Source organism: Stenotrophomonas indicatrix (genome assembly GCF_050573115.1).
Taxonomy (GTDB): Bacteria; Pseudomonadota; Gammaproteobacteria; order Xanthomonadales; family Xanthomonadaceae; genus Stenotrophomonas; species Stenotrophomonas lactitubi_A.
In genome coordinates this window covers 57,672-115,342 of record NZ_JBNYZT010000007.1, presented here as the reverse complement: position 1 = coordinate 115,342, position 57,671 = coordinate 57,672, and the positions used below count along the sequence as shown (strand labels likewise).

At 67.7% G+C, this 57,671-nt stretch carries 46 protein-coding genes (2 of these 46 cut by a window edge); 23 read left to right on the top strand and 23 right to left on the bottom strand.

What is annotated here, in order from left to right; translation table 11 throughout:
* Positions 1-722, top strand: the 3' portion of a protein-coding gene (locus ACQ5SA_RS16410) for an META domain-containing protein (protein WP_499315029.1). It extends 103 nt beyond the left edge of the window; the window shows 722 of its 825 coding nt (coding positions 104-825); the start codon falls outside the window, past its left edge; the stop codon is at positions 720-722.
* A 141-nt stretch (positions 723-863) separates the two neighbouring features.
* On the opposite strand, the gene ACQ5SA_RS16405 is transcribed toward ACQ5SA_RS16410, so the two are convergent.
* From ACQ5SA_RS16405 to ACQ5SA_RS16365, 9 genes are all read right to left on the bottom strand, one after another.
* Positions 864-1,475, bottom strand: coding sequence for a YbhB/YbcL family Raf kinase inhibitor-like protein (locus ACQ5SA_RS16405; RefSeq protein WP_353098203.1), 612 nt, complete (start codon positions 1,473-1,475; stop codon positions 864-866).
* Between the two features lie 10 nt (positions 1,476-1,485).
* Positions 1,486-3,564 (bottom strand): tetratricopeptide repeat protein, encoded by a 2,079-nt coding sequence (locus tag ACQ5SA_RS16400; RefSeq protein WP_499315028.1) that lies wholly within the window; start codon positions 3,562-3,564, stop codon positions 1,486-1,488.
* Between the two features lie 56 nt (positions 3,565-3,620).
* Positions 3,621-4,655, bottom strand: coding sequence for a YheT family hydrolase (locus tag ACQ5SA_RS16395; protein WP_499315204.1), 1,035 nt, complete (start codon positions 4,653-4,655; stop codon positions 3,621-3,623).
* Positions 4,656-4,662: 7 nt separating this feature from the next.
* A complete protein-coding gene (locus ACQ5SA_RS16390; protein ID WP_089241724.1) occupies positions 4,663-5,454 on the bottom strand; it encodes a lysophospholipid acyltransferase family protein in 792 nt (263 codons plus the stop codon).
* Between the two features lie 119 nt (positions 5,455-5,573).
* Complete coding sequence (locus tag ACQ5SA_RS16385) at positions 5,574-6,008, bottom strand: hotdog fold thioesterase (protein WP_089241726.1); 435 nt, start codon at positions 6,006-6,008, stop codon at positions 5,574-5,576.
* Between the two features lie 10 nt (positions 6,009-6,018).
* Positions 6,019-8,070: a phospholipase D family protein gene (locus ACQ5SA_RS16380; RefSeq protein WP_499315027.1), complete on the bottom strand. Its 2,052-nt coding sequence runs from the start codon at positions 8,068-8,070 to the stop codon at positions 6,019-6,021.
* Positions 8,067-8,684, bottom strand: a complete 618-nt coding sequence (locus tag ACQ5SA_RS16375) for a YceI family protein (protein WP_230110684.1) — start codon at positions 8,682-8,684, stop codon at positions 8,067-8,069. The genes ACQ5SA_RS16380 and ACQ5SA_RS16375 overlap by 4 nt, the downstream gene beginning before the upstream one ends.
* A 4-nt stretch (positions 8,685-8,688) precedes the next feature.
* A complete protein-coding gene (locus ACQ5SA_RS16370; protein ID WP_032977995.1) occupies positions 8,689-9,165 on the bottom strand; it encodes a SixA phosphatase family protein in 477 nt (158 codons plus the stop codon).
* A gap of 37 nt (positions 9,166-9,202) precedes the next feature.
* Positions 9,203-9,832 carry a ParA family protein gene (locus tag ACQ5SA_RS16365; protein ID WP_230110686.1) on the bottom strand — a complete coding sequence of 210 codons (630 nt, stop codon included), beginning with the start codon at positions 9,830-9,832 and terminating at the stop codon, positions 9,203-9,205.
* Positions 9,833-9,954: 122 nt separating this feature from the next.
* Between ACQ5SA_RS16365 and ACQ5SA_RS16360 the strand changes: the two genes are divergently transcribed.
* Positions 9,955-11,439, top strand: a complete 1,485-nt coding sequence (locus ACQ5SA_RS16360) for an AAA family ATPase (protein ID WP_100554343.1) — start codon at positions 9,955-9,957, stop codon at positions 11,437-11,439.
* Positions 11,440-12,007: 568 nt separating this feature from the next.
* Here ACQ5SA_RS16360 and ACQ5SA_RS16355 read toward each other — a convergent pair.
* A complete protein-coding gene (locus tag ACQ5SA_RS16355; protein WP_353098207.1) occupies positions 12,008-12,643 on the bottom strand; it encodes a tetratricopeptide repeat protein in 636 nt (211 codons plus the stop codon).
* A gap of 169 nt (positions 12,644-12,812) precedes the next feature.
* On the opposite strand from ACQ5SA_RS16355, the gene ACQ5SA_RS16350 reads away from it, so the two are divergent.
* Positions 12,813-16,499: an indolepyruvate ferredoxin oxidoreductase family protein gene (locus ACQ5SA_RS16350; RefSeq protein WP_499315025.1), complete on the top strand. Its 3,687-nt coding sequence runs from the start codon at positions 12,813-12,815 to the stop codon at positions 16,497-16,499.
* 88 nt (positions 16,500-16,587) lie between these two features.
* Here ACQ5SA_RS16350 and ACQ5SA_RS16345 read toward each other — a convergent pair whose 3' ends face one another.
* On the bottom strand, positions 16,588-17,202 hold the full coding sequence (locus ACQ5SA_RS16345; protein ID WP_499315023.1) for a DUF938 domain-containing protein: 615 nt from the start codon (positions 17,200-17,202) through the stop codon (positions 16,588-16,590).
* 748 nt (positions 17,203-17,950) lie between these two features.
* Here ACQ5SA_RS16345 and ACQ5SA_RS16340 point away from each other — a divergent pair.
* From ACQ5SA_RS16340 to ACQ5SA_RS16300, 9 genes are read left to right on the top strand one after another with little or no spacing between them, the layout of a single operon-like run.
* Positions 17,951-19,582, top strand: coding sequence for a TldD/PmbA family protein (locus ACQ5SA_RS16340; RefSeq protein ID WP_499315021.1), 1,632 nt, complete (start codon positions 17,951-17,953; stop codon positions 19,580-19,582).
* A 30-nt stretch (positions 19,583-19,612) separates the two neighbouring features.
* Entirely contained in the window at positions 19,613-21,247 is a 1,635-nt protein-coding gene (locus ACQ5SA_RS16335) for a TldD/PmbA family protein (protein WP_499315019.1), read from the top strand.
* 20 nt (positions 21,248-21,267) lie between these two features.
* Positions 21,268-22,602 carry a TldD/PmbA family protein gene (locus tag ACQ5SA_RS16330; protein WP_499315017.1) on the top strand — a complete coding sequence of 445 codons (1,335 nt, stop codon included), beginning with the start codon at positions 21,268-21,270 and terminating at the stop codon, positions 22,600-22,602.
* Positions 22,602-23,309, top strand: coding sequence for a DUF4159 domain-containing protein (locus ACQ5SA_RS16325; protein WP_025876014.1), 708 nt, complete (start codon positions 22,602-22,604; stop codon positions 23,307-23,309). The genes ACQ5SA_RS16330 and ACQ5SA_RS16325 overlap by 1 nt, the downstream gene beginning before the upstream one ends.
* A gap of 13 nt (positions 23,310-23,322) precedes the next feature.
* Entirely contained in the window at positions 23,323-24,306 is a 984-nt protein-coding gene (locus ACQ5SA_RS16320; protein ID WP_499315015.1) for an AAA family ATPase, read from the top strand.
* Between the two features lie 7 nt (positions 24,307-24,313).
* Entirely contained in the window at positions 24,314-25,210 is an 897-nt protein-coding gene (locus ACQ5SA_RS16315; RefSeq protein WP_499315013.1) for a DUF58 domain-containing protein, read from the top strand.
* Positions 25,207-26,328 (top strand): BatA domain-containing protein, encoded by a 1,122-nt coding sequence (locus ACQ5SA_RS16310; protein ID WP_499315011.1) that lies wholly within the window; start codon positions 25,207-25,209, stop codon positions 26,326-26,328. Before ACQ5SA_RS16315 ends, ACQ5SA_RS16310 begins: the two co-directional genes overlap by 4 nt.
* Positions 26,325-28,490, top strand: a complete 2,166-nt coding sequence (locus ACQ5SA_RS16305) for a hypothetical protein (RefSeq protein ID WP_499315009.1) — start codon at positions 26,325-26,327, stop codon at positions 28,488-28,490. The genes ACQ5SA_RS16310 and ACQ5SA_RS16305 overlap by 4 nt, the downstream gene beginning before the upstream one ends.
* Complete coding sequence (locus ACQ5SA_RS16300; RefSeq protein WP_499315007.1) at positions 28,487-30,292, top strand: hypothetical protein; 1,806 nt, start codon at positions 28,487-28,489, stop codon at positions 30,290-30,292. Before ACQ5SA_RS16305 ends, ACQ5SA_RS16300 begins: the two co-directional genes overlap by 4 nt.
* Positions 30,293-30,371: 79 nt before the next feature.
* Here ACQ5SA_RS16300 and ACQ5SA_RS16295 read toward each other — a convergent pair whose 3' ends face one another.
* Together ACQ5SA_RS16295 and ACQ5SA_RS16290 are read right to left on the bottom strand one after the other, a co-directional pair.
* A complete protein-coding gene (locus ACQ5SA_RS16295) occupies positions 30,372-31,046 on the bottom strand; it encodes a hypothetical protein (protein WP_499315005.1) in 675 nt (224 codons plus the stop codon).
* Between the two features lie 37 nt (positions 31,047-31,083).
* Positions 31,084-31,614, bottom strand: a complete 531-nt coding sequence (locus ACQ5SA_RS16290; protein WP_353098218.1) for a hypothetical protein — start codon at positions 31,612-31,614, stop codon at positions 31,084-31,086.
* A 240-nt stretch (positions 31,615-31,854) separates the two neighbouring features.
* Here ACQ5SA_RS16290 and ACQ5SA_RS16285 point away from each other — a divergent pair, with 240 nt between their 5' ends.
* From ACQ5SA_RS16285 to ACQ5SA_RS16270, 4 genes are all read left to right on the top strand, one after another.
* Complete coding sequence (locus ACQ5SA_RS16285) at positions 31,855-32,997, top strand: hypothetical protein (RefSeq protein WP_499315003.1); 1,143 nt, start codon at positions 31,855-31,857, stop codon at positions 32,995-32,997.
* 79 nt (positions 32,998-33,076) lie between these two features.
* Entirely contained in the window at positions 33,077-35,566 is a 2,490-nt protein-coding gene (locus ACQ5SA_RS16280; protein WP_499315001.1) for a DEAD/DEAH box helicase, read from the top strand.
* Positions 35,563-36,582, top strand: coding sequence for a ribonuclease H-like domain-containing protein (locus tag ACQ5SA_RS16275; protein ID WP_499314999.1), 1,020 nt, complete (start codon positions 35,563-35,565; stop codon positions 36,580-36,582). Before ACQ5SA_RS16280 ends, ACQ5SA_RS16275 begins: the two co-directional genes overlap by 4 nt.
* 88 nt (positions 36,583-36,670) lie before the next feature.
* Positions 36,671-36,994, top strand: coding sequence for an I78 family peptidase inhibitor (locus ACQ5SA_RS16270; RefSeq protein WP_499314997.1), 324 nt, complete (start codon positions 36,671-36,673; stop codon positions 36,992-36,994).
* 69 nt (positions 36,995-37,063) lie between these two features.
* On the opposite strand, the gene ACQ5SA_RS16265 is transcribed toward ACQ5SA_RS16270, so the two are convergent.
* Together ACQ5SA_RS16265 and ACQ5SA_RS16260 are read right to left on the bottom strand one after the other, a co-directional pair.
* On the bottom strand, positions 37,064-39,004 hold the full coding sequence (locus ACQ5SA_RS16265; protein WP_499314995.1) for a M56 family metallopeptidase: 1,941 nt from the start codon (positions 39,002-39,004) through the stop codon (positions 37,064-37,066).
* A gap of 3 nt (positions 39,005-39,007) precedes the next feature.
* Positions 39,008-39,394, bottom strand: coding sequence for a BlaI/MecI/CopY family transcriptional regulator (locus ACQ5SA_RS16260; RefSeq protein ID WP_499314993.1), 387 nt, complete (start codon positions 39,392-39,394; stop codon positions 39,008-39,010).
* 229 nt (positions 39,395-39,623) lie between these two features.
* Between ACQ5SA_RS16260 and ACQ5SA_RS16255 the strand changes: the two genes are divergently transcribed.
* A complete protein-coding gene (locus ACQ5SA_RS16255; protein WP_499314991.1) occupies positions 39,624-40,682 on the top strand; it encodes a serine hydrolase domain-containing protein in 1,059 nt (352 codons plus the stop codon).
* On the opposite strand, the gene ACQ5SA_RS16250 is transcribed toward ACQ5SA_RS16255, so the two are convergent.
* Entirely contained in the window at positions 40,679-41,806 is a 1,128-nt protein-coding gene (locus tag ACQ5SA_RS16250) for an SDR family oxidoreductase (RefSeq protein ID WP_499314989.1), read from the bottom strand. The genes ACQ5SA_RS16255 and ACQ5SA_RS16250 overlap by 4 nt on opposite strands.
* 217 nt (positions 41,807-42,023) lie before the next feature.
* On the opposite strand from ACQ5SA_RS16250, the gene ACQ5SA_RS16245 reads away from it, so the two are divergent.
* Entirely contained in the window at positions 42,024-42,332 is a 309-nt protein-coding gene (locus ACQ5SA_RS16245; protein WP_100461762.1) for a putative periplasmic lipoprotein, read from the top strand.
* Between the two features lie 3 nt (positions 42,333-42,335).
* On the opposite strand, the gene ACQ5SA_RS16240 is transcribed toward ACQ5SA_RS16245, so the two are convergent.
* Positions 42,336-43,394, bottom strand: coding sequence for a DNA topoisomerase IB (locus ACQ5SA_RS16240; protein WP_499314987.1), 1,059 nt, complete (start codon positions 43,392-43,394; stop codon positions 42,336-42,338).
* Between the two features lie 116 nt (positions 43,395-43,510).
* Between ACQ5SA_RS16240 and ACQ5SA_RS16235 the strand changes: the two genes are divergently transcribed.
* The 3 genes from ACQ5SA_RS16235 to ACQ5SA_RS16225 all read left to right on the top strand — a co-directional run bounded on the left by ACQ5SA_RS16235 (position 43,511) and on the right by ACQ5SA_RS16225 (position 50,078).
* Positions 43,511-43,900: an I78 family peptidase inhibitor gene (locus ACQ5SA_RS16235; protein ID WP_230111476.1), complete on the top strand. Its 390-nt coding sequence runs from the start codon at positions 43,511-43,513 to the stop codon at positions 43,898-43,900.
* 172 nt (positions 43,901-44,072) lie between these two features.
* Complete coding sequence (gltB, locus tag ACQ5SA_RS16230; protein ID WP_499314985.1) at positions 44,073-48,527, top strand: glutamate synthase large subunit; 4,455 nt, start codon at positions 44,073-44,075, stop codon at positions 48,525-48,527.
* Positions 48,528-48,632: 105 nt separating this feature from the next.
* Complete coding sequence (locus ACQ5SA_RS16225; protein WP_499314984.1) at positions 48,633-50,078, top strand: FAD-dependent oxidoreductase; 1,446 nt, start codon at positions 48,633-48,635, stop codon at positions 50,076-50,078.
* Here the strand turns inward: ACQ5SA_RS16225 and ACQ5SA_RS16220 are convergent.
* Entirely contained in the window at positions 50,064-52,496 is a 2,433-nt protein-coding gene (locus ACQ5SA_RS16220) for an ATP-binding protein (RefSeq protein ID WP_499314982.1), read from the bottom strand. The genes ACQ5SA_RS16225 and ACQ5SA_RS16220 overlap by 15 nt on opposite strands.
* Before the next feature lie 154 nt (positions 52,497-52,650).
* Here ACQ5SA_RS16220 and ACQ5SA_RS16215 point away from each other — a divergent pair, with 154 nt between their 5' ends.
* Positions 52,651-53,520 carry a methylglyoxal synthase gene (locus ACQ5SA_RS16215; protein WP_230111468.1) on the top strand — a complete coding sequence of 290 codons (870 nt, stop codon included), beginning with the start codon at positions 52,651-52,653 and terminating at the stop codon, positions 53,518-53,520.
* A gap of 441 nt (positions 53,521-53,961) precedes the next feature.
* Here the strand turns inward: ACQ5SA_RS16215 and ACQ5SA_RS16210 are convergent, their stop codons facing one another.
* From ACQ5SA_RS16210 to ttcA, 3 genes are read right to left on the bottom strand one after another with little or no spacing between them, the layout of a single operon-like run.
* The gene (locus ACQ5SA_RS16210; RefSeq protein ID WP_499314981.1) at positions 53,962-54,741 is read right to left on the bottom strand and encodes a M48 family metallopeptidase; all 780 of its coding nucleotides are present in this window, start codon (positions 54,739-54,741) and stop codon (positions 53,962-53,964) included.
* 59 nt (positions 54,742-54,800) lie between these two features.
* Positions 54,801-55,706, bottom strand: coding sequence for a recombination-associated protein RdgC (locus ACQ5SA_RS16205; RefSeq protein WP_089241793.1), 906 nt, complete (start codon positions 55,704-55,706; stop codon positions 54,801-54,803).
* A gap of 36 nt (positions 55,707-55,742) precedes the next feature.
* Positions 55,743-56,639, bottom strand: coding sequence for a tRNA 2-thiocytidine(32) synthetase TtcA (ttcA, locus tag ACQ5SA_RS16200; protein ID WP_230111464.1), 897 nt, complete (start codon positions 56,637-56,639; stop codon positions 55,743-55,745).
* Between the two features lie 90 nt (positions 56,640-56,729).
* On the opposite strand from ttcA, the gene ACQ5SA_RS16195 reads away from it, so the two are divergent.
* Positions 56,730-56,933 carry a YdcH family protein gene (locus tag ACQ5SA_RS16195; protein WP_353098232.1) on the top strand — a complete coding sequence of 68 codons (204 nt, stop codon included), beginning with the start codon at positions 56,730-56,732 and terminating at the stop codon, positions 56,931-56,933.
* 91 nt (positions 56,934-57,024) lie between these two features.
* Here the strand turns inward: ACQ5SA_RS16195 and ACQ5SA_RS16190 are convergent, their stop codons facing one another.
* Complete coding sequence (locus tag ACQ5SA_RS16190) at positions 57,025-57,381, bottom strand: hypothetical protein (RefSeq protein WP_353098233.1); 357 nt, start codon at positions 57,379-57,381, stop codon at positions 57,025-57,027.
* On the bottom strand, positions 57,378-57,671 hold the final stretch of the coding sequence (plsB, locus tag ACQ5SA_RS16185) for a glycerol-3-phosphate 1-O-acyltransferase PlsB (protein ID WP_499314979.1). Its footprint extends 2,343 nt past the window's final position; the window shows 294 of its 2,637 coding nt (coding positions 2,344-2,637); the start codon falls outside the window, past its right edge; the stop codon is at positions 57,378-57,380. Before plsB ends, ACQ5SA_RS16190 begins: the two co-directional genes overlap by 4 nt.

Sequence of the window (57,671 nt, the reverse complement as noted above, 5' to 3'; positions counted from 1 at the left end):
CGGCCAAGGCCGGCGACCAGAAGGCGCTGGCACATCTGGATGCGCAGCGCCTGCAGAGCCAGCACTGGCTGCTGCAGCAGGCCACCGCGGCCGATGGCAAGCGCATCGATGCGCTGTTCGCCCGCGAAGACAAGCCGGTCACCCTGGACTTCGCTGATGGCCGCCTGTCGGTCAGCAACACCTGCAACCGCATGGGCGGCGGCTACACCCTGGCCGACGGCAAGCTGAGCGTCAGCGCGATGGCCTCGACCATGATGGCCTGCACCGACAAGGCGCTGATGGCGCTGGACGAAGCCGTCTCCAGCCGTCTGCAGGGCGAACTGAAGACCGAACAGGACGCCAACGGCGTGCTGACCCTGACCACCGCCAAGGGCGACGTGCTGGTGTTCAACCCGGAACCGACCGCTGAAACCCGCTATGGCGGCGCCGGCGAGACCGTGTTCCTGGAAGTGGCTGCGAAGACCCAGAAGTGCTCGCACCCGATGATCCCGGACTACCAGTGCCTGCAGGTGCGCGAAGTGAAGTTCGACGACAAGGGCCTGAAGCAGGGTGAGCCGGGCGCGTTCGAGAACTTCTACGGCAGCATCGAGGGCTACACCCACGAAGACGGCGTGCGCAACGTGGTACGCGTGAAGCGCTACGAAGTGAAGAACCCCCCAGCCGATGCGCCGTCGCAGGCGTACGTGCTGGACATGGTGGTCGAGTCGGCCATCGAGAAGTGATGTAGAGCCGACCGCCGGTCGGCTGACTCTTGAAGGGCGGCCGCGAGGTCGCCCTTCTTCGTTGTGGGTAGAGCCGGCCGCTGGCCGGCTGCCACGTACAGCGGATGCCGGCCAGCGGCCGGCACTACCTGAAGCCTGGTATCAGGCCAACGCCGGGTTCAACGTGTAGGTACCGTGCAGCGCCGCTTCGGCCAGCACGTGGCCGTGCATGGCCCGATATGCATCGGCGGCGGTGAAGCGCTCCGGCAACGACAGCGTGGCCACATCCAGTGCGAACACGCGGAAGAAGTAGCGATGCACGCGCTCGTCGTTGAACGGCGGGTACGGGCCGTCGTAGCCGAGGTAGTCACCGGCCATGTCCGGATTGCCGGCGAACCAGCCGGTGAAATCGTTCAGGCCCTGGCGGCTGCCGGCCGGGCCAGCCGGCGCGGTCTTGCCCTTCACCACGAAGCCATCGCTGCAGCTGCCCGCGGCAATCTCCTGCACCGAGGCCGGGATGTCGGCCATCACCCAGTGCACGAAATCACCGCGCGGCTGATCGCGCGGCACGCTCATGTCGTCGCGGCCGACCGTCTCCGGCACCGTCGGTACGTCCGGGTCCACGCATACCAGCAGGAACGAGCGGGAGCCGTCGGGCACGCCGCTCCAGGCCAGGTGCGGATTGCGGTCGGGGGCGAAGCCGTCGGCATCGCCGGCGGCGAACTCACGGTCGATCGGCGCAGCGTTGACCAGGCTGTGACTGCTCAGTTGCATCTGATGCTCCTCACTCTTCCGGGTAACCCAACCGCACCGCGACCGGGGTGAGCTGGGCGAAGGCGGCGCCCATCACGTCGCGATACCTGCGCCAGTGGCCGGCAGGCAGGCGCGGTGCACCCAGCTGTGCAGCCGGCGGCATTGGACGGCCGAACACGCGGCCCAGCAGGTCGGCCATCGCATGTGCATCGTTGCCGATGTCGTCGATGCGCAGCAGCACGTGCGGATACAGGTCCTCTTCGTGCAGCGCGGCGATCTGGGTCAGCGAACGCACCAGCCACTGGCTGGCTTCGGCCATCGAGGTCATGGCCAGCGGTGCGGCGGCACCATAGGCGATCCAGTCCAGCAGCATGTCGCGCGGGTCGCGCAGCACCAGCAGCAGGCGGCCCTGCGGCAGCTGCGGGCGCAATGCCCACAACAGCGCGTTGTCCCACCACAGCAGCCAGTCGATCACGGTGTCGGTTTCGAGGCCGCGGGCCGGCAGGTGTTCGCGCCAGCGCTCGACCAGGCGTTCCGGGCTCAGCACGCCCGACGCCAGGTCCTGCAGCGTGTTGTAGTTCTGGAAGGCATCGTCGGGTGGATTGGCGGTGTAACGGTCGCTGCGCAGTACCGGGCTGGCAGCCGCCAGGCCGGTCGCTACGCGTTCCACGCCCGAACCCGGGGCGCCCCACAGGAAGATCGGTGCTGAGCCACTGTCGCGCGTCGCTTCGTCGATGCTGGCCATCTCCGGCCAGCTCGGCGGTGCCTTGGCCTGCGGCGGCAGCGGCAGCCGCTGCGAGGCCTGGTCGGTCTGCAGCGCCATCCACGTACGCAGCGCTTCTTCCGGCTGCCCGGCGCGATCCTGGATTTCGCCCAGCCAGGTCCGCAGGTCGGCGCGGTGTCCTTCCGGTGCCTGTGCGATCAAGGCCTGCACGCGCTCCACAGCGGCGGCCGGATCACGCTGCAGCAGACCCTCGACGCGACGGCTTTCACCGCTGACGCGGCCCGGTTCCAGGGTGGTGATGCGCTCGGCGATGGCTTCGCCCTGCTCGTGTTCGCCGGCCATGTCATGCAGGCGCATGCGCGCTTCCAGCGCCGGCAGGTGGCCGGGCATCGCTGTCATCCAGCGCTCCACGGCGGCCACGGCGCCGGCACTGCCGACGTCTTCCACGGCCAGCCGCGCCAGCCACAGGTCATGCAGCTGGTCGTTGCTTTCCAGTGCGTCATCCAGACGTGCACGGGCTTCATCTTCGCGGCCCAGGCGCTGCCAGGACATCAGCAGCAGCTGCAGCACCTGGCGATCACCCTGCAGCGATTCCAGCAGCGGCAGCAGATGCTCCAGCGCCTGCAGCGGCTGGCCACTGCGCAGTGCCAGCTCGCCTGCCAAGCGGCGCATCGGCGGTACATCCAGCTCCGGCTGCTGCAGTGCCAACTGCATTGCCTCGGCCGCCGCCTCGACGTTGCCCTGGCGCAATGCCAGCTGCACCACCATGCCGTGCAGCGAGGACATCTTCGGGTTCAATGCCAGCACGCGACGGAACGCCTGCTCGGCGAACGCCAGCATGTCCTTGCCCAGATAGGCAAAGCCCAGTGCGTACAGCACGCGGGTATCGTCCGGCAGCGCCTGGCTGGCCGCCGACAGCAGCGCCAAGGCGCGGTCGGCGTCGCCACGGCGCAGCGCGACCATGCCATCGATGGTCAGCAGTTCGGGATGGTCCGGCTCCAGCCGCGATGCCAGGGTCGACAGCCGCTGGGCCTCGTCGAAATCGTTGCGGCCCACAGCCAGGTGCGCCTGCATCAGATAGGCGGGGAAGGCATTGGGGTCCAGCCCGGTGGTGCGCGACAGGGCTTCATCGGCCCCGTCGAACTGGCGCAGCGCCAGCAACAGGCCGGCGTGCTGCAGGTGCAGCTGCGCGTCATCGGGAGCCAGCTGCAGCGCCTGCTGCAGCGCCTCCATCGCGGCCTCGGCCTGGCCCTGCTGCTGCAGCGCAAGCGCCAGCCAGCGGTGGGCCTCGGCCTTGCCGGGTTCGTCACGGGTCCACGCCTGGGCCAGCTGCACGGCCTGGCCGGCATCGTTCTGGCGCAACGCTTGGAGGATCTGGTCTTGCATGGCCGTCCGGTTCAAGGTCAAACCCGCATTGTAGCGGGCCGCGCGCCGGTGCCGGTTCAGCCCGGCAGGACCCGCCGCAGACGCTGTGCGACCCAGCGTTCGGAGAAACCATCGCCGCGCCAGTTTTCCAGGAACCCACAATGGCCGCCCCAGCAGGCGGTTTCCAGGCGCGCCTGCTGCGGCAGCTGCCAATCGCGGAAGGTCGCGTAGGGGATCACCGGATCGTCCTTCGCCATCAGGATGTCGGCAGGTACCTGCAGCGTGGACAGGCGGTTGCCGGCGATCGAGTAGCCATCGAAATAGGCCTGCAACGAACCAAACGTGGTGTGCCGTTCGACCAGCCAGGCGGTCAGCGAACGGATGTCGAGGTTCAACACGCGGTCGTCGCAATCGCTCAGTTCGGGGAACAGATCGCGCTTGCGGCGCAGAGAGCCGGCCCACTTGCGGCGGAAGTACCAGTCGTACATCGCCGGGCCGTTCTCGATGTTCTCCATGGTCAGCCCCGGGTCCAGCACCGGGCAGACCGCGGCCACGTGCTGCAGCGGCACACCCGCGGCTGGCGCGCGCTGGGCCAGCCGCAGCACGAAGTTGCCACCCAGCGAGTAGCCGGCCGCAACCAGCGGCAGATCGGGCCAGCGCTGGGCGACATCGCCCGCAGCATGCACCACTTCGTCGATGAGGTTGGAGTGGAAGATGCCGGGATTGAGGTGATGGGTATTGCCGTGGTCGCGGAAGTTCAGCCGCACCACGTCGAACCCCTGCTCCAGCATGCGGGCAGCGGCCATGCGCATGTAGCTGGATTCGGCGCTGCCTTCCCAGCCATGCAGCAACAGGGCGATGCCGCGCGGTTCGCGCCCTTCGACATGGCTGTGCCAGCCCTGCAGGCGCACACCCTCGCCACCATCGAGGATCAGCTCGTCGCTGACCGCGCCGGTGGCAGCCAGCAGCAGCAGCCCGCGTTGCAGGCGCATGCGGCTGGAGCTGAGCATCGACTGCAGGTGCGGATTGCGCAGCCAGCGCGGCGGCTGATAGTCGGACGCGGTGAGCATCGGCGCATCAGCGTCGAGGGTCGGTGGCGGAAAAACGGCCACCATGGCCTCAATCCCCGCTCATGGCCGCCACGATGCGCGCGCGCGAGGTTTCCGCGATGCGCCGACGGCCTTCCAGGTCCTGGGTGCCGATCGGCTCCAGGAAATGCACTTCGGTATGCCGCGCCGGCTCACCGAGCAGGCGCAGGAAATTGGCGAAGAAACTCTCGCCCGGGCCGAAGGCCACGATGGTCTGTGCATCGCCGCGCACGCCATAGACCAGCGCCACCGGCTGCACCGGCACGCTGGTTTCGACTGCCGCCTGGAAGATGCGCGCATGGAACGGGCCAACGTCGTGGCCGCCGCGGGTGCGCCCTTCCGGGAACACGCCGACGGCCTTGCCGGCGCGCAGGCGATCGGCCATCACCTGCATCACCCCACCCAGCGATTCAGTGTTGCCACGCTGGTGGAAAATGGTCTGGCCGCGCGCGGCGAGCCAACCGACCACCGGCCAGCTGGCGATCTCGCGCTTGGCGACAAAGCCCATCATGCGCTGGCTGTGCAGGATGGAGATATCGACCCAGCTGACATGGTTGGCGACGAACAGCACCGCGCCCGGCAGCGGCTGGCCGACACGCGACAGGCGGAAGCCGAAGATCCACATCAGCCCGCCCTGCCACCAGTTCACCACTTTGGCGCCGAAGGTATCGTCGCCCACGCGCAGCTCGCCCCATGGCGGAAGCATGCCGATCAGGATCAGCGGCAGGAACACGGTGATGTGGACCAACAGCAGCGGTACGCGGTACAGGTAACGGCACACACGCGCCACGCCGCCGCGGGGGGCCGGAGTGGGGGAAGTCATCCGCGCACGATACCGGAGGGCTGCCATCGCTGCCAGCCGAATTCGGCCATAAGTCTCATTGACGGCGGCCATCGGCGGGGAACGCTGGGTTCCGCCGCCGTCACTGCTGCCGCGAAGGCTCAACCGTGCCCGGCCGCCACCACGGCCAGGGTCAGCCGCGAGATGCAGACCAGCCGGCCCTGTTCGTCCTCGATGCGGATTTCCCACAGCTGGGTGCTGCGGCCCACGTGCACCGCGCGCGCGGTGCCGGTCACCGTCCCCGAACGCACGGCGCGTACGTGGTTGGCGTTGATCTCCAGGCCCACGCAGATCTGCTTGGCGGTATCCACGCAGAGGTTGCCGGCGCTGCTGCCCAGGGTTTCAGCCAGCACCACCGAGGCGCCGCCGTGCAGGATGCCGTACGGCTGGCGGGTGCGCTCATCCACCGGCATGGTCGCCTGCAGCCAGTCCTCGCCAGCGGCACTGAAGACGATGCCCAAGGTGCTGATGGCGGTGTTCTGGCTGAGTGCGTTGAGCTGCTCGATGGAAACGGCTTCGCGGAATACCTGGGTCATGCGGCTACCTTCAGAGGATGGGGACGAGGCCGGCACCGAATGCGGTCAGCATGCGCACCAGCAGCCACTTCGGCCCGACGTTGACCTCGGGGAAGTCACCCACCGCGACATAGCAACGATGGAAATCGGCACTCTGCCGCGGCAGTGGCTGCGGGCAGTCCGGCCCCGGCTTGAACTCGTAGTCGGTGGCATAGCGCCACGGCCAGAAGTCGAGGATCGGCAGCGCCTCGGAGGCCTTGCCGACGCTGTAGTTCAGGCCGGACAGGACCGGCGGCTTGGCACGCGGCGCCACCGTCCAGGAGTTCTGCGGATGGGTATCGCGCAGGATGCTCTGCGCCAACTGCTCGGCGAAGGCCGGATCGTCGATGATCACCGCGCCTTCGGTGTTGTAGTTCTCGCTGCGCGGATCGAAGTTGTGGGTACCGACCACGCCGATACGGCGGTCGACCACCAGCGACTTGGCATGCAGGCCCATGCGCGCGCCCTTGCGGGTGACCGGCAGCGGCTTGTTGACCGCCTTGCTGCCCAGGAACGAGGGGCGCGTTTCGGTACGCAGCAGGCGGGTCTCGACTTCGCTGCCGGCGGCACGCCGACGCGCACGACCGTTCTCATAGGCACTGCCGGTACGCGGATGGATCACCCGCGGCGGTGGATCGTCCCCATCCGCAGTGGCCACCACGTCACCACCGCCACCGGCATTGCTGCCCGCTGCGCTGCCACCGATCAGCGGATTGCGGCCGGTATCGCTGCCCGGCGCTGCAATCGGGTCGGGCAACAGATTGCGGTAGTCGACCGGAGCATCGAGCGGGAACGGCTTGAATTCAAAGATGTTGAAGCCCAGCTCGCGCATGTTGCGCCGCTTGTACTTGTACGACAGCGCATACACGATCGGGTTGTCGGTGGCGGCCAGGCTGTTGCTGGATACCACCACGCGCGGCGGCTGCGGGCGCTTGCGCAGCTCGCGGAACAGCTTCTGCGCCGGCTTGGACAGCACCAGGTAGGGCGTCTGCAGGATCACTTCATGCTGTGCGTTGGAAATCAGTGCGTCCAGCTGCGGCTCGGTGACGTGCTGCCCGGCCAGTGGTGCGTCGGCGCGCTCGCGGCGATGCTTGCGCGGCAGATCGGCCACATAGCGCACCGAGGCGACCGGCAAGGCGGTGTCCACGAACGAGCGGGTGACGAAGTCGACGTCGTTGGCCTCCTCGCTGACCCGCTCCACCCGCTCGGGCCTGCGGAACTGTGCAGGCGGCAGCACCGGCACGCCCTGCTTGAGCAGGGTACGGCCGACATCGTTCAGGCGCTCGGCCGGCACGCTGCGCTGCGCGCGCCAGAAGGCATCGAAGTTGGCCGCCATCGCGCGTGCTTCGGGGCCGGCGATCAGCACGTCACGGTCGCGGAAGTTGTACTCGCGATCCCAGTCGTAATAGTCGTCCTGGTAATTGCGCCCACCGACCACGCCGATCGCATCGTCAACCACCAGCAGCTTGTTGTGCATGCGCTGGTTGAAGCGGCGGAAGCAGCACAGCACGCTGCCGGCATAGTCGAAGTAGTTCAGCCGGGCCTTGCCGAAGGTCGGGTTGTAGACCCGCAGCTGGAAGTTCTGGTGGGCGCCGGCCAGTGCGCCGAGGATCTGCAGGTCGGAGATCGCCGAAAGCTGGTCGATCAGCAGCCGCACCTTCACCCCGCGCCGCGACGCCGCCAGCAGCTCGTCGATGACCAGGCGGGCGCTGTCGTCCTTGTCGAAGATATAGGTCTGCAGATCGATGCTGCGGGTGGCGCTGCGCAGCAGGTTCAGGCGCGCCACCAGCGCGCCTTCGCCCTCGTCCAGCAGGGTGGCGTAGTGCCGCGGCTGTTCCGGGGTCGATTCGCTGAACGCCCGGCCGGCCAGGGCCCGCAGGGGCGAATCCAGCGCGCAGCGGTCGGCCTGCTGGCAATCCACCTGGGTCGAGCGCGCCTGCACGGCGATCGCCTCGGCGCGATCACGCTGGGCATGCGACAGCGACGCGCAGCCGCTGCCCAGCAACACGGTTGCCAGCACCAGTACACGCAGCAATGGATTCACGGTTTCGGCGCCTCGCTGAGGCGCGCACGCAGTACGAAAGTCACTCGGTCACTCAAGGCAAGCTGCCAGCTGTCCATACCATACCGGCCTCGTTGCACGGTACCGCGGCTGACGACGTCGCAATCATAGCCGGGTCGGGCGCATTCCGCTTTCTCGACCTTGAGCGTCTCCGGATGGCTGACGCCGCGCAGGGTCAGCCGACCGTCGATGCCCCCGCCGTCGGCCACCGTCTCCGGCCAGTACGGCAGTGAGTCGAACTCCACGAAGGGGTAACGGCCGGCGTCGAAGAACTCGGGGCCGCGCATCCAGCCGGTATAGCGGTCCTTGCCGGGGATCTCCACAGTGCGGGTGAACATCTTCAGGTGGACCTGGTGACGGCCATCGGACAGCACCTCGATTCGCCCCTCGAAACGTGGGAACACGCCCTCGATGCGCTGGCCGAACCGGGTGCGCACTTCGAAACCGATCTGCGAGCGCACCACATCCAGCTGCAACGTACGCGGCGACTCGGCCACGACCGCCGGCAGCGCGGTCGGTGGCGGTGCGGCGGCCCAGGCCGGGCCGATCGCCAGGACGACTGGCAGCAGGCAGCGGCCCGGCAACGCCACCCTCATCGGCTCACGGCCACCAGAAGGCGTTCAGGCTGGCCACGCCCGGTTCGATGGTCGCCTCGCGGGCAAAGCCAAGCACGGCCACGCCGCCCGGCGGCATGCCGCGGTAATCACTGCTGGTGCCATCGGTCATCAGCGCCACCAACTGCTCCAACCCGGGGTTGTGGCCGACGATCAGCACACGGTCCAGGTCACGACGCTCGTCCACCAGCGCCGCCAGGGTGCCCGGGGTGGCCTCGTAGATGCGGTCTTCCAGGCGCTTTTCGACATAGCCGATGGCCGCCATCACCGCTTCCAGGGTTTCGCGGGTCCGCCGCGAGGGGGAACACAGCACGCAATCGGGCAGCAGGTTGTTTTCCTTCAGCCACTTGCCGGCGGCTTCGGCTTCGGCGAGCCCCACCGGCGACAACGGCCGGTCAAGGTCGGCCTGGCCGGTGGTGGCCGGTTCGGCGTGGGCGTGGCGGAGCAGGATCAGTTCGCGCATTGCGGGATTCCAATAAAGGGATGGAGACCTACGGCTCTTACAGTTTCAGCCAGGACAACAGGGGTTCCCAGTCGGCCTGGTGCTCGCGCACCTGGGCGGAGCGGTAATCGAAAAGACTGCGACCCAGGCCGGTCATGACCACATAGCTCTGGCTGTCACGCAGCTGGGCGACCACCGGATACGGCCAGTCACCCAGCATCTGCAGGGCCTGCTGCGAGGTCTGGGTCCAAGGCTTGGTGCGGTTCAGCACCAGCCCGACCGGCAGCTTGCGGCTGTGCACGCGGGGGACCTGGGCCAGGCTGTTGAGGAAGCCGACGATGGCTTCGATGTCCAGTGCCGAGGGCAGCACCGGCACCACCACGGCATCGGCAGCGTCGAGGAAATGCGGGATATCGTCGGCCAGTGCGCCGGCCGGTGCGTCGATCACCACGGTTTCGGTACCGTCGGGCAGCTTCTGCGCCCATTGCTTCTTGCGGTACACGTCGATCGGCAATACCGCGCTTTCCAGCCCGGCCCGACGCTGTGCCCAGCGGGTGCTGGAACCCTGCGGGTCGGCATCGGCGATCACCGTGGCCTTGCCTTGCAATGCCGCGTACGCGGCCAGGTGGGTGGCGATGGTGGTCTTGCCCACCCCGCCTTTGGAACCGGCCACCAGGATCGTCTTCATGCCAGCCTCGCTTCCGGGTACGTGCTCCGAGCGTACACCGCCAATGGTGACGGAAGGTAGAGCCGTGCTGAACCCGTGCCCCGGCCTTTGCTATCGTGGCGCCCCCGAAGGACCGAACCGCCATGAGCGAACTGCAGGACCTGAGCGCACTGATCCGCGCCAACACGCCGTTGATCGTGGTCGAGACCCAGGATGAGGGTCGCATCGTCGAGCTGTTCCGGCAGACGCTGATGCATGTCTGGCGGGCCCTGCACCGCTGGTCGATCACCGAGGGCCTGCGCCGCATCGACCTGGAGCGCGAGGACGAGCCGGTCGGCCCGCCCGATGCCAGCGCCGCACTGCAGATGATCCGCCAGGCCGACCAGCGTGGCGTGTACCTGCTGCTCGATTTCCACCCCTACCTGGGCTATGCCAGCCACCAGCGTGCGCTGCGTGACCTGATCCAGCGCCGCCACAGCGAACCGCACGTGCTGGTGCTGATCGGCGCCAAGGTGGAGCTGCCGGCCGAACTGGAAGCCCTGGCGGTGCGCTTCAACCCGCGCCTGCCCGACGCCAATGCACTGTTGAAGATGCTGCGCGAGGAGGCCGATGCCTATGCACGTGAACACGGCGGGCGGCGGGTGGAAGTGGACAGCGAGGCGGTCAAGAAGATCCTGAAGAACCTGCAGGGGCTGAGCCTGGTGGATGCGCGGCGCATCGCGCGGCAGCTGATCTATGCCGATGGCGCGCTGCGCGACGACGACCTGCCGCAGCTGGCACGGCTGAAGTTCGAGCTGCTCAACCGCAGCGGCCACCTGTTCTTCGAGCATGACAGCGCGCGCTTCGGCGACGTGGCCGGGGCCAACCGGCTGAAGCGCTGGATCAACCAGCGTCGCGTCGCCTTCATCGCCGGCTCGGCACCGGCCGGGCTGGACCCGCCGCGCGGCATGCTGCTGCTGGGCGTGCAGGGCTGCGGCAAATCGATGCTGGCCAAGGCCACCGCTGCCGGTTTTGGCGTGCCGCTGCTGCGCCTGGACGTGGGCGCGCTGTACAACAAGTACCACGGCGAGACCGAAGCCAACCTGCGCCAGGCACTGGCCTCGGCCGAGCAGCTGGCGCCGTGCGTGCTGTGGATGGATGAGATCGAAAAGGGCCTGGCCACCGGTACCGAGGACGGTGGTGTATCGCGCCGCGTGCTCGGCTACCTGCTGACCTGGATGGCCGAGCGCAAGGCGCCGGTGTTCATTGTGGCCACCGCCAACCAGGTGCACGAGCTGCCCGCCGAGCTGCTGCGCAAGGGCCGCTTTGACGAGATCTTCTTCGTCGACCTGCCCTCGGCCGATGTGCGCGTGGAACTGCTGCGACTGCATCTGGGGCGGCGCCAGCTCAATGCCGACGACTTCGCGCTGCCGGCACTGGCAGCGGCGGCCAACGGGTTTTCCGGTGCAGAAATCGAGCAGGCGATCGTGGCGGGACTGTATTCGGCGCACGCCGAAGGCCGGCCACTGGATACCGAGCTGCTGATGGGCGAGATACGCACGTCGCGGCCGCTGTCGGTGTTGATGGCCGAGCAGGTGGCGGCGTTGCGGGAGTGGGCGTCGGGGCGCACGGTTTCCGCTGACGACTGAGGGTTTCCTGCGAACGGCGCAGCCCCTCGTGGGTGGTCGCTGAAGGCGCCAGCTGTGGTTTGGCCGGGCGGATAGGCTGCGCAGGGGTCGCTGCAAGTACGTCCCTGTAAGCTCGGTCGCCGCATCCATGCGGCTCACGCCCCTGCGCAGCCTACCCGCCCGGCCACGGACCGTTTCCGTGGGCGGCCAGCCACGGAAAAGAAAAAAGAAGAGCAAAAGCAAAAGCGGTTGGCTGGCCGCTTTTTGTAGCGCCGAGCCCACGCTCGGCTGCATTTCGATCAGATATCGAATATTCGATTCCAATGCAGATTCATCCACGCATGGCGTGGATCTACGTGTCGACCAAGGTCGACACCTACCAACAGCAGCGGGAACCTGTCAGAGGTGGGCCGGTGTGGGCAGGCAGGACCGTTGGCGCCATGGATGGCGCCATCGAGCCCCCAGGGACGGGTTTACGGCGTGTCCTGCCTGTCCACACCGCCCCGCCACCCCTCAGCAAACCCGCTTCTGCAGTTGCTTCGGCTTCGGCCTCTGCGGGTGCCGGGTGCAACCCGGCCGAACCCCAACCTCAGGGCCAGGCCGGAGGCGCGGCCGCCCAGGCCTGCTGTACTTCGGCCAACGTCGCGCGTTCGTCATCGCGCCAGCCCGGCAACAGCTGCGCGTAACGACTGCTGTCGCGCCATTGCCCCGGCTCGGTCCGCACGGCAGCGGCATACCACTTCACCGCTTCCTGCTGCTGGCCGGCCCGCCACAGCGCCAGCGCATAGCTCGGCGGCACCCAGCCAGGATTGCTGCGCAGGGTGCTGGCAGCGGCCTGCCACTGTTCCAGCGCGGCCAGCGCCTGGCCCTGCCGCAGCAGGTCCCAGCCATAGTTCCAGCGTACGCTGCGGCCCAGCGCGCTCTGCACCGGCGCTTCGGCCAGTGCCTCGCGATAGAGTTTGTCGCCCAGTTCTGCGCGCCCCTGCGCAATGGCCACCGACGCCAGCTGCGCCGTGGCTTCCAGCCCCTTGCGGCCACGCTCGCGATGCTTCAGCAGCTGTGCCACCAGGTCTTCGCCTTCACCCTGCACCACCGTGATCGGCGCGGCTGCGGCGTCGCTGTCGAAATAGAACTCCTGCGGTGCCGGCAATGCCGGCGCGGCCCACACAGTGGCCGCTCCCGAGACCAGCAACACGCTGGCCAGGAACTGTCCTGCAACTGACATCCAAATTCCCCCAGGTTGAAACACCAACCTCCCTCTCTCTCCCCGATCCTAACCCCAGCAAGGCCTTGGCGCGAGTGCCGGGGCCGTTGCCCCCCACTGTTACAATTCGCGCCTTTCCCGCCGCGTGTACCTGCGCGGCCGGTGCCAGCCGATCCTGACCAGGCCAGCCATGACCAGTACCGCGCAACTCACCTCGCCCGCTTCCGCCGACCTGCTCGACCGTGATTACACGCTCGATCACAAGTACACCCGCAACGAAGGACGGATCTACCTGAGTGGCGTGCAGGCGCTGGTGCGGCTGCCGCTGATGCAGCGCCTGCGCGACGAAGCCACCGGCATCGACAGCGCTGGCTTCATCAGTGGCTATCGCGGCAGCCCGCTGGGCGGCTTCGACCTGGAACTGTGGCGTGCGCGCAAGCACCTGGAAGCGGCCAAGGTGAAGTTCACCCCGGGCCTCAACGAGGACCTGGGCGCGACCATGGTGTGGGGCACCCAGCAGACCAACCTGTTCCCCGGCGCCAACGTGCAGGGCGTGTTCGGCATGTGGTACGGCAAGGGCCCGGGCGTGGACCGCTGCGGCGACGTGTTCAAGCACGCCAATGCCGCCGGCACTTCGCGCCATGGTGGTGTGCTGGCCCTGGCCGCCGATGACCACGCCTGCCGCAGCTCGACGCTGCCGCATGGCAGCGAGGACGAATTCGTCAGCGCGATGATGCCGGTGCTGAACCCGGCCGGGGTGCAGGACATCCTCGACATGGGCCTGCTCGGCTGGGCGATGAGCCGTTACACCGGGCGTTGGGTCGGCTTCAAGACGATCGCCGAGACGGTGGAATCGTCGGCCTCGGTCGAGGTCGACCCGCTGGCCCGGCGCATCGTGCTGCCGGAAGACTTCGACATGCCTGTCGGTGGCCTCAACATCCGCTGGCCCGATCCGCCGCTGGACCAGGAGATGCGACTGCACCGCTATGCGGTGAAAGCCGCGCAGGCCTTCGCGCGTGCCAACGGCATCGACAAGGTGGTGATGGACGCACCGCGGGCGCGGCTCGGCATCGTCACCACCGGCAAGAGCTACCTGGACGTGCTGCAGGCGCTGGAATACCTGGGCCTGGACGAGCAGGCCTGCGCCGACATCGGCATCCGCGTGTACAAGGTCGGCATGACCTGGCCGCTGGAACCGGAAGGCATTGCACGCTTCGCGCAGGGCCTGGAAGACATCATCGTGGTGGAGGAGAAGCGTGCCTTCATCGAGCGCCAGATGAAGGAGCAGTTCTTCAACTGGCCGGCCAGCTGGGGCCAGCGCCCGTCCATCGTCGGCAAGTACGACGAGGCCGGCGAGTGGATCCTGCCGTCCACCGGCGAACTGACCCCGGCCACCATCGCCGGCGTGATCGGTCGTCGCATCCAGAAGTTCTTCAACAACGAATCCATCGAGCAGCGCCTGCAGTGGATGCAGGAAAAGGAAGCCGAGCTTGCGTTGCCACGCGCCAGCTTCCCGCGCGTTCCGCACTACTGCTCCGGCTGCCCGCACAACACCTCCACCACCGTGCCGGAAGGCTCGCGTGCGCTGGCCGGCATCGGTTGCCATTACATGGTGACCTGGATGGACCGCAGCACCGACACCTTCACCCACATGGGTGGCGAAGGCGTGACGTGGGCCGGGCAAGCCGCGTTCACCGATACCCAGCACGTGTTCCAGAACCTGGGCGACGGCACCTATTTCCACAGCGGTTCACTGGCGATCCGCCAGGCGATCGCCGCCGGCGTCAACATCACCTACAAGATCCTGTACAACGATGCCGTAGCGATGACCGGCGGCCAGCCGGTGGACGGCCCGCTGAGCGTGCCGGACATCGCAAAGCAGATGCGCGCCGAAGGCATCCACACCATCATGGTGTTGTCGGACAACATCGCCAAGTGGACGCGCCAGCGCGAGCATTTCCCCAGCGACGTGGAGTTCCACGACCGCAGCGAGCTGGACGCGGTGCAGAAGCGCCTGCGCGAAGTGAAGGGTGTTTCGATCCTGATCTACGAACAGACCTGCGCCACCGAGAAGCGTCGCCGTCGCAAGCGCGGCAAGCTGGAAGATCCGGCCAAGCGGGTGATGATCAATTCGCTGGTCTGCGAAGGCTGCGGCGACTGCGGCAAGAAGAGCTTCTGCGTGTCGGTGCTGCCGAAGGAAACCGAGTTCGGGCGCAAGCGCGACATCGACCAGTCCAACTGCAACAAGGACTATTCCTGCGTCAACGGCTTCTGCCCGAGCTTTGTCACCGTGCACGGTGGCCAGCCGCGCAAGGGCAGCAAGCGCGATGCCTCCACGCTGCTGGACAGCCTGCCGGCACCGGTGGTGCGCGGCACCCTGGAGCAGCCCTGGAACATCCTGATCACCGGCGTTGGCGGCACCGGCGTGGTGACCATCGGCGCCCTGCTGGGCATGGCCGGCCATCTTGAAGGCAAGGGCGCCTCGGTGCTCGACCAGACCGGGCTGGCGCAGAAGGGTGGCGCGGTGACCACGCACATCCGCATCGCCCGTCGCCCCGAGGATATCCACGCGGTGCGCATTGCCGCCGGCGAAGCCGACCTGGTGGTGGGCTGCGACATGGTGGTGGTGAACGATTACTGGGCACTGTCGAAGGTGCGCGCCGGCCGTTCGCAGGTGGTGCTCAACACCTATGAAGCGATGCCGGGCACGTTCACCACACGCCCGGACATGCAGTTCCCCGCCGCCGACATCATCGCCGGCGTGCGCGTGGCCCTGGGTGGCGAAGAGCCGCTGCTGCTGGACGCGACCCAGCTGGCGACCGCATTGCTCGGTGATGCGATTGCCGCCAACCTGTTCATCCTCGGCTACGCCTGGCAGCAGGGGCTGGTGCCGCTGTCGTTCGAGTCGCTGATGCGTGCCATCGAACTCAACGGTGCGGCCGTGGCGATGAACCAGCAGGCTTTCGCTTGGGGGCGACTGGCTGTGGTCGACCCGCAGGCCGTACAGCAGGCGGCAGGCGTGGTGCGCAACCGCCATACCGACACCGAGAACACGCCGGGCCCGCTGCATGCACTGCCGCCGGGCGAATGGGAAGGCAACGAGTGGGGCGCTACCGCCGCACCGCGCAACACCGGTGATGAGCGCGAGCTGCGTGGGTTGCCGACGCATGGTGGCGATGTCGCCTTCCTGCCGTTGGACGATGCACGCCTGTCGCGCTCGCTGGACGAGATGATCGAGCGCCGCTCGGCATTCCTGACCGACTACCAGGATGCCGCCTACGCCAACCGCTACCGCACACTGGTCGAGCGCGTGCGCGCGACCGAAGCCGAGCGCATCGGCGGTTCCACCGCGTTGACCGAAACCGTGGCCCGCTACCTGTTCAAGCTGATGGCGTACAAGGACGAGTACGAAGTGGCGCGCTTGTACACCAGCGGCGATTTCCAGCGCCGCCTGCAGCAGCAGTTCGAGGGCGATTACCAGCTGCGCTTCCATCTGGCCCCGCCGCTGTTCGCCAAGAAGGACGAGCAGGGCCGGCTGCAGAAGAAGGAATACGGCCCGTGGATGTTCAAGGCGTTCGGGCTGCTGGCGAAGCTGAAGTTCCTGCGCGGTAGTCGCTTCGACGTGTTCGGCCGCACCGAAGAGCGCCGCATGGAACGCCAGCTGATCGGCGACTACGAGGCGACCGTGCAGGTGCTGCTGGATGGCCTGGATGATGACCGCCTGGCACTGGCGGTGGAGATCGCCAGCGTGCCCGAGCACATCCGCGGCTTCGGTCACGTCAAGGAAGCCCACTTCGAGAAGGCCAAGGCCCGCGAAGCGGTGCTGCTGGCGCAGTGGCGCAACCCGAAGGCGCTGCATATCGTGCAGGTAGCGTAATAGCGGCAGATGGTAGTGCCGGCCGCTGGCCGGCATCTACCCTTCCCTGACAATGTGTTGCCGGCCAGCGGCCGGCACTACCGGTGGTTCACCCCAACCGCCACAGAAGCAGCCGGTTGTTGGCCGGCATCGCCATGTCACCCAACCGGGTAAACCCGTTGTCGGCCGCCAGCGCCTGCACCGCTTCGATATCGCGGATGCCGCTACGCGGATCACGCGCTTTCAGCCAGCCATCAAACTGCGCGTTGCTGTCGCTGCTGTAGCGACCGCCGTAATTGAACGGCCCGTATACCGCCAGCAGCGCGCCATGGCGCAGCTCCGACGGCAGCGCGGCGAACAGGGCCTGCACGTAATCCCAGCCCATGATGTGCAGGGTGTTGGCACTGAATGCCGCATCGAAGGTGCTGCCTTCTGGCAGTACGAGACCCGGCGCAGGCGGCAGTTCCACCTGCAGCGCCACCGGCGGCAATAGGTTCAGCAGCGCCGCCTCCGCACGCCAGGCCTTGATGCCGGGCAGATGATCGGGATGGTCGCTGGGCTGCCAGCGCAGCCATGGCCAGCGCTCGGCGAAGAAGGCCGCATGCTGGCCGGTGCCGCTACCGATCTCCAGCACCCGGTGGCGATCTCCCATCCACGGGTCGAGCGCAGCGGCGATCGGTTCGCGGTTGCGTTCGCAGGCTTCTGAATACGGCTTGCTCGACATCGAGACGGCGTCCAGGCGGGGTCGGGCTCATTGTGCACGAGGGGGTTACTGAGCAGGGCTGCGCCCTGCACCCGTAGAGGCCGAAGCCGAAGCAACTGCAAAAGCTGACTTCCTGTGAGATGGCGGGGTGGGTCCGGTTGAGGGGGACGCCGTAAACCCCCCTCCGGGGTCCGGCCCAGCCGCTGGCGGCTGTGCGTTCGGGCGCTTGCGAAGCAGTGCTTCGCAAGCAAAGCGCCCTCACCCATGGGGGCTTGGTCGCGGCATCCATGCCGCTCACACCCCCTCAACCGGACCCACCCCGCCTTCGACAGTTGACCGCGATCTGTCGGAACGGCTCTTGGGGTCAGATCCGTTTTCCGCAGGAAAACGGATCTGACCCCGGGTTCATTTCGATATCTGACAGATGTGTCGATCAAGGTCGACACCTACCAACAGCCGCAGGAATCTGTCAGAGGTGGGGCGGTGTCGGATTGCGGGGTGTCCGCGGCATGGATGCCGCGGCCAAGCCCCCAGGGATGGGTTTACGGCGTCCCCGCAATCCGACACCACCCCGCCAACCCACGGATAGCCAGCTTCTGCCGTTGACGTTGACGTTGATTCGGCAGGTGCAGGGCTGCAAGCCCTGCCGAAACCCACCCCTACCATGACTGCAGTCACTTGCCCGAATGCCCGCTGCTGGCGAAAGTCGGGGAGTTGACGTGATCGGATCGGTCCTTTGCCGGCCGCACGGAAGTGAGAGAGAGACGCAGTGCAACGACGTGAGTTCCTGGCATTTTCCGGTCTGGGCCTGGCGGGCCTGGTCCTGCCGCATTCGCGGCTGATCGCCGCCGAGCAGTTGCTGGCCCCGGTCGACCCGGCCAAGCGCCGACGCCTGGCCGAGGTCGCCCTTGCCGCCGCGCGCGCGGCCAAGGCCGGCTACTGCGACGTGCGCATCGGCCGCTACCTCAACCAGTCGGTGATCACCCGCGAACACCAGGTCGGCAACGTGACCAACCGCGAATCGTCCGGTGTGGGCGTGCGAGTGATCGTCAACGGTGCCTGGGGGTTCGCCGCCACCCACCAGCAGACCGAATCGGCAGTACGCGCCGCCGTCGAACAGGCCACGGCCATCGCCCGCGCCAATGCCAGCATCCAGACCCGTCCGGTGCAGCTGGCGCCCACCCCGGCAGTAGGCGAGGTGCGTTGGCAGACACCGATCCGCCGCAATGCGATGGAAGTGCCAATCCAGGACAAGGTCGAGCTGCTGCTGGCGCTCAATGCGGCCGCGCTGAATGCGGGCGCCGACTACATCAATTCCACCCTGTTCCTGGTCAACGAGCAGAAGTACTTCGCCTCCAGCGACGGCTCGTTCATCGACCAGGACATCCACCGCATCTGGCTGCCATTCACCGCCACCGCCATCGACAAGGCCAGTGGCAAGTTCCGCACCCGCGCCGGCTTGTCCTCGCCGATGGGCATGGGCTACGAATTCCTCGACGGAGACGCGCGCGGCAAAGTGCAGCTGCCCGGTGGCATCACGGCGTACCGCGACTCCTATGACCCGGTCGAGGACGCCATCGCTGCCGCCCGCCAGGCCCGCGAGAAGCTGAAGGCGCCCTCGGTGAAGCCCGGCAAGTACGATCTGGTGCTGGATCCGTCCAACCTGTTCCTCACCATCCACGAGAACGTCGGCCATCCGCTGGAGCTGGACCGCGTGCTCGGCTACGAAGCCAACTACGCCGGCACCAGCTTCGCCACCCTGGACAAGCGCGATGCCGGTTTCCGCTGGGGCAGTGACATCGTCACCTTCTTCGCCGACAAGACCCAGCCGGGCAGCCTTGGTGCGGTCGGCTACGACGACGAAGGGGTGAAGACCCAGCGCTGGGACCTGGTGCGCGACGGCATCCTGGTCGATTACCAGGCCACCCGCGATGAGGCGCACATCCTCGGCCGCGACGCCTCGCATGGCTGCAGCTATGCCGACTCGTGGTCCAGCGTGCAGTTCCAGCGCATGGCCAATGTCTCACTGGCGCCGGGCAAGAAACCGCTCAGCGTCGAAGACATGATCAAGGACGTGGAGAACGGCATCTACATCCACGGCCGAGGCTCCTATTCCATCGACCAGCAGCGCTACAACGCGCAGTTCGGCGGCCAGCTGTACTACCAGATCAAGAACGGAAAGATCACCGGCATGGTCGAGGATGCGGCCTACCAGATCCGCACGCCGGAGTTCTGGAACGCCTGCACCGCCATCTGCGATGAACGCGATTTCCGCCTCGGCGGTTCGTTCTTCGACGGCAAGGGCCAGCCCGGCCAGGTCTCAGCGGTCTCGCACGGTTCGTCCACCACACGCTTCAACGGCATCAACATCATCAACACCGCGCGCAGTCTCGGCGCTTGAGTATTCCCATCATCGACGTGGAGAACAGCCTTGCACAGACGTGACTTCCTGGCCCTGACCGGGCTTACCGCAGGCGGCCTGATCGTGCCGTCGTTCTTCGGCAAGGCGATCGCCGCCGAGCAGCTGCAGAGCACGCTGGACCTGGTGCTGAAGAAGCGCCTGGCGGATGCGGCACTCGCCGCCGCGCGTCAGGCGGGCGCCACCTACTGCGACGTGCGGATCGGCCGCTACCTGCGGCAGTTCGTGATCACCCGCGAAGACAAGGTGCAGAACGTGGTCAACACCGAGTCCACCGGTGTGGGCATCCGCGTGATCGTCAACGGCGCCTGGGGCTTTGCCGCCACCAACGCGCTCAGCACTGCCGACGTGGCCCGTGCCGCGCAGCAGGCCGCAGCCATCGCCAAGGCCAACGCGGGCGTGCAGACCGCGCCGGTGCAGCTGGCCAAGGCGCCGGGCGTGGGCGAGGTCAGCTGGAAGACGCCGATCCGCAAAAACGCGATGGAGGTGCCGATCAAGGAGAAGGTCGACCTGCTGCTGGACGTCAACGCCGCGGCGATGGGCGCCGGTGCCAGCTTCGTCAATTCGATGCTGTTCCTGGTGAACGAGCAGAAGTACTTCGCTTCCACCGACGGCTCCTACATCGACCAGGACGTACACCGCATCTGGGCACCGATGACGATCACCGCCATCGACAAGGCCAGCGGCAAGTTCCGCACCCGCGAAGGCCTGTCCGCACCGATGGGTCTGGGCTACGAGTACCTGGATGGCGCCGCTGCCGGCAAGGTGCTGACGCCCAATGGCGTGGTCAACTACGGCTCCTCCTACGACATGAAGGAAGATGCCATCGCAGCGGCCAAGCAGGCGCAGGAGAAGCTGAAGGCGCCGTCGGTGAAGCCGGGCAAGTACGACCTGATCCTCGATCCGTCGCACACTTGGCTGACCATCCACGAATCGATCGGCCACCCGCTGGAACTGGACCGCGTGCTCGGTTACGAAGCCAACTACGCCGGCACCAGCTTCGCCACCCTGGACAAGCGCGAGCAGCATTTCCAGTACGGCAGCGAGCAGGTGAACATCTTCGCCGACAAGACCCAGCCGGGCAGCCTCGGCGCGGTGGCGTACGACGATGAAGGCGTGAAGTGCAAGCGCTGGGACCTGATCAACAACGGCAAGCTGGTGGACTACCAGACCATCCGCGACCAGGCCCACATCCTCGGCAAGACCGAATCCGATGGCTGCTGCTATGCCGACTCGTGGTCCAGCGTGCAGTTCCAGCGCATGGCCAACGTGTCGATGGCGCCGGGCAAGTCGCCGCTGAGCGTGTCGGACATGATCAAAGACGTGGAAAACGGCATCTACATCATCGGTGACGGTTCGTTCTCGATCGACCAGCAGCGCTACAACGCGCAGTTCGGCGGCCAGCTGTTCTACGAGATCAAGAACGGAAAGATCACCCGCATGCTCGAAGACGTGGCCTACCAGATCCGCACGCCGGAGTTCTGGAATGCCTGCACCGCCGTCGCCGATGAACGCGATTACCGCCTGGGCGGTTCGTTCTTCGACGGCAAGGGCCAGCCCGGCCAGGTCTCGGCGGTCTCGCACGGGTCTTCGACCGCGCGCTTCAACGGCATCAACGTCATCAACACCGCACGCAGCCTCGGCTGATCGGTCAGGAGCCCTTACACATGAGTATCTTCACCGAAGCCCAGGCCAAGGCCATCCTCGACAAGGTCATCGCCCTGTCCAAGGCCGATGAGTGCACCGCCGTACTGGCGGGGTCGATCAACGGCAACATCCGTTTCGCCCTGAACAACGTTTCCACCAGTGGCATCGTCGACAACACCGAACTGGCCGTTACCGTGGCCTTCGGCAAGCGCGTGGGCACCGCTTCGATCAACGAGTTCGACGACGCCGCGCTGCAGCGCGTGGTCCGTCGCGCTGAAGACCTGGCCCGGCTGGCCCCGGAGAACCCGGAGTTCATGCCGGCCATCGGCAAGCAGAGCTATCGCGCTACCCCGACGTTCAGCGAATCCACCGCCGCCATCGATCCGACGTTCCGGGCCAAGGTCGCCGCCGATTCGATCGCGCCGTGCCGTGGCAACGGCCTGATCGCCGCCGGCTTCCTGGAAGACGGCCAGGGCTTCTACGCCACGGCCAACAGCAACGGCAACTTCGGTTACCAGCGCAGCACCAACTTCGACTACACCTGCACCGTGCGCACCGAGGATGGCCGTGGCTCGGGCTGGGTGGGTCGCAACCTGAAGGATGCGGCCGACTTCAAGGCCGACCAGGACATCCGCATCGCGATGCGCAAGGCGACCGAGTCGCAGGAAGCCAAGGCACTGGAGCCCGGCAAGTACACGGTGATCCTGGAGCCGGCGGCGGCTGCGGGCCTGATCAGCTTCATGATGAACTTCTTCAGCGCGCGCTCGGCTGACGAAGGTCGCAGCTTCCTGTCCAAGAAGGGCGGCGGCAACAAGCTGGGCGAGCAGGTCTACGATCCGCGCGTGAACATGTATGCCGACCCGTGGCATCCGGATGCGCCGGTGCTGCCGTGGGATGGTGAAGGCATGCCGCGCGAGCGCATCGCCATCATCGAGAACGGCAAGATCGCCAACCTCGACTATTCGCGCTTCTGGGCACAGAAGCAGGGCAAGACCGCCAAGGCCACGCCCGGCAACCTGCTGATGAGTGGTGGCGAGAAGAACACCGCCGAGCTGGTGCGTGGCACCCAGAAGGGCATCCTGGTCACCCGCACCTGGTACATCCGCATGGTCGACCCGCAGACCGTGCTGCTGACCGGCCTGACCCGCGATGGCACCTTCTACATCGAGAACGGGCAGATCAAGCACCCGGTGAAGAACTTCCGCTTCAACGAATCGCCGGTGATCATGCTCAACAACATCGAAGAGCTGGGCAAGCCGGTGCGCGTGGCCGGTGACGAGTCCAGCTTCGTGATGATGATTCCGCCGATGAAGCTGCGCGATTTCACCTTTACGTCGTTGTCCGACGCGGTCTGATGGATCGTCGGGCCTGCCTGCGCTGGTTGGCCGCTGCCGCTTCTGCGGCGGCGCTGCCGGCATGGGCACAGGCAGGCCCGCGCAGTTCGCGCTACGACTTCTGGTTCACCCGCCTGCAGTACGACTCCGGCGACTGGGACGTGGACGCGCGCATGCCGTCCAACCTGATCACTTCGCTGATCGACTACACCTCCCTGCGGGTGGACCCGCAGGAACGCGTGGTGGCCCTGGCCGACCCGCGCATGCTGGAGGCGCCGTTCTGCTACCTGGCCGGGCACACCCTGGTCGAGTTCAACGCCGCCGAACGGCAGAACTTCGTGCGCTATGTGCGCAATGGGGGCTTTGTTTTCGTCGACGACTGCAACCACGATATCGACGGTCTGTTCGCCACCTCGTTCGAAGCGCAGATGGGCCGGCTGTTCGGGCCGAAGGCCCTGCAGAAGCTACCCAACAGTCATGCGCTGTACCGCAGCTTTTTCCGCTTCCCTGACGGCCCGCCCGCGACCAGCTTCGAGCTCAACGGCTGGGGCGATGACCTGGTGCACGACTACCTGAAAGGCATCGAGGTCGACGGCCGGCTGGGTCTGCTCTACAGCAACAAGGACTACGGCTGCGAGTGGGACTACGACTGGCGCAACAAGCGTTTCCTGGCCGAAGACAACACACGCTTCGGCGTCAACATCGTGATGTACGCATTGAACAATTGAACGGACCACGCCCATGACCTCCCCCGACTTCGATTCCCTGCTGCCGCGCCTGCACGATCTGCGCGCCGCGCTCGCACGCGCGGTGGTTGGCCAGAACACCGTGGTCGAACAGCTGCTGATCGGTCTGCTGGCCGGTGGCCACTGCCTGCTGGAAGGTGCGCCGGGGCTGGGCAAGACCCTGTTGGTACGCTCGCTGGGGCAGGCACTGGAACTGCAGTTCCGGCGCGTGCAGTTCACCCCGGACCTGATGCCCAGCGACATCCTCGGCACCGAGCTGCTGGAAGAAGACCACGGTACCGGCCATCGCCATTTCCGCTTCCAGCAGGGCCCGATCTTCACCAACCTGCTGCTGGCCGACGAGCTCAACCGCACCCCGCCCAAGACCCAGGCCGCGCTGCTGGAAGCCATGCAGGAACGTACGGTCAGCTATGCCGGCACGACCTACACGTTGCCGGCACCGTTCTTCGTGCTGGCTACGCAGAATCCGATCGAACAGGCCGGTACCTATCCCTTGCCCGAAGCACAGCTGGACCGCTTCCTGCTGCATGTGCTGGTCGATTACCCCAGCGAGGACGAAGAGCGGCAGATCCTGGAGCAGACCACAGGCAGCAGCACCGGGGCCGTGCCCAAGGTGATGGATGCAGAGGCCGTGATCGCACTGCAGGCGGCGGTGCGCCAGGTGCATGTCAGCCCCGACGTGCTGGCCTGGATCACCCGCCTGGTCCGCGCCAGCCGTCCCGGCGAGGGCGCACCGGCGGCGATCAACCAATGGGTGAAATGGGGTGCGGGCCCGCGTGCCGGGCAGTCGCTGGTGCTGGCCGCCAAGGCGCGCGCACTGCTGCAGGGACGTTTCGCCGCCACCCGCGAGGATGTGCAGGCGCTGGCCGCACCGGTGATGCGTCATCGCCTGCTGCTGTCCTTCGCGGCCGAGGCCGAGCAGAAGCGGGCCGACGACGTGGTGGCCGCACTGCTGCAGGCCGTTCCATTCCCAGGTTGATCCACCGGTGACCGCAGACACGCCGCTGCTGCTGCCACCCGACCTGCGTGCGCGCTTGCGTGCGCTGCGGCTGTGGCCACGCCTGGCCAGCGGCGCGAGCGGCATCGGTCAACATGCCAGCCGCAGCCGCGGTGCGGGCCTGGAATTCGCCCAGTACCGCGCCTACGAACCCGGTGACGAACTACGCCAGATCGACTGGAAGCTGTACGCACGCTCGGACCGCTTCTTCGTGCGCGAATCCGAGCGCGAAAGCCCGATCACCGTCTGGTTGCTGCTTGATGCCACTGCCTCGGCGGGCCAGTCCGACCGCGCGGCACCTGGACGAAGCCGCCTGGACCACATGCGGCAACTGGCAGCCTGCGTGGTCGAGCTGGCACTGCAGCAGGGTGATCGCTTCGGGCTGTTGACGATCAATGGCGAAGGCCTGCAACTGGTGCCAGCCGCGCATGGCGCGCGCCAGCGCGACCGCGTGCACCTGCAGCTGCACGCCCTGCAGGCGCGAGGCGAGTGGCCGGCCGCCGAGCGCCTGCGACCGCTGTGGGAGCGCGTGCGCCCCGGCGATCTGCTTCTGGCCATCGGCGATGGCTTCGATGACGCCGCCATCGTGCTGCTGGAGCAGCTGGCCAGCGCACGCCGCGAGGTGATGCTGCTGCAGGTGCTGACTGCCGACGAGCGCGATTTCCCCTTTGACGCAGGCCATCGTTTCCGCGACCCGGAAACGGGCGATGAGCTGCTCGGCGATGGTGCCGCGATCCGCGCCGACTACCTGCAGCGCTTCGCAGAAGCCCGCGCCTCCCTGCAGTCGCGGTTGCAGTCCAGTGGCATCGCTACCGCCACCGGTTGGCTCGACCAGCCGCTGGACCAGCCGCTGCAGGCGCTGTTCGGCCGCAGGGGTGGCGCATGAGCCTGCTGTTCCCGCTGGGGCTGGTGGCGCTGGCCGCATGGCTGTTGCCACTGCTGATCCACCTCGCCCGTCGTCATCCCTATACGCCGCTGGATTTCGCTGCCCTGCGCTGGCTGCGCGCCCAGGTACGACCGCGCCAGCGCATCCGCTTCGATGATTGGCCGCTGTTGCTGGTGCGCCTACTGTTGCTGGCCGCACTGGCCCTGCTGCTGGCGCGCCCGGCGCTGACCGGTCCTGCCCCGGTGCCAGCCGCGTGGACGGTGGTGGCACCGGGCCTGGACGCGACCGCGCTGCGCGGCACCGCCGAGGCACGCAACTGGCATTGGCTGGCACCGGGCTTTCCGACCATCGACCAGCCCACGCCGATGGACGCTGCATCCCTGCCCAGCCTGCTGCGCGAGCTGGATGCACAGCTGCCGGCCAGCACCGCGCTGACCGTGCACGTACCCGATCCCTTGCCCGGCCTTGATGGCGCCCGCCTGCAGTTGTCGCGCGAAGTGCAGTGGCAGCCACACACGCTGGCCCTCACCGCACCACCTCACGCCGCCGTGGCACCACGCCTGCGTACGCGCAGCGATGCACCCGCGGCTGCGCAGCAATGGCTGGGCGCGTTGCAGCGCGCGTGGAACACGCAACCACTGGCGGCGCCCCTGGCCGACGATGCGTTGCCGGATCGCGGCGAGATCGGCATATGGAACGGTGCCGATGTACTGCCTGGCACCTGGCAGAGCTGGCTGCAGCAGGGCGGCACGGTGCTGACCGCTGCCAAGCCCCCAGCGGGTGCGGCCGTCCTGCTGCGTGATGCAGACAATGCGCCGCTGCTGTGGCAGCAGCGCATCGGCCAAGGCCGCCTGCTGCATCTGCCCGGCGAATGGAACGCGGCCCGTAACAGTGCACTCCGCGATGGCAGCCTGCCGCGCGACCTGCTGCAGGCCCTGCAACCTCCATCGACCCCACACCTGGGTGACGCGCAGGATCAGGCGCCGAGTCGCGCGACATTGCCCGCGGCAACGCCGCCCCTGCGTGAACCCACTTCCTGGCTGCTGCTGGTGATCGTGCTGCTGTTCGCGCTTGAGCGCTGGATGGCGAGCAGCGCGCGACGCAGGGCGGCACCATGAAGACGCTGCAACAGGCATGGCAGCGCGCACGTCGACGCCGCGCGGCGATCGCCGCGCTGCTGGGCCTGCCGTGGGCGTTGGCGGCGGCGGCACTGACGCTGCGCTTTTCGGGGTTTGATATCGCCTGCATCGTGGCGACCGTGGCTTTGCTCATCATTGCGACTGAAGCGACGACACGCGCTCGGCAGCTGGACCGACGATGGCTGCAGCGCAGGCTGGATGCCAGTGGTGCCAGCGAAGACAGCGCCGACCTTCTGTTTGCCGATGTCGCTGCGCTCAATCCATTGCAGCAGCGCCAGCGCATGCACGTGCTGGCGGCGATTGAACGCAACCTGCCCGAGCTGCGCCCACGCTGGCCGCGCAGGGCAATGGCCCTGTGCTGGATCGGCGGCATCGCCGTCGCTGTGCTGGCGCTGGGTTGGCCGCACAACGCTGCACCGCGCACTGCCGCCCTTGCGACACCGCAAAGCAACGCCAAGGCCGGTCCACTGCGCCTGCAGTCCACCCGTCTGCGCATCGATGCACCGGCCTACACCGGCCAACCCACGCGTACGCAGAACGCACTCGACGCCAAGGTCGCCGCCGACAGTCGCCTGTCCTGGTCGCTGCGCTTCGACCGCGCCCCCGGCAAGGCCTGGCTGCAGTTCCACGATGGCCGTCGCCTTCCATTGCACGAGCGCGACGGTGAATGGCAGGCGCAGGACGTGGCGCGTAGCCCGGCGCTGTATCGCGTGGTCAGCGAACCGGCGCTGGCCGACACCCGCCTGCATCGGCTCGACGTGGTCGCCGACCGTGCGCCCACGGTGCGCGTGATCGAGCCGCCTGCCAGCCTGGTGCTGGGCACCCCCGGGCAGCGGCAGTGGACGCTGCGCTTCGAGGCCAGCGACGATCATGGCGTCAGCCCGCAGGCGACGCTGTCGATCACCACTACCCAGGGCAGCGGCGAGAACATCACCTTCGTCCGGCGCAGCGTGACGCTCAGCGGCAGCGGCGAGGCGACGGCACGGCGCTTTGCCCATACCCTCGACCTGGCCGCTCTTGGCGCACAACCCGGCAACGATGTGATCGCCCAGCTGGAAGTGCGCGACAATCACGCGCCGACTGCACAGACGGGGCGCAGCAGCAGCGTGATCCTGCGCCTGCCCAGCACCGAAGCGGTGCTCGGTGCCGAACTGGAAGGCCGCATCAAGAAGACCCTGCCTGCGTACTTCCGCAGCCAGCGGCAGATCATCATCGATGCCGAGGCCTTGATCCGCGAACGCCGGGGCGTGGCCACCGATACCTTCGTCAAGCGCAGCGATGCGATCGGCGTCGACCAGCGCATCCTGCGCCTGCGCTACGGCCAGTTCCTGGGCGAGGAAAGCGAGGGCGCGCCGAAGCCGCCGACGACCAGCGACCTGCCCACCAGCGATACGCCCGCGGCAGACGCACACGATGACGATCATGACCACGATCACGGGGCGCAGGCCGGCGCACACGACGAGCACGGCCACGACCATGGCGGCGCAGCCAGCGGCAGCGACACGCCACCGGTGTTCGGCAGCGCCACCGACGTGCTGTCCGAGTACGGGCATACCCACGACCACGCCGAGGCGGCGACGCTGCTTGACCCGCAGACGCGCGCCACGCTGAAGGCGGCGCTGGACCAGATGTGGTCGGCCGAAGGCGAACTGCGCCAAGGGCGCCCCGAGCAGGCCCTCCCGTTTGCCTACAAAGCGCTGGCATTCATCAAACAGGTCCAGCAGGCCGAGCGCATCTACCTCGCGCGCGTCGGCCCGGAGCTGCCGCCGATCGACGAGAGCCGACGCCTGAGCGGCGACCGTACCGGGTTGGCCAGCCGCGCACTGCCACTGTCCGCACACACGCCCCCCGACCCGGCCGTCGTCGAGGTCTGGCAGCGATTGGGCGACGATGGCAGTACACCCGACCTGGACATGCTGGCAGCCTGGCAGCAGCGCAACAGCGCCTACCTGCCCGACGCACTGGACCTGGCTGCCGCCATCGAGCAACTGCGCATCCAACCCGGCTGCACCGATTGCCGGCAGCGCCTGCGTGCGCAGCTGTGGCGCGCACTGCAGCGGCCACTGCCGCAGGTCATGCGACGCCGTGCCGCCGACGCCATGGGGCAGCGCTACCTCGACGCGCTGGAGACGCCGCCATGAGCACATCGACAGTGAACGTGTGGATCGCGCTCCTGCTCGGGCTGATCGTGCTCGTCGCCAGTGCGCGCCAGTTGCGTTCGCCCACGCGCGGTCGCGACCATCTGATCGTCATGCTCACGCTGCAGGCCGCCGCCGCTGCGCTGCTGTACGTCTGCCTGCTGCCGCCATCACAGCGCGTTCCCCTGACCGGCCTGGTGGTGATCGGCGCCGAGGCCGACAAGGCGGGTGCGCTGCCGGCCGGCGCCACCCGGGTGCTGTTGCCGGAAGCAACGGACGTGGCCGGTGCAGCGCGCGTGCCGGACCTCGCCACCGCATTGCGCCGTTATCCGTCCTCCATGGTGACTCTGGTCGGTGCCGGCCTGACCGCGCGTGATCGCGATGCCGCACTGCCCACCGATACGCGTTGGCAGGCAGCGCCTGCACCCAATGGGTGGATCGCTCTGCAGCCGCCTGCGGACGCAGCTCCCGGTGCACGCTTCGATGTGCACGCACAGGCACGCGGCGTGGAGCGCGCGCAGGCCGAACTGCTGGACCCGGCCGGCGCCGTGGTCGATCGTGCACCACTGGCAGCCGATGGCCGTGTACAGCTCAGCGGCATCACCCGCGCCGAAGGCCGTAGCGTGTTCCAGCTGCGCCTGCTGGATGCGCAGGGCCATGTAGTCGACAGCGTGCCGGTGCCGCAGCAGACGCTGGCCGCCGCTCCGCTGCGCCTGCTGGTGCGCTCTGCTGCACCGGGTGCCGAACTGAAGTACCTGCGCCGCTGGGCCACCGATGCCGGCATCCGCGTGCAGGTGCAGGCCGAGACCGGCGCAGGCCTCAGCCTGGGCGACGGCAACGTGGCGTTGGACGCGTCCACGCTGGCGCGCAGCGACCTGCTGCTGCTCGACGAACGCAGCCTGGCCGCACTCGGCGCCGGTCAGATGGCGGCCGTACGCCAGGCCCTGCGCGACGGCCTGGGCCTGCTGGTGCGCAGTACCGGCGCGCCATCGGCCAGCGCGCGGCAACGCCTGCGCGAGCTCGGCCTGCCCGTGCAGGGCGATGCCAGCAGCCAGATCGCGGCAATGCCCGCCGAGGGTGACGCGACGATGCTGCAGGCACGTCGCGGGCCCGTTGCCGCCGGCACCCTGCCCACCACTGATGGCGAAGCAGCGGACCGCGCGTCGCACGCGACGGCGCTGCCGACGCTGGAGTACCTGGCGTTGCAGGCTGCCGACAGCCGCGCCCTGCTGCAGGATCGCGAGGGCAAGGCCATCGGTGGCTGGCGTGCCGTCGGCAAGGGTCGCATCGGCATGCTGCCGATCACCGACAGCTGGCGCTGGGTACTGGCCGGCCGCGAGGATCGCCATGGCGAGTTGTGGAGCTCAGTGTTTGCCACCCTGGCACGCGCGCAGGCTGGCACCGAAGGCCCATGGTCGCCACAGGCACTGGCTTGGGCCAGCGAACGCCAGTCGCTGTGTGGCGTGCAGGCGCCGCTGCACGCCTTCGACACACACGGCAAGGACGTACCGCTGATCGTCGACGGCGGTACCGGCACAGCGCGATGTGTGGGCTGGTGGCCGCACCAGGCCGGTTGGCAGCGTCTTCAGCACGGCGACCGCACGCACTGGCGCTACGTATTCGATCCGAAGCAGGCGCCAGCGCTGCACCGGCAGGCGATCATCGATGCCACCACACAACGGCTGGCCATTGCCGCACCGGCAACCGCGCAGGCGGACCAGCGCGTACCGGGACCGCGCTGGCCGTGGTGGTTGGCGTTCGTGTTGTGTGCATCGCTGATGTGGTGGTTTGAGCGGCGGCGTTGAGCCTATGTGGTTGCCGGCGTTTCATCCACGCATGGCGTGGATCTACTGACTCCATGCGTGAATCGACGGACTGCGTCGTTCAACGTTTCCCCGCGCGCCGGTACACACCGTTGAAGCGCACGTTCATGCCGCCGCACTCGCTGTTGTCGGCCACGATCAGCACGTCCCCCAGCAGCTGCGCGTGCACCGTGCAGGTGTCCTCCACGAAGTCGACCTGGGCGCCACGCGGCACCGCCTGCGCGCTCACCGCGCCGATGTTCGGGCCGCCCGGGCGCTCAGCCGGCGTCGGATTGGCCGAGGGCCAGTAAGCGTCGCCTTGCACGTGCAGCTGGCCGTCGCGCACGCGGATCTGCAGGCCGTTGTCACTGTCCTTCCAGTCTCCCGACCAGGCCTGCAGCGTCGGAGCGGGAACCGGCAGCGCTTGCAGCTTGCTGCGATCCACCCAGCCTGCGCTGCCACCCACCTTGTTCGGGAAGAAGGCGCAGCGGTAACCGCCAAGATCGCGCCCGGTCACCACCGTATCGCCGCTCACCACGTAGCTGCGCTGGCGGCAGGCGGGTTCGCCTTTCGCCGGGCAGCCGTCCATGTCACCCAGCAGGTACAGGCGCGGCGTGCCGATCACCTTGGCCAGGGCAAAGCCCGATTGCTCCGAAGGAAACGCGCCATTGCGGCAGGAACCACCATCGGTCAGGTCGCTGGCCAACGCAGCAAGCGGGCTCAGCGTGGCAAGCAGGAACAGGGAGCGCAGCAGCATCCGGGCGGCCTCGAAGGGAAGGCCCGCAGGATACCGCCTACTTCTCCGGCGGCGCGCCGCAACCGTCCTGCTGTGCGCAGAACTGCAGCGCGCGCCGTTGCTGCTCCGCGCTCAGTTCCGGTGGCGGCCGGGCGATGGCCGACTGGATCTGGTCCGGGCCGCCGGTGAGCTTGTTCACGCCCTTCGCGGCCGCCATCACGCCCTTGACCACGCCCATCATGATGTAGCCACCGGCCATGCTGACCTGTTCGGGCGACGGCGGCTCGCTCCAGTTGCGGCTGAAGCGGTTGTTCTCGGCCTTCAGCGGGTTCTTGAAGCGGTACAGGTCCAGCGGCTGGTCGTCTTCAGGCTTGAGCGCACGCACTTCACCCAGCGTGGTGACATCCCCCTGCGCAGGCGCAGCGACGACAGGCATGTCATCAGCGGCGGGCGGCGTAGTGGGTGCCGGTACGGGACCAGGCGCGGGCACGGGTACGGCCGCAGGTGCCGGCTGCTGCGCCTGCACGATGCCCGCCAGCAGCATGCTGGCCAGAAGTGCTCCCTGCGTTGCGCGTTTTGCCACAGCCATCCGCCCTTGCCTGTTGCGTCCAAGTGTCGAGGATACGGATGCAGGCTTCAGATTTCGTTGGCAACCATGTGAGCGTTCAGGGTGTGTCGCGCATCACCGGACCCGGCCGGTGCGCCGAAGTTTGCAACAATCGTCATTCCCATCAGGACGCTGGGCCGACAAGCTGCGGTATTTCCCGCTACCCCTGTCGACCATGGCACCGCCCTCCACCTCCATGTCGCTGCAGCGGTTCAGCCGCTGATGACCCGCGCTGCGCTGCTGGTCGTACTCGCACTGCTGTTGGCGATGATTGTTGCCGCCGTTGCCGAATGGACGTCCCGCCTCCGCACCGGGTTGGCATTGCTGCGCCGGAGCAGCGCACTGCGAACGCTGGATGCCGATGAACACGCGGCGCTGGCAACGGTGCGCGCACTGACCGGCTGCGTCCATGGTGACCGGGTGCAGGTACTGCGCGGAACGTTCACCGGAGGCGCCGTCAGCCGCCACTACCCCGTCTGCGACGGCCTGCTGGGCGGCATTCCCGTGCTGCTGCCGCGGCAGGCATGCCCACACCTTGCTGCGGACAATGACGCCGAAGTGGTGCTGAGCGAACGCTGGGCCGTTGTGGTGCGTCTCAATGGATTCCATGTGGCCGCAATGCGACCGGTTGCAGCCGCCAGCCGGATCCGGGGCGAGCGTCTGGAGACACCGGAAGAAGTCGCGATGCGACTCGGTCCCGGGTTGCGCCCGTCCGCGCTGTTGATCGCGGTGCTGGCGCTATGGGCCGCTGCCGACGCGTCCGGCCTGCTCTGCCTGCCCCTGCCGCGTGATGTCAGCTACCTGTCAGGAGTGCCCCTGCTCGCCATTGCCGGCCTGGGGTTCTGGCTGGGTCGACCGCGCCGCAGTGGCCCTGCGACGGCACAGCGCGTGCTGCAGGTGCAGGGGCGCCTGCGCGCATACCAGCGGAACGGACAGACATCGCGGGCGTGGCTGCTGGGCAACGACCTGCGCGTGCAGCTTCCATGGGAGTGGGTGGACGCCGAGGGATTCACCACGGGTCGCTCGATGCGCCTGGATGTACGCGCCTGTGATGGCAAGGTGCTGGCCGCGGGACCCGGTTGGTGCCTGGCCAGCGACCGGCTGCGCTACCCGACCAGCGGGGGGGTCTGGCACCTGGCCTGGCTCGGCCTGCTGCTGCTTTTACTGGTGCTCGGCGTCATCTGGTCGCCCCTGCCGCAACGGCCGGACCTGGGCTGGCCGGGCGTATTCCGTTGGCAGCTGTTTGCGCTGTTGGCGGCATGCTGGCACGTGCTGATGCTCGTCGTGTGTGTTCATCGGTCCGTCCGCCGCAGTGCCGCGCATAGCGCCGCGTTCGAGGCACGCCCGGCCCCCGGCACTGAATGATTCACTCCATCCGGTCGCGGCGTCTCACATGCTGAGATCCATCTGTGGTGCCATGTGAACCCCTGAAAATCGATTTCACATGGCCTACGAACTCGCCAAGCGCACCGCCGATGCGGAGCAGCAGCTCGCTACCCGCGACGGCCTGCCCGCCCGCGACGGTGCCCTGCTCAGCGCACGCCTGCAGCGCCGCTACCAGGACCGCATCACCGGCAGCTTCGCCATTCCCGGCCGCGAGGGCCGCTACGCGCCGATTCCCGAGTCCGTGCCACCGGCCCTGGCGGCGGCACTGAAGGCACGTGGCATCGAGCAGCTCTACAGCCACCAGGCCGAAGCCTGGGACGCCAGCCAGCGTGGCGAGCACGTGGCCATCGTCACCCCCACCGCCAGCGGCAAGTCGCTGTGCTACACCCTGCCGGTGGTCAGTGCCGCCATGCAGGACAAGGCCAAGGCGCTGTACCTGTTCCCGACCAAGGCGCTGGCCCAGGACCAGGTCGCCGAACTGCTGGAGCTCAACCGCGCTGGCGATCTCGGGGTGAAGGCCTTCACCTTCGATGGCGACACTCCCGGCGATGCGCGGCAGGCGATCCGCCTGCACGGCGACATCGTGGTGTCCAACCCGGACATGCTGCACCAGGCGATCCTGCCGCATCACACCAAGTGGGCGCAGTTCTTCGAGAACCTGCGCTACATCGTCATCGACGAAGTGCACACCTATCGCGGGGTGTTCGGCAGCCATGTCACCAACGTGCTGCGTCGGCTCAAGCGCATCTGCGCGTTCTACGGGGTGCAACCGCAGTTCATCCTGTGCTCGGCCACCATCGGCAACCCGCAGGCGCATGCCGAGGCGCTGATCGAAGCCCCGGTCACTGCCATCACCGAATCCGGCGCGCCCAGCGGGCCGAAGCAGGTGCTGCTGTGGAACCCGCCGGTGATCAACCCGGACCTGGGCCTGCGGGCCTCGGCGCGCTCGCAGAGCAACCGCATCGCGCGCATCGCGATCAAGTCCGGGCTGAAGACGCTGGTGTTCGCGCAGACCCGGTTGATGGTGGAGGTGCTGACCAAGTACCTGAAGGACATCTTCGACCACGACCCGCGCAAGCCACCGCGCATCCGCGCGTACCGCGGCGGCTACCTGCCCACCGAACGCCGCGAGACCGAGCGCGCGATGCGTGCCGGCAACATCGACGGCATCGTCAGCACCTCAGCGCTGGAACTGGGCGTGGATATCGGCAGCTTGGATGTGGTGATCCTCAACGGCTACCCCGGCAGCGTGGCCGCCACCTGGCAGCGCTTCGGCCGCGCCGGCCGCCGCCAGCAACCGTCGTTGGGGGTGATGGTGGCCAGCTCGCAACCGCTGGACCAGTACGTGGTGCGGCATCCGGACTTCTTCGCCGAGGCCTCGCCCGAGCACGCACGCATCGCGCCCGACCAGCCCTTGATCCTGTTCGACCATATCCGTTGCGCGGCCTTCGAGCTGCCGTTCCGGGTCGGTGATGGCTTCGGCCCGATCGACCCGGAGGTGTTCCTGGAAGCGCTGGCCGAAACCGAGGTGATCCACCGCGAAGGCGAGCGCTGGGAATGGATCGCCGACAGCTATCCGGCCAACGCGGTCAGCCTGCGTGCGGTGGCCGATGGCAACTTCGTGGTGGTCGACCGCAGCGATGGCCGCCAGCAGATCATCGCCGAGGTCGATTACTCCGCCGCCGCGCTCACCCTGTACGAGGGTGCCATCCACATGGTGCAGTCCACGCCCTACCAGGTGGAAACGCTCGACTGGGAAGGCCGCAAGGCCTATGTCACCCGCACTCACGTGGACTACTACACCGACAGCATCGACTTCACCAAGCTCAAGGTGCTGGACCGTTTCGATGGCGGCGTGGCCGGCCGTGGTGATTCGCACCATGGCGAAGTGCACGTGGTGCGGCGTGTGGCCGGCTACAAGAAGATCCGCTACTACACTCACGAGAACATCGGCTACGGCCCGGTCAACCTGCCCGACCAGGAACTGCACACCACCGCGGTGTGGTGGCAGCTGCCGCAGGCGCTGCTGCTGCGCGCCTTCGCCAGCAAGCAGGACGCACTGGATGGTTTCCTCGGCGCGGCCTACGCGCTGCATATTGTTGCCACCGTCGCGGTGATGGCCGATGCACGCGACCTGCAGAAGTCGGTCGGCAACGGCGATGGCACCTGGATCGCGATTGCCGACCAGAGCGGCCGCGGCCAGCTGCGTGGCAGCGATGGCGAGCCGGGCGCGGTGGAACTGCTGCAGGAATTCGTGCCGACCGTATACCTGTACGACAATTTCCCCGGTGGCGTCGGTCTGAGCGAGCCGCTGTGGCAGCGCCAGGCCGAGCTGGTGCAGCGCGCGCGCGAACTGGTACAGCGCTGCGACTGCAGGGCGGGTTGCCCGGCCTGCGTCGGCCCGGTGCTGGCCGCGCAGGAAGAAGATGAAACCTCGCCGCGTGCGTTGGCGCTGCGCGTGCTCGACCTGTTCGATGCGCAGGCCTGCCAGCATGTCGCCGACGTGGTGGTGAGCACGCGCGACCCCGTGGAGCTGATTGCCCCGTGAGCCTGAGTCTGGACAAGCTGCGCCTGCTGCGGAAGCAGGCCGGTGACCCGAAAGCGGCCACGCCTGCCGCGCCGGCGCAGGACTCGCCACCGGCACCGGTGGCCGCCAACGATGCGCGGCAGCCACCGGCCGAGCGTTCGGTGTTTGCCTGGGTGGAACAGGAGATCCGCCACAAGCCGACCGGCACCGCCACCACCGCGCCTGCGCCGCCAGCACTGCGACGGCCCGAGGTCGGCAGCCTGCATCGCCTGCTCGGCATGCGTTCGCGTGGCGGACCTGCGCCGGCACGCGCCAGCGCGCAGGACCGGCAGCTGCCCGGCGAAGAGATCGCGCCCGGCCTGTTCCTGATCGAGTCACTGCAGCCGCAGGCCATTCCCACCGCACCGCTGTCGCTGGCGTTCGCCAAGCGCGAAGACCAGCACGTGGCTGCGCGCGACCTGTTGTTCTTCGATACCGAAACCACCGGCCTGGCCGGTGGCACCGGCACCCGTGCCTTCATGATCGGCGCCGCCGACTGGCACGTGTGCCCCCAGCGCGGCGAGGGCCTGCGCATCCGCCAGTTGCTGATCTCCACGATGGCCGCTGAAGAAGCCATGCTGGCCACCTTCGCCCGCTGGCTGCAGCCGCATACGGTGTTCTGCAGCTACAACGGACGCAGCTACGACGCCCCCCTTCTGAAGACGCGCTACCGGCTGGCCCGACAGGCCGATCCCATCACCTCGCTGGACCACGTCGACCTGCTGTATCCCACCCGCCGCCGTTATCGCGGCACCTGGGAGAACTGCAAGCTGTCCACCATCGAGCGGCAACTGCTGCGTGTGGTGCGCGAAGATGATCTGCCCGGTTCGGAAGCCCCCGCTGCGTGGCTGCGTTTCCTGCGCGGCGGCGATACGGTGAATCTGCGCCGGGTGGCCGACCACAACCACCAGGACGTGGTGACCCTGGCCCTGCTGCTGCAGCGGCTGGTGCGGGAAGAGCAACGCGAACGGGAGACGCTGGCGCTGGTAAGCGGATGATCGGGGGGACGGATTCAGGCCGCGTTGACATCGCTGACACGCGGCCCGGCGACACTGCCGCTACCGAACGTCACCCAGGAGTATTCCCATGCGTCGATCCTCCCTGTTGCTGCTTGCGGCCATCCTGCCACTCGCGGCCTGCAGCCACGCCGGCAGCGGCAGCGCCGCCGGTACCGGCAGCCTGCCGGCCAAGGTGTCCGATGGCCCGCAGGAATGCAGGCCCGATGCGTTGGAGGCTTTCACCGGCAAGATCGCCGACGAAGCGACGATCAAGAAGCTGGTGGCCGACAGCGGCGCGCGCAATGCACGCGTGGTCAAGCCCGGCATGGCCGTCACCATGGACTTCCGCCAGGACCGCGTGACCGTGCAGGTGGATGCGCAGAACCGCATCGAGCGCGCCAGCTGCGGCTGATCGATCCGGGGTAGTGCCGGCCGCTGGCCGGCACCCCCACATTGCCGGCCAGCGGCCGGCATTCCCCGATTACAACTGCTCGGCCTTGCCGCTGGCCAGCGCACGGGCGATTACCTGCTCTGCCTGTTTCGACGCCTGTGCCTGCAGCCGTGCCTGACGCTCACCCAACGCGGCCTGTTGACTGCCCAGTGCCGCCTGCTGGCTTCCCAGCGCAGCCTGCTGACTGGCGAGACGGCTCATTTCGCGGCTGCGCGCGGACTGCAGCGCCTGGTTGCGGGCAACCTGTGACGCCCGCTGCGCTTCAGCCGCCGCCTGCCGTGCACTCTTCGCATCGTCCACCGCGCCACGGGTGGCCCGCGCCGCTTCGGCTGCCGCTTCACGGTTGATGTCGCGATCGTTGATCGCGTTGCGTGCAGCCCGTGCGGCGGCGAGGGCGATCTCACGCGCCTCTTCACCCTGCAGCCTGCCCAGCTCGCCCTGCTCGCGACCAAGCTGGCCCTGCTGACGGCCCAAGACACTCTGCTGGCGGCCCAGCTCACTCTGCTGGCGGCCCAGATCGGCGGCGCCGGCATAGGCACGCTGCAACGACTGGATCAGCATCGGATCACGTACCACGTAGCGCTTGTCGCCTTGGCGGAACCACAGCGCCGGGCCGTCGCCAATCCGGCTGCGCGCCTGCATCACATCGTCCATGCCGGCATTGGCGAACGCCAGGCCGTGGTCGACGAGGACGAAGGCCTGCTGCGGTGGCGTGCCGAGATCGAGCTGACCATGGGTGACGATGGTGGTTCCGGTGTGCGAATGGGTGCTCGTGTCCTGCGCCTCGTACTCGTCAGCGTCGGCAGGTTCTTCCGGCTCAGACGGCTCGGCCCAGTCAGCAGGCTCTGCAGGTACCGCTGCGGCAGGCGGCGCTGCCGGTGCCGAGGGTGCTGCAGGCGCCGCTGGCGGCGGCGGCGCAGGTACAGCGCGCGGCGGTGCCAGCGGCGCAGGCGGGACCGGTGCGGCCACCAGACGCATCGGCGCCACACCCACGGCCAACACCACCAGGGTCAGGCCGATGGCCAGCAGGCGGGGGCACGCCCGGTGCGACTGCAGCGAGAGCAGGCGGCGTTTGAGACTGGTGGTGCTGGGCGCTGCGCTGGCCACGCCAAGGTGCGGCTGCGGCGCCACACCCAGCTGCAGCAACAGGCGGCCATAGGCATGGCGGCTGGCACCATGCTGGCCGACCACGGCCGCATCCACGGCTTCTTCGCGGGCCTGGGCATATTCGCGCACGGCCAGGCGCAGCAGCGGATTGAAGAAGAACAGATGCTGGGCCAGGGCCGGCAGCAGTCCCCATTGCAGATCACGACGCTGCAGGTGCTGCAGTTCGTGGGTCAGCGCCAGATCCAGCGCATCGCCCTGCAGCGCGTTCATTCCTGCCGGCAGCAGCAGCACCGGACGGAACGGCCCGACCAGCTGCGGCGCGTCGACCTGGTCGCTCATCCACAGGCGCGGCGCGCTGCGCAGACCGTGCGCATCCGACGCCAGCTGCAGCGCCTGCACCAGCGCCTGGTCCTCGCACGGATACGACGCTGCCAGCAGCGCGCGGCAACGGCGCCATTCGCCAAAGGTCCGCAACGCCATCAGCAGTACGCCGGACATCCATAGCGCGGCCAGTGCCAACGCCCACCAGGCCACCGGGGTGCTGCCGACATCACCCATCGGCGTGTTCGCCAGCAGGTGCGCCGATGCCTCCGGTGCCATCGTATATATCGCGTCCGCCGCAAGATCCACGGTCGTCATTGCCACCGCATCGGGTGCGGGCAGCCAGGCCAGCTGCAGCGGTTGGCTCCACAACAGGCCGACCACGGCCTGCAGCGATACCAGCCACCACAAGCGGCAGCGGGTGGCCGCCGACAGTGTCGGCAGCGCGCGGCACAGCACGTACACCAGCGCCACCAGCAGCACAGTCTGCAGGCTGGTCCAGCCCAGCCGCTCCAGCATCGGAATCAACATCGAGGTATCCATGGCTCAGTCCTCCTGACGACGCGATTGCAGTTCGGCCACCAGCGCTTCCAGTTCGGCCAGTTCGTTGTCGCTGACCTTCTGCCGCTGCGACAGGTATGCCACGAACGGCGAGACCGAGCCCTGCAGCGTGTTGTCGACGAACTGGGCAACGGCGCCCTGCAGCACGCTCTCCGGGCCACGGGTGGGCTGGTAGCGGTAGACACCCTGCTGCTGCCAACGCTGCAGGTAACCCTTGGCGCGCAGGCGTTCCATCATCGTCAACACGGTGGACCGGGCCAGTCCGCGCGGTTCGCCATAGCCGCTGGCGACCTCGCCGACGCTGGCCGGTGCCTGCTCATCCACATACTGCAGCAGGGCCAGTTCCTGGTCCCCGATGGTCTTGCCACGCATGACAACACTCCCTTGACTACACGTGTCGCTACTGTTGCCATGACGACATCTGTAGTCAACCCCCCGGAAGTCATGGGCCGACGAACGGTAGGGCACGCGGCCGGCTTAAACCTTTTGCACCGGGCGCGCATCCGACCCATGGCCTGACACCTGCGGCAGCCGTCATCGCCGCCGATCTTCCTGCCCTCCGGGATCCCGCATGCCTCGCCAGACGCTACGAACCCTGCTCATGATCATCAGCCTGCTGCCCTTCGCCGCTGTCTCCGCCAACCAGGACCAGGCCAACGACCAGACCCGCCGCTTCATCCGCCAGACCATGCAGGAACAGCGCATCCCGGGCCTGCAGATCGCCGTGGTCAAGGATGGCCAGGTGGTGCTGTCGGAAACCTACGGGCTGGCCAACGTCGAGAACGGCGTGGTCGCCACCCGCAGCACGCGGTTCCCGCTCAACTCGGCCACCAAATCCTTCACCGGCGTCGCTCTGGCGCAGCTGGCACAGGACGGACAAGTGGATCTGGACGCACCGGTCTCGCGCTATCTCGACGACCTGCCCGTGAGCTGGCGCGCGGTACGCGTGCGCCAGCTGCTTGCCCATACCTCCGGCCTCCCCGACATCCTGGATGCACAAGGGTTGCTGGGCGGTGGCTCGGAACAGGCGGCATGGCAGGCAGTCAGTGCGCTGCCGATAGAGGCCGCGGCGGGCGAGCGCTTCCAGTACAACCAGACCAATTACGTGCTGCTGGCGCGGATCATCACGCAGCAATCCGGCATGGCCTACGAACGCTTCCTGGCCACCCGCCAGTTCTCCTCCGCGCGCATGGCACGCACCACGTTCGGTGACAGCTACGACCTGGTCCCGGATGCGGCGACGATGTACAGCTATCTGCCACGCGCAACGGACGCCAAGTATGCGACGCCCCGGCTGTCGCACTGGTTCTACGACATGCCGCCCAGCCTGTGGGCGGGGGGCGGCATCCTCACCACGGCCGATGACACCGCACGCTGGTTGGTTGCCTTGCAGGATGGACGCCTGATGGAGCAGCGCGCGATGCAGCAGATGTGGACGGCCGAGCGCCTCAACGATGGCAGCGCCGGTGACTGGGCCGCAGGCTGGCCGGTGTTCAACACCGCCCCCGACCTGCAGGTGGGGGGCATGGGTGGTGCGCGCTCGGCTTTCATCGTCTATCCCGAGCGCGACCTCGCCGTTGTCGTGCTGACCAATCTGGTCGGCGCCAACCCGCAGCAGTTCATTCCGCGCATTGCCGGTTTCTATTCCACCGCGCGCTAACCGCGCGGCCCACCCATCACCGGCAGGATCACGCCGCTGATGTAACTGGCACAGGCAGGTGACGCCAGGAACACATAGGCTGGCGACAGTTCTTCCGGCTGCGCCGGCCTGCCCATGTCGCTGTCCTTGCCGAACTCGGCCACATCCTTCGCCTGCTTGTCGGCGGGATTCAACGGCGTCCATACCGGGCCCGGCGCCACGCAGTTGACCCGGATGCCGCGCGGCAGCAGCTGGCTGGCCAGCGCCTTGGTGAACGCATGGATCGCGCCCTTGGTGGCCGAGTAATCGATCAGTGCCTTGCTGCCGAACAGGCCGGTTTCCGAACCGGTGTTGATGATGCTGGCGCCCTCGCCCAGATGCGGCAGCACCGCGCGCGCCATCTGGATGTAGCCGCCGATGTTCGTCTGCAGGGTTTCCTGCAGGTGTGCATCTTCCAGGTCTTCCAACCGTTCGCAGTGCAGCTGGAACGCCGCATTGTTGACCAGGATGTCAATGCCGCCGAAGGCCTTGGCCACCTGTTTCACGGCCTTGTTGCAGAAGCGCGGATCGCGCACGTCGCCAGCGATCACCACACAGCGGCCGCCCTCTTTTTCCACGTGCTGGCGGGTCAGCTCGGCATCCTCGGCTTCGTCCAGATGCAGCACCGCAACGTCTGCGCCTTCGCGGGCGAACAGCACCGCCACCGCGCGGCCGATGCCGGAATCGCCACCGGTGATGATCGCGCGCATGCCCTGCAGCTTGCCGCTGCCGACATAGTCCGGGGCGAGGAAGCGCGGTGCCAGTTCCAGCGCATGCTCATGGCCCGGCTTGGGCAGTTGCTGCGCCGGCATCGTCTCCGGCTGACGGCGTGGGCCAGCCTGGGTGGCGGTCTTCTTGGTCGCCTTTTTCGTTGCCTTCTTCGCCGCGCGCAGGTCCTTCGACTTTTCCTGGTCCTGCAGGCGCCGCTGGCGCGCTGCCACGCGGGCCGCGCGCGGATCGGAAGCGGCGGCCTTGCGGGTCGCCGTTTTCACCACGCGCGGGCGCTCGGATGTAGTGGCGTCGGCGGCGGCTGGCACCGCCTGGGTGTCTTTGCGTACCTTCGGCGATGCCTTGCGGCGGGCGGGGGTCTTCTTGGTGGTGGCCATGCAGGTCTCCTCGGGGGGATGGGGGTTGCCGGCCAGCGGCCGGCACTACCGGGGCGCGTGCGCCGCAGTACCGGGGGCGGCGTGCGCCGCTCATGCAGTGTCTCCACGCAGGCTGTTGGCAGCAGTGAGCGCACCGTGTCCATCGCGTGCACGGCATTCATTCCGCCACCACGCCTGTCGTCGCACCCTGCAGGCCACAACACGAGGAACGTCCCCCATGAAACATGCCATTGCCACCGCCGCCGTCTGCTTCGCTCTCGCCGCCTGCAGCAGCAGCCCCGTCGCCCAGATCCAGCCCATCGATGGCGTGATTTCCGGCCAGTGCCATTCGGACATGGTGCGCGGTGCGGTCGGCCTGGCGGCATCGGATGCCACCGTCGAGCGCGCCCGCGTCGACAGCGACAGCCTGCACGTGCAGGTGCTGCGTCACGACGGTCCGCGTGTGCCGCCCGCCAGCGAAGGCGGGGAGCGCCTGACCATCGAAAAGGGCCGCACCAACAACATCACTGCGATCTACTGCGGCTGACCGTTACGACGCGCCGCCGCGCTTGGCCAGGCGGCGCGCACGGCGCAGGACCTTCAGTGTCGCCTGCTCCCACTGCCGCGGGCCGCGCAGGCCGGTCAGCGCGGTCAGCTCGCCCCTTTCCCAACCCGCAAACACGCAGGGATCGATGTAGGCCTTGCGGCATACCGCTGGCGTATTGCCCAGCCGTGCGGCCACCTGGCACACCACCTCGCGCTGCGCCTTGGCCAGCGCGCGCTGGCTGGCCGGTTCTGGCAGCTCGGTGGCGGCGAAGGTCTGCACGGCGGCCAGCGTTCCGCCCCAGGTACGGAAGTCCTTGGCGGTGAAGTCTTCGCCCATCACTTCGCGCAGGTAATCGTTCACCGCCCCTGAATCCACCGGCTGCACGACACCCTCATCGTCGCGGTACTGGAACAGTGCCTGCCCCGGCAGCTGCTGCACGCCACGCACGAGCGCGCCGAGCTTGCGGTCGCCCACTGTCACCTCATGCAGTTGTCCTGATTTGCCACGGAAACGCATCCGCACGCGGCCACCGCGCAGCAGGTCCAGGTGCCGGTTGCGCAGGGTGGTCAGGCCGTAGGATTTGTTTTCCTTGGCATAGGTCTCGTTGCCCACCCGCACCAGCGTATCGGCCAGCAGCGCCACCACCACCGCCAGCACCTTCTCACGGGGGAAGCCGCTGCGCTTGAGGTCGCGGCTGAGCCGCCGGCGCAGGCTCGGCAGCCCTTCCCCGAAGGCGATGGTGCGGTCGAACTTGCCCGCATCGCGAACGGCCGCCCAATCGGGGTGGTAGCGGTACTGCTTGCGCCCGCGTGCGTCGCGGCCGGTGGCCTGCAGATGGCCGTTGGCATGGGCGCAGATCCACACGGCGGTGTAGGCCGGGGGCACGGCCAGCGAGCGGATGCGCTGCAGCGTGGCGGCATCGCGCACGGCGTGCCCATCGGTATCGCGATAGGAGAAGCCTTTACCGGCGCGGACGCGGCTGAAACCGGGCTGGGTGTCATCGACGTAGCGCAGGCCGGCGGCGCGCGCGGCCTCGCGTTCGGGTGTGGAGGTTGCTGGCATGCCTGCAGTCTGCCGATCGGCGCGGCGTGGCCACGTCAATAACGCAAGACAAACACGTGAGGGCGGGTTCGCCGCTATGCTCGGCCTTTCACCGTCCCTTCCATTCCGGAGTCATGATGTCGTTTCCGATCCGCGTCCGTTCCCTCTCCGCCCTGCTGCTGCCGGCCGTGCTGGCCCTGACCGCCTGCCAGGCGCCGTCGCTGGATGAGCAGGATTCGGCCACCGCCCACGCACAGCAGGCCGCCGAGGCCGCCAAAGCCCCGGCCGACGAAGCCGGCAAGGCCACCGAAGCACCGCCGGTCGGCAACTGCGACGCCAGCCAGGTGCAGAGCCTGGTCGGCCAGGCCTATACCGAAGCGCTGGGCAAGCAGGCCCAGGAAGATGCGGCGGCCAAGCAGATCCGCGTCCTGCACCCCAATGACGTCACCACGATGGAGTTCCTGGGCGACCGCCTGAACATCGAAGTGGACGCAAAGGACGTGGTCAGCGGCGTTCGTTGCGGCTGACCAACCCCGCGCCGGCAAGCGTTTGCCGGCGCTTTGGTTGCGCCTGCAACCGTGTATTGCGGCGTTGCAGCAACCTGTGATGTAGTCGAGGCATCCGGTGGCCTCATGATGCGCTCCAGGGAGTGAGCGGGCACGAGTGTCCCTGCTCATTTCATTACGCATCGAGGTAGAGATGGCCCCCCGCAACCGCCAAGGGCTTTACGACCCGCGCTCCGAGCGCGATGCCTGTGGATTTGGCATGGTCGCCCAGCTCGACGACCAGCCTTCGCGCCTGCTGGTCGATACCGCCATCGCCGCGCTTTCGCGCATGACCCACCGCGGTGGTGTCGCTGCCGATGGCCTGACCGGTGATGGCTGCGGTCTGTTGCTGCGTCGCCCCGATGCCTTCCTGAAACTGCTGGCCAGCGAAGCGGGCATCGCCGTCGGCGCGCGCTTCACCGCGGGCCTCGTGTTCCTGCCGCACGATGCCGACGCCGCGCAGGCCTGCCGCACGCAGCTGCAGCAGCAGATCGAGGCGGTGGGCTGCAAGGTGGCCGGCTGGCGCGACGTACCGACCGACGACAGCGTCTGCGGCCAACTGGCACGCGACACCCTGCCGCGCATCGAACAGGTGTTCGTCGATGCCGGCGTCGGACAGGATGACGCCGGCTTCGGCCTTGCCCTGTTCCTGGCCCGCCGCCGCAGCGAGCAGCTGCTGCGCGCGCACGCCGACTACTACGTCACCACGCTCAGCCCCAATGCCATCAGCTACAAGGGCATGGTGCTGCCGGACAAGCTCAGCCGTTTCTTCCCGGACCTGCAGCGCCGCGAACTGGCCTCCAGCGCCATCGTGTTCCACCAGCGCTTTTCCACCAATACGCTGCCGCGCTGGCCGCTGGCACACCCGTTCCGGATGCTCGCCCACAACGGCGAGATCAACACCATCGAAGGCAACCGCCGCTGGGCACAGGCACGCAGCAAGGTGTGGAAGACGCCGCGCTTCGACATCGGCGAATTCGACCCGGTCATTTCCATGCACGGCTCGGATTCGCAGAGCCTGGACAACATGCTGGAACTGATGGTGTCCGCCGGCATGGAGCTGATCCAGGCGCTGCGCATCCTGGTGCCGCCGGCAACGCAGTCGCTGGAATTCAAGGACCCGGACCTGGCCGCGTTCTACGAGTTCCACGGCCTCAACAGCGAACCGTGGGACGGCCCGGCCGGCATCGTCGCCTGTGACAGCCGCTACGCGGTGTGTACCCTCGACCGCAACGGCCTGCGCCCGGCGCGCTGGATGCTGACCGCTGATCGCCACTTCCTGGTTGCCTCCGAAGCAGGCGTCTGGGAAGTGCCGACCGAGCGCGTGGTGCGCAAGGGCAAGCTCGGCCCGGGCGAGATGATCGCCATCGACCTCAAGCGCGGCGACCTGCTCGATTCCGATGCCATCGACCGCATCAACCGCGGCCGTGCGCCGTACAAGCAGTGGCTGCAGCAGGGCGTCACCTACCTGCAGACCGAACTGATCGACCCGTCGCTGGTGGAAGAACCGTTCGACGAAAGCACCCTGCGCAGTTACCACAAGCTGTACCAGCTCAGCAGCGAGGAAGTGGAGCAGGTGCTGCGGCCGCTGGCCGAGACCGAACAGGAAGCCACCGGCTCGATGGGCGATGACACGCCGATGGCCGTGCTCAGCCAGCGCAGCCGCCCGCTGTACGACTACTTCCGCCAGGCCTTCGCGCAGGTCACCAACCCGCCGATCGACCCGCTGCGCGAAGACTGCGCGATGTCCCTGTCCACCCAGCTCGGCAAGGAGACCAACATCTTCCATGCCGGCCCGGAGACAGTGAACCACGTCATCCTCAATTCGCCGGTGCTGAGCCAGCGCAAGCTGCGCCAGCTGCTGAAGATGGACCAGTACGTGCAGGCCAACCGCCTGCTCGACCTGTCCTACAGCGAAGACGAAGGCCTGCGTGCGGGCATCGAACGCATCTGCGCCGAAGCCGAACAGGCCGCGCGCGATGGCATGGTGATGCTGCTGCTGTCCGACCGCTACCCGGTGGCCGGGCGGCCGATGGTGCATGCGCTGCTGGCCACCAGTGCGGTCCACCACCACCTGTCACGCCTGGGCCTGCGCTGCGACGTCAACCTGATCGTCGAGACCGGCAGCGCGCGCGACGCGCACCACATGGCCTGCCTGCTCGGCTTCGGTGCCACGGCGGTGTACCCGTATCTGGCCTACCAGACCCTGTTCGACCTCGGTCGTCGCGGCATCCTCAAGTTGAGCAAGGGTGGCGAGCAGTCGCAGATCGGCCGCCGCTACCGCAAGGGCATCTACAAGGGCCTGTCGAAGATCATCTCGAAGATGGGCATCTGCACCGTGGCCAGCTATCGCGGTGCGCAGCTGTTCGAGATCATCGGCCTGGAACCGGAGGTCGTGGATCTGTGCTTCCCCGATACCGCCTCGCGCATCGGTGGCGCCGGCTTCGCGCGCTTGGATGCCGATGCACGTGAACTGTGCGCGCAGGCCTGGGATGCGCAGCAGGGCGTGGATGTCGGTGGCCTGCTGAAGTATGTGCACGGCGGCGAATACCACATGTACAACCCGGACGTGGTGACCACCCTGCAGCGCGCGGCGCGCAGCGGTGACCCACGCGCGTGGCAGCAGTACTGCGATGCCGTGCATGCGCGCCCACCGTCTGCGCTGCGCGACCTGCTGCAGCTGGTGCCGGCGGTGACGCCGACGCCACTGGACGAGGTGGCGCCGGCCAGCGAGCTGTTCCCGCGCTTCGATACCGCAGCGATCAGCCTCGGTGCGCTCTCGCCCGAGGCGCATGAAGCACTGGCGATTGCGATGAACCGCCTCGGCGGCCGCAGCAATTCCGGCGAAGGTGGCGAAGACCCGGCACGCTATGGCACCGACAAGCGCAGCAAGATCAAGCAGGTGGCGTCCGGCCGCTTCGGCGTCACCGCCGAATACCTGGTCAATGCCGAAGTGCTGCAGATCAAGGTCGCCCAGGGCGCCAAGCCCGGCGAAGGCGGGCAGCTGCCCGGGCACAAGGTCAATGAACTGATCGCGCGGCTGCGCTATGCCAAGCCCGGCATCGGCCTGATCTCGCCGCCGCCGCACCACGACATCTACTCCATCGAAGACCTGGCGCAGCTGATCTACGACCTCAAGCAGGTCAACCCGACCGCGCTGGTGTCGGTGAAGCTGGTCAGCCATGCCGGCGTCGGCACGATCGCTGCGGGCGTGGTCAAGGCCGGTGCCGACCTCATCACCATTTCCGGCCACGACGGCGGCACCGGTGCTTCACCGGTCAGCTCGATCCGCTATGCCGGCGTGCCGTGGGAGCTGGGCATCGCCGAGGCGCACCAGGCATTGGTGGCCAACGATCTGCGCGGGCGCACCCTGCTGCAGACCGACGGCGGCCTGAAGACCGGCCTGGATGTGGTCAAGGCCGCACTGCTGGGCGCGGACAGCTTCGGCTTCGGCACCGCGCCGATGATCGTGCTGGGCTGCAAATACCTGCGCATCTGCCACCTCAACAACTGCGCCACAGGCGTGGCCACCCAGGACGAGCGCCTGCGCGAGAACCATTTCACCGGGCAGCCCGAGCGCGTGGAGAACTTCTTCCGCCTGCTGGCCGAGGAAGTGCGCGGCTGGCTGTCGGTGCTGGGTGCACGCTCGCTGCAGGAGATCGTCGGCCGTACCGACCTGCTGCGCCAGCTTGACGTCTCGCCGCGCGAAGACGTACGCGTGGATCTGTCGCGGCTGCTGGCCGATGCCAGTTACGAAGGCAGCCACTGCGCCGCACAGCGCCTGTACGAATCCCCGGACAGTCTGGCCACGCAGATGGATGGCCTGCTGGCCGAGGCCATCGAACACAAGCGCGGCGGCGAGCATCGCTTCCTGATCCACAACACCGACCGCAGCATCGGCACCCGCTTGGCCGGCGCCGTGGCGCGCGCGCACGGCAACCAGGGCATGGCCGAATCGCCGCTGGAGCTGCGCTTCCGTGGCAGCGCCGGACAGAGCTTCGGCGCCTTCAATGTCGGCGGCCTGCATCTGGAAGTGGAAGGGGAAGCCAACGACTACGTCGGCAAGGGCATGGCCGGCGGCCGCCTGGTGGTGCGTCCGCCGCGTGGCGCACGCTTCGAGGCACGCAGCACCGCGATCATCGGCAACACCTGCCTCTACGGCGCCACCGGTGGCGAGCTGTTTGCCGCCGGCCGTGCCGGTGAGCGTTTCGCCGTGCGCAACTCCGGCGCACTGGCGGTGGTGGAAGGTGCCGGCGATCACTGCTGCGAATACATGACCGACGGCGTGGTGCTGGTGCTGGGCAAAGTCGGTCTCAACTTCGGTGCCGGCTTCACCGGTGGCCTGGCCTACGTGCTGGACGTGGACCGCGATTTCGTCGACCGCTACAACCACGAACTGATCGACATCCATCGCGTGTCCGCCGAGGGCTTCGAGAACTACCGCCAGCACCTGCACCGTCTGATCGGGCGTCATCGCGAGCTGACTGGCAGCATCTGGGCGCAGCAGATCATGGACGAGTTCCGCGATTACATCGGCAAGTTCTGGCTGGTCAAACCCAAGGCCGCCAGCATCGAATCGCTCACCGAAACCCTGCGCCGCGCAGCGTGACACACCGCACATGACGGATGCGCCGCATGCACTGGGCGCACCGGCTTCCCCACCGCTGTAGTGCCGGCCGCTGGCCGGCAACCGGAAAACACCACAGAGCCCGCCATGAGCCGCAAGCACGCCTTCCAGTTCCTCGACCTGCCCCGGACCATGCCGCAACGCATCCCGGTCGAACTGCGCACCTCCGGCGACTGGGGCGAGCTGTACGGAAAGTTCGGCAAGGAAGATGCGCAGTACCAGGCCGGCCGTTGCCTGGACTGCGGCAACCCGTACTGCAGTTGGAAGTGCCCGGTGCACAACGCCATTCCGCAATGGCTGCAGCTGGTGCAGGAAAACCGCATCCATGAAGCGGCCACGCTGTGCCACAGCACCAACCCGCTGCCGGAAGTGTGTGGCCGGGTGTGCCCCCAGGACCGTCTGTGCGAAGGCAGCTGCACGCTGGAGGAGTTTGGCGCGGTCACCATCGGCGCGGTGGAGAAGTACATCGTCGACACCGCCCTGGCCACCGGCTGGCGCCCGGATATGACTGCGGTGCAGCCCACTGGCCACACGGTGGCGGTAATCGGTGCCGGCCCGGCAGGCCTGGCCTGTGCCGATCGTCTGGCGCATGCCGGCATCACCGCGGTGGTCTACGACCGCTACGAACAGGTCGGTGGCCTGCTGCAGTTCGGCATTCCCAGCTTCAAGCTGGACAAGGACGTGATCCGCCGTCGTCGCGACGTGCTTGAGGGCATGGGCGTGCAGTTCCGCCTCGGCGTGGAGATCGGCCGCGACGTCAGCCTGCAGCAGCTGCTGGACACCCATGATGCGGTGTTCGTCGGTACCGGCGCCTACCGCTATACCGATGGTGGCCTGGACGGCCAGGACCTGAAGGGCGTGCTGCCGGCGCTGCCGTTCCTGGTGCAGAACAGCCGCATCGTCGGCGGCGATGATCCGCAAGGCCGGCCGATCGCCGGCTGGGAAGACACCATCGCCCTGCCCGACCTCAACGGCAAGCGCGTGGTGGTGCTGGGCGGTGGTGATACCGGCATGGACTGCGTGCGCAGCGCGGTGCGGCTGGGTGCGGCCAAGGTCACCTGCGCCTACCGCCGCGATGAAGCCAACATGCCGGGCAGCGCGCGCGAAGTGGCCAATGCACGCGAGGAAGGCGTGCGCTTCCTGTTCAACCGCCAGCCGCTGTCGATCGAAGCCGGTGCCGACGACGAAGTGATCGGGGTCACCGTCATCGAAACGCGGCTGGGCGAACCCGATGCCAATGGCCGCCAGAACGCGGTGCAGATCGAAGGCAGCGAGTCGCTGCTGGAAGCGGACGTGGTGATCATCGCGTTCGGCTTCTCGCCCAGCGTGCCGTCGTGGCTGGCCGAGCATGGCGTGGAGGGCCAGGCCAACGGCCGCATCCTCGCTGGAGGCCAAGGCAAGCTGCCCTTCCAGACCGCCCATCCCCGCCTGTTCGCCGGTGGCGACGCGGTGCGCGGCGCCGACCTGGTGGTGACCGCGGTGGCCGAAGGTCGCGACGCCGCTGCCAGCATCGCGCGACTACTGGCGCACTGACAGACCGACCGGCGGCATCAGTACTGCGGCGAGGGTGGCGTGCAGTGCTGGGCGGTCGACCGGCTTGGCGATGAAGCGATCGATGCCGGCGTCGTGACAGGCCTGGCGGGTACTGTCGAGCACGCTGGCGGTCAACGCGATGATCGGTACCCGTGCCGCGTCGTCCCGTGGATCGGCGCGGATGGCGCGGGCCAGGGCAAAGCCGTCCATGCCCGGCATGTGGCAGTCGGTGATGACCAACGCGAACCGGTGTGTCTGCCACGCCTCCCACGCTTGCTCGCCATTGGCGGTGGCATGCACCTGCAGGCCCATATCCCGCAGACGCCGGACCAGCAACTGCAGGTTGGTGGGATGGTCCTCGGCAACCAGTACCCGTACCGGCGGCAGCGTGGGCAGGTCAGCGGCCTCGCCGCGATGCTCCGCCGATGGCGCCTCGCAGGCGGGCAGGTACAGGTCCAGCCACACCGTGGTACCCGCGCCCGGCGTGCTGCACAGCTGCAGTTGCCCGCCCATCGACGCCGCCAGTTCCCGGCAGATCGCCAGGCCCAGGCCGCTGCCACCGAAGCGCCGGGTGGTGGAGGCGTCGGCCTGGGTAAACGCTGCGAATACCGCCCGCTGGCGCTCTCGACTGATGCCCACACCGGTATCGGTCACCTGCAGCCGCACCTGCTGGCCGTGCTCGCGCTGCTGCTGCACCCGCACCTGCAGATCCACGCCACCCTGCAGAGTGAACTTCAGCGCGTTGCCCGCCAGGTTGAACAGGATCTGGCGCAGGCGCAGCCCATCCGCCAACGATCCCTGCTGCAGCGCAGGATCCACGTCGCAGCGCAGATGCAGCCCCTTGCTTGCCGCCACCGGCACCAGCAGGCGCTGCACTGCCCGCAGCAGCTCGGCCAGGTCGGTGGGCAGACACTGCGGTGGCTGTGGGCCAGACTGCAGGCGCTGGCTGTGCAGCACGTCGTCAAGGATCTGCCGCAACATCTGCGCCGCATCATCGATGGTCGCCAGTACCTGACGCTGGCGCGCATCCAGTGCGCCGCTGCCGAAACACTCCAGCGTTCCCAGCAAGGTGCTCATCGGCGTGCGGATCTCGTGGCTCATGGTGGCCAGGAAATGGGTCTTTGCGACAGCATCCTGCTCCGCGTCGCGCCGGGCGTCGTTCAATGCCTGCGTACGCGCGCGCGCCTCGGTGACGTCCATCCAGTACCCGCTCCATTCCACTCCGCTGTCGCTGCAGGCGATGGGTCGCCCGTGTGAACGTACCCAGCGCCAGCCATTGGGACCACGCGTGCGGAAAGTGACGTCGATGGGCCCGCGCACCAGCGCAGCGGCGTCTACGCAGGCCAGCACCGAGCGGCGATCCTGCGGATGGACTGCCGCCAGCAGGCTTCCATGGTCGACCCGCGCGGTATCCACGCTGATCCCGAACAGGGCATGCACGTCACCAGCAATGTGGGGAACGCTGTACTCGCCGGTACTGCTGCGCCGCGCCTGGTACACCACCGCCGGCAGGTTGGCGGTGACCTCCTGCAGGCGCTGCTCCAGCGCCTGCCTGCGCTGGCCTTCGCGGTGCAGTCGCCAGTATCCGAACGCATACACCAGGCCCATTGTCAGCAGCACCAGCAGCACCGTGATCGACCCGCGCAGCGGCGACACCGGCGCGCGGCCAGGGCGAGGGGATGTCGAGATCCAGTGTGCCTGCAATGCCTCGCGCTGCTCGTGCGTCATGCCTGCCTGCAACTGGTTGAAGCGGGCCACCAGGTGCGCGCACGCCGGCAGCGCGGCCAGGACCAGTGCGTCGCTGAAGCCGGCTGGCGCCGCCACGTCCAGCACGTCGCCAGACCGATTGCGCAGGGTGGCTTCCACTTCCACCAGGTTGCCCACCACCGCATCGATCTGGCCGCTGATCAGCAGCTGCAGTGCCTTGTCCAACGCCGCCACCTGCAGCAGCGGCACGTCCGCGCCCGTTTCCTCCAGCACCCTGGCAAGCGGCACGATGTCGGGGCTGGCCACGCCGTGACCGTGCAGTCCGTCCAGGCCGATGATCGACCGCGCATCGGGGCGGCGCACGATCACCTGCGGCACCTGCAGGTACGGCACGCTGGCCACCCAGCCTTTGGGCTTCTGCGCACGCGGCCAGCCGAGCACGGCGTGGGTACCGGCAGGCAGCGCAGCGGCGGCCAGCGCCGTCGCCGCGACCGGTGTGGCGCGCAGCGTGGGGTACTGTTCCTGCAGCAGCGCCAGGTAGGCGGCCACCAGGCCGTGTGGCTGGTTGTCCAGACTGGACGACAGCGGTGCACGGTCACCGGGATAGGCGAGCAGGATGGGGCCTTCGCACTGCCCGGCCCAGGCCGGCGCCGACAACAGCGACAGGGCGACGATGCGGGCCAGGCGGCCAGCGACATTCACGGTGGACATCCTCATGTCGCAGGCAGGGGCGTGGCCGTATCGCGATACGACCTCTTGCCACGCTAGCGACCCCCTTCCCAGCAACAATGAGGAAATTTGTAAAACCCTCCGAAACCGCCAATAGCGACATACACTGCCGCTTCTACCGATCCCGGAGCTTTCGATGCGCATCGGCCTGGCCGCCAACCGTCTCCATCACAACGACGCGCGCGCGGCACTGTTCCGCTGGCTGCGCGCCAGCGAACCCGGGCTGCGCGAACTGGGCGTGACATTGTGTGCGGTCGGCCGTACCCATGATGCGATCCAGCGCAACGGTTTCCTTGCCGGTTACGACGGCCTTCAGCGCTACCCGTACGGTCGCGAAGGCGGGTTGATGAAGCTGGTGGCCGAAGTGGTGGGGATGGGTGCCGAGCGTACGCTGGACGGTGCGGTCTATCTGATGGATCCGGTCGACCCTTCCTCGGTGTTCCCCGAAGCAACCGCGCTCAAACGCCAGTGCGTGATCCACGGCAAGCCTTTCATTTCCACCGTGGCCACTGCCCGCGACTGGATCGAGGTGGAGCGGGTCCATGCCGGGTTGGCCGCCGATGCCGGCGCCGACGACCTGCACGCGTTCGAAGTGCAGACGCTGGCGTTGATCGCGCACGATGCGATGAAGCCGGCGATGCTGGCGTTCGCCGATGAACACTTCGACGTGCTGGCGCGCTTCGGCGAGCGCGTGGCCACCGGCACCACCGGCCAGCGCTTGAACGAGTTGGCCTGGAGCCGCGGTTGGCCTGCGGATACGGCATGGGTGACGCGCTACCAGAGCGGCCCGATGGGCGGCGATGCGCAGATTGCCGACCGCGTGCTGGAAGGTCGTTGCCAGCGTGCGATCTTCTTCGAGGATCCGCATGTGGCGCGCCAGCACGAAGCGGATATCCAGCTGCTGGAGCGGGCGGTGACCACGGTGACCGATCAGGCGGTGTGCATCACCGCTCCGCGGGTGGCGGCGCGATGGGCGGAGGCGGCGGCATTGCGCGTGGGTCGATGAGGTTTTCGGCCAACGGCTGAGCCCCTCGTGGTGGTCGTTCAAATCAAAAGCCGTGCTTGGCCGGACGGGTGGGCCATGCAGGGGACGCTGCAAGTCCCCCTCCGGGGCCCGGCCCAGCCGCTGGCGGCTGTGCGTTCGGTCGCTTGCGAAGCAGTGCTTCGCAAGCAAAGCACCCTCACCCTTGTAAGCTCGATGGCGCCATCCATGGCGCCAACGCCCCTGCATGCCCCACCCGCCCGACCTCAGACAGTTTCCGTGCCACCACGGAAGAGAAGAAGAAGAGCACGAGCAAAGCGGGTCGCGCGTTGTGCGCGCTTAAGCAGCCGCAGCCCATGCTCGGCTGCTCGATACCCTCTCTGGAGTGGAGCCCCTTCTGTTGAAGGGGCGCGCCGAAGGCGGGGGTAGAGGAGGAATGCGCGGGCAGCTGCTGTAGCGCGAGCGCTACAGCAGCTGCCGAAGCATTGCCTTGAGGCGTCGCCCTTCCAGCTGGAAATAGTCGCGCTGCGCGCGCCAGTCGGGGAAGCGCTGTTCCACTTCGTGCCAGAAGGCGGGTGAGTGGTTGGCCTGGATCAGGTGGCAGAGTTCGTGCACCAGCACGTATTCGAACGCGGCGGGGCGGCCCAGTACCAGTGCCAGATCCAACGCCATGCTGCCGTCAGGGGCCAGCGAGCCCCATTGCGAGGACATCACCTTCAAGCGCAGGCGGCTGGGCGCGCGCGGCAGGCCGGGCAGGTACTTCGGCAACCAGCGGCCGACATCGGCGCGGGTCTGTGCTTCGTAGAACTCGCGCAGCAGGCGACGCAGGGTCGCGTCGCCGCCACGGCTCGGCCATTGCACGCAGGCGCCGTGTTCGTCGATTTCCAGCCGTGCGTAGCGGCCTTCCTGCCAGCGCAGCGGCAACAGTTCACCGCGCAGCGGCAGCACGCCTTCGATGCCGGGCTGCAACGCGGCGGGCAGACCATGCCCCTGGTAAAGGCGCAGCTGCAGGCCCAACCAGTCGCGGTGCTGTTCGAGGAAACGCTCGCCCATCACCAGGCTGGCGCGCGGCGGCAGTGTCAGTCGTGCACCGCGCTCATCGACGCTGAGCTTGATCCGGCGCGCGCGCGGATCACGCACGCGCAGTACCTCGATCTCGACATCCTCCAGCCGCAGGCGAACGGTGTCGCGCTGTACGGTGGCGGCAGGGACCGGCGAGATCAGGCGGCGCAGCAGACGGCTCATGGTCCCAGCATAGCGCTGCGCGAGGCCGCCGGATGACCGGCGGCCGACGGCATGCCTGTTCAGTCAGCCTTGCTGAGCTTGAAGGCTTCTTCGAGCAGCAGGAACAGGCGGCGGATCTCCGCGCTCTGCAGGGCGAAGCGGGCGTCGAACTCGGCGCGGCGGCCGTCTTCGTCGGCGTGCTCCAGCTGGTCCAGTGCGCCGTCCAGGAACTTCAGCTTGCGCACGATCAGGTCGTCGCCCAGCACGAAGGACAGGTTGTCCTCGAACACCAGGGCCAGCTTGGTCACCTGCTTGCCGGCGTCCAGGTGCTTGTCGATCTCGTCACAGCGCAGTTCCTGGTGCTGGCACTTGACCACCGCGCCGCCTTCCACCGGGTCCTTCATCTCGCACTCTTCGCCCAGGCTGAAGCCGGTGGGCAGGGGCTCGCCGGCGATCCAGCCGGTCAGGATCGAGCGCGGCGCGACTTCGGCATTCAGCGGCATCGCCGGGAAGCTGCCGAGCAGGCCACGGATGTCGGACATGAAGTATTCGCCGGTCTTGCGGCTGGAGGTGTCCACCACCACGTAGCCGTGCAACTGGTCGATGAAGGCGTCGTTGCGCGAGGACTTCACGAAGGCGCGCGGCAGCAGTTCATGCAGCAGGTCGTCCTTCATGCGCTTGCGCTCGCGGCCACCGGGGCGGCGGCCTTCCTTCTCTTCGATCTCTTCCAGCTTGCGCTCGAGCAGGTCGTTGACCACCGCGCCGGGCAGGATCTTGTCCTCGCCACCGACGGTCAGCCACAGGTGTTCGGCAATGCGGTGCGAGAGAGCTTCCTTCTCTTCGCGGCCGAACGGCGAGATGAAACCACGCGAGTTCATTTCCAGTGCGCCGACCGGCTTGAGCAGGGCGTGCGGCAGCAGGGTATCGACTTCGGAAAAATCAGTGGAGGTCGGGAAGCGGAAGAACGTCAGGTTGCGAAAGAACATGGAATTCCGGTGTCTGAAGAAGAAGGGCGCCCGACCTTAAACGGCAGGCGTCTCGGGAACTGCGTCGGCCAGCCAGGCATCGGCATGCGCCGCATCGCCACGGCGGCCCAGGGCCATGAAATCGAACAAGGCGGCATCGGCCAGCTGCGCAGGTCGCACGTCGGCCATCGCCCGTGCGATCTGTTCGATGCGCCCGGGATGGTCCTGGTCCCACTGCTTGAGCATCAGGCCGACCTGCCGACGCTGCAGGTTTTCCTGGCTGCCACACAGTGTGCAGGGAATGATCGGGAAACGGCGGGCCTGCGCGTACTGCGCGATGTCGTGCTCGCGCACGTACGCCAGCGGGCGGATCACCACGTGCTGTCCATCGTCGCTGAGCAGCTTCGGTGGCATGGCGGCCAGCTTGGCATGGTGGAACAGGTTCAGGAAAAACGTAGCCACCACGTCATCGCAATGATGGCCCAGGGCGATCTTGCTGAAGCCGTGCACCTTGGCGTGGTTGTACAGCGCGCCACGGCGCAGGCGCGAGCACAGCGAACACATCGTCCGGCCCTCCGGGATGACCCGGCTGACCACCGAATAGGTGTCCTGCTCGATGATCTGGTACGGCACGCCCAGCCCGGCCAGGTACTCCGGCAGGACATGCTCGGGGAACCCGGGCTGTTTCTGGTCCAGGTTCACCGCCACCAGTTCGAACGGCACTGGCGCCTTTTTCTGCAGCTGCAGCAGCATGTCCAGCAGGGTGTAGCTGTCCTTGCCGCCGGACAGGCAGACCATGACCTTGTCGCCCGCTTCGATCATGCCGAAGTCGGCGATGGCCTGGCCAACCTGGCGGCGCAGACGCCTGCCCAGCTTGTCCGCCCCGTGCCCGGCCACGCGCGGATCGCGCGAAATGCGCTGCGGGGGATCGGGCAGGGAGATCACGGCGGACATGGGTCCATTCTACCGGCTTGCGGCAGCCCGGACCCGGGGTCGGGATTCCCCTCTCCCGGCAGTCATCGTGGCTGTGTATGCTCGGAGACCGTGGACACCTACAGCCCCGCCGAAATCGTCGAACACCTCGTCGCCCTGCGTGCCGAGCATCGCTCGCTGGATGAACAGATCACGCGTATGGCCGCCAACGGCGAAGATGAGCTGGAGTTCAAGCGCCTGAAGCGGCGCAAGCTGCAGTTGAAGGACTGCATCACCAAGCTGGAAAGCCTGCAGATTCCAGACGAGCCGGCGTAACCGGTGGCCCATCCACGCATGGCGTGGATCTACTGCAGCCCCACGCCCGGCGCCCGGTAGATCCACGCCATGCGTGGCTTGGGGCCCTGCATCAACGCGGCAGTGCCAGCTCCGCACTCCATGCCGCCTCGTCGTCCACAGTCAGATCACAGCGGCGCACGTTATCGGCACCGGCACAGCGCAGCCCCAGCGGATGGCCGTACCAGTCACCGGCAAGACCCTGCCGAGCTGCGGGTTCATCGCCGCTGATGCGCACCTCGCCAGCCAGCCACAGGCGGTAGTGCGCCGGCTGCCCCACCTTTGCCTCGACACACAGGCGCACCGGCGCATCGGCCAGTCGCCCCGGCAGGGTGTCGTCCACACAGGCTTCTGCAGCCTGCACCGACGTCACCGCCAAGCCTCCGGCCGCAATCAGCGCGGCCAGGGTCGACAGGCGCCGCAGGTTCAATCCTGCGGTGCCGGTTCGTCCGGGCGCGCCGCTTCCGGGCTGACCCGTTCGATGGTGTGGCGCAGTTCGCGGCCGAGGATGAACTTGGCATCCTTGGCCCAGGCGTCCAGGCGATCGTCGAACAACAGCTTGCTGTTCTCGTCCGGCCACACCAGGCGCAGCTCGCGCAGCTTCTGGATGAACCCGCGGAACAGCGACTTGTCGAAGAACTCCGGCGCGGCCGGCGCATAGAGCAGGCTCAGGCGCTGCGCGGCCTGCTGGCACAGGCTTTCCAGCTCGGCGGCGCCGAG

Bases quoted from the DNA above. Each gene is read 5' to 3' on its own strand.
- ACQ5SA_RS16370 (WP_032977995.1), bottom strand. From the start codon at position 9,165: ATGCGCGAACTGATCCTGCTCCGCCACGCCCACGCCGAACCGGCCACC.
- ttcA (WP_230111464.1), bottom strand. From the start codon at position 56,639: ATGTCCGCCGTGATCTCCCTGCCCGATCCCCCGCAGCGCATTTCGCGC.
- gltB (WP_499314985.1), top strand. From the start codon at position 44,073: ATGGCCCCCCGCAACCGCCAAGGGCTTTACGACCCGCGCTCCGAGCGC.
- ACQ5SA_RS16360 (WP_100554343.1), top strand. From the start codon at position 9,955: ATGAGCGAACTGCAGGACCTGAGCGCACTGATCCGCGCCAACACGCCG.
- ACQ5SA_RS16250 (WP_499314989.1), bottom strand. From the start codon at position 41,806: ATGGCCACCACCAAGAAGACCCCCGCCCGCCGCAAGGCATCGCCGAAG.
- ACQ5SA_RS16330 (WP_499315017.1), top strand. From the start codon at position 21,268: ATGAGTATCTTCACCGAAGCCCAGGCCAAGGCCATCCTCGACAAGGTC.
- ACQ5SA_RS16355 (WP_353098207.1), bottom strand. From the start codon at position 12,643: ATGTCAGTTGCAGGACAGTTCCTGGCCAGCGTGTTGCTGGTCTCGGGA.
- ACQ5SA_RS16345 (WP_499315023.1), bottom strand. From the start codon at position 17,202: ATGTCGAGCAAGCCGTATTCAGAAGCCTGCGAACGCAACCGCGAACCG.
- ACQ5SA_RS16240 (WP_499314987.1), bottom strand. From the start codon at position 43,394: ATGCCAGCAACCTCCACACCCGAACGCGAGGCCGCGCGCGCCGCCGGC.
- ACQ5SA_RS16220 (WP_499314982.1), bottom strand. From the start codon at position 52,496: ATGTCCACCGTGAATGTCGCTGGCCGCCTGGCCCGCATCGTCGCCCTG.
- ACQ5SA_RS16255 (WP_499314991.1), top strand. From the start codon at position 39,624: ATGATCATCAGCCTGCTGCCCTTCGCCGCTGTCTCCGCCAACCAGGAC.
- ACQ5SA_RS16285 (WP_499315003.1), top strand. From the start codon at position 31,855: ATGACCCGCGCTGCGCTGCTGGTCGTACTCGCACTGCTGTTGGCGATG.
- ACQ5SA_RS16260 (WP_499314993.1), bottom strand. From the start codon at position 39,394: ATGCGTGGCAAGACCATCGGGGACCAGGAACTGGCCCTGCTGCAGTAT.
- ACQ5SA_RS16300 (WP_499315007.1), top strand. From the start codon at position 28,487: ATGAGCACATCGACAGTGAACGTGTGGATCGCGCTCCTGCTCGGGCTG.
- ACQ5SA_RS16245 (WP_100461762.1), top strand. From the start codon at position 42,024: ATGAAACATGCCATTGCCACCGCCGCCGTCTGCTTCGCTCTCGCCGCC.
- ACQ5SA_RS16205 (WP_089241793.1), bottom strand. From the start codon at position 55,706: ATGTTCTTTCGCAACCTGACGTTCTTCCGCTTCCCGACCTCCACTGAT.
- ACQ5SA_RS16350 (WP_499315025.1), top strand. From the start codon at position 12,813: ATGACCAGTACCGCGCAACTCACCTCGCCCGCTTCCGCCGACCTGCTC.
- ACQ5SA_RS16400 (WP_499315028.1), bottom strand. From the start codon at position 3,564: ATGCAAGACCAGATCCTCCAAGCGTTGCGCCAGAACGATGCCGGCCAG.
- ACQ5SA_RS16320 (WP_499315015.1), top strand. From the start codon at position 23,323: ATGACCTCCCCCGACTTCGATTCCCTGCTGCCGCGCCTGCACGATCTG.
- ACQ5SA_RS16385 (WP_089241726.1), bottom strand. From the start codon at position 6,008: ATGACCCAGGTATTCCGCGAAGCCGTTTCCATCGAGCAGCTCAACGCA.
- ACQ5SA_RS16270 (WP_499314997.1), top strand. From the start codon at position 36,671: ATGCGTCGATCCTCCCTGTTGCTGCTTGCGGCCATCCTGCCACTCGCG.
- ACQ5SA_RS16390 (WP_089241724.1), bottom strand. From the start codon at position 5,454: ATGACTTCCCCCACTCCGGCCCCCCGCGGCGGCGTGGCGCGTGTGTGC.
- ACQ5SA_RS16265 (WP_499314995.1), bottom strand. From the start codon at position 39,004: ATGGATACCTCGATGTTGATTCCGATGCTGGAGCGGCTGGGCTGGACC.
- ACQ5SA_RS16365 (WP_230110686.1), bottom strand. From the start codon at position 9,832: ATGAAGACGATCCTGGTGGCCGGTTCCAAAGGCGGGGTGGGCAAGACC.
- ACQ5SA_RS16235 (WP_230111476.1), top strand. From the start codon at position 43,511: ATGTCGTTTCCGATCCGCGTCCGTTCCCTCTCCGCCCTGCTGCTGCCG.
- ACQ5SA_RS16325 (WP_025876014.1), top strand. From the start codon at position 22,602: ATGGATCGTCGGGCCTGCCTGCGCTGGTTGGCCGCTGCCGCTTCTGCG.
- ACQ5SA_RS16375 (WP_230110684.1), bottom strand. From the start codon at position 8,684: ATGAGGGTGGCGTTGCCGGGCCGCTGCCTGCTGCCAGTCGTCCTGGCG.
- ACQ5SA_RS16310 (WP_499315011.1), top strand. From the start codon at position 25,207: ATGAGCCTGCTGTTCCCGCTGGGGCTGGTGGCGCTGGCCGCATGGCTG.
- ACQ5SA_RS16215 (WP_230111468.1), top strand. From the start codon at position 52,651: ATGCGCATCGGCCTGGCCGCCAACCGTCTCCATCACAACGACGCGCGC.
- ACQ5SA_RS16225 (WP_499314984.1), top strand. From the start codon at position 48,633: ATGAGCCGCAAGCACGCCTTCCAGTTCCTCGACCTGCCCCGGACCATG.
- ACQ5SA_RS16295 (WP_499315005.1), bottom strand. From the start codon at position 31,046: ATGCTGCTGCGCTCCCTGTTCCTGCTTGCCACGCTGAGCCCGCTTGCT.
- ACQ5SA_RS16290 (WP_353098218.1), bottom strand. From the start codon at position 31,614: ATGGCTGTGGCAAAACGCGCAACGCAGGGAGCACTTCTGGCCAGCATG.
- ACQ5SA_RS16210 (WP_499314981.1), bottom strand. From the start codon at position 54,741: ATGAGCCGTCTGCTGCGCCGCCTGATCTCGCCGGTCCCTGCCGCCACC.
- ACQ5SA_RS16305 (WP_499315009.1), top strand. From the start codon at position 26,325: ATGAAGACGCTGCAACAGGCATGGCAGCGCGCACGTCGACGCCGCGCG.
- ACQ5SA_RS16405 (WP_353098203.1), bottom strand. From the start codon at position 1,475: ATGCAACTGAGCAGTCACAGCCTGGTCAACGCTGCGCCGATCGACCGT.
- ACQ5SA_RS16280 (WP_499315001.1), top strand. From the start codon at position 33,077: ATGGCCTACGAACTCGCCAAGCGCACCGCCGATGCGGAGCAGCAGCTC.